Origin of the sequence: Hymenobacter translucens (assembly GCF_020685205.1) — a bacterium.
GTDB classification, from domain to species: domain Bacteria; phylum Bacteroidota; class Bacteroidia; order Cytophagales; family Hymenobacteraceae; genus Hymenobacter; species Hymenobacter translucens.
Genome location: NZ_JAJERB010000006.1, coordinates 1 through 57,671, shown reverse-complemented (window position 1 = coordinate 57,671; position 57,671 = coordinate 1). Strand labels below are relative to the sequence as shown.

Annotated in this window: 46 protein-coding genes (1 of these 46 running past the window's edge); 17 read left to right on the top strand and 29 right to left on the bottom strand. The window is 62.0% G+C overall.

Annotated features, from left to right (window positions below):
* Positions 1-707 carry the 3' portion of a nucleoside permease gene (locus tag LJY25_RS13850; protein ID WP_227608951.1) on the top strand. The gene continues 574 nt to the left of window position 1, outside the view, so only the last 707 of its 1,281 coding nucleotides appear in the window; its start codon lies off the left edge, out of view; the stop codon is at positions 705-707.
* Between the two features lie 265 nt (positions 708-972).
* Here the strand turns inward: LJY25_RS13850 and LJY25_RS13845 are convergent, their stop codons facing one another.
* Positions 973-1,392 carry a nucleoside-diphosphate kinase gene (locus LJY25_RS13845; RefSeq protein WP_227608950.1) on the bottom strand — a complete coding sequence of 140 codons (420 nt, stop codon included), beginning with the start codon at positions 1,390-1,392 and terminating at the stop codon, positions 973-975.
* 210 nt (positions 1,393-1,602) lie between these two features.
* On the opposite strand from LJY25_RS13845, the gene LJY25_RS13840 reads away from it, so the two are divergent.
* The 5 genes from LJY25_RS13840 to LJY25_RS13820 are packed head-to-tail and all read left to right on the top strand — an operon-like array spanning position 1,603 to position 5,272.
* Positions 1,603-2,646: a DHH family phosphoesterase gene (locus tag LJY25_RS13840; RefSeq protein WP_227608949.1), complete on the top strand. Its 1,044-nt coding sequence runs from the start codon at positions 1,603-1,605 to the stop codon at positions 2,644-2,646.
* Between the two features lie 37 nt (positions 2,647-2,683).
* On the top strand, positions 2,684-3,643 hold the full coding sequence (locus LJY25_RS13835; protein ID WP_227608948.1) for an FKBP-type peptidyl-prolyl cis-trans isomerase: 960 nt from the start codon (positions 2,684-2,686) through the stop codon (positions 3,641-3,643).
* A 49-nt stretch (positions 3,644-3,692) separates the two neighbouring features.
* A complete protein-coding gene (locus LJY25_RS13830; RefSeq protein WP_227608947.1) occupies positions 3,693-4,193 on the top strand; it encodes an FKBP-type peptidyl-prolyl cis-trans isomerase in 501 nt (166 codons plus the stop codon).
* A 55-nt stretch (positions 4,194-4,248) separates the two neighbouring features.
* Positions 4,249-4,824, top strand: coding sequence for an FKBP-type peptidyl-prolyl cis-trans isomerase (locus tag LJY25_RS13825; RefSeq protein ID WP_227608946.1), 576 nt, complete (start codon positions 4,249-4,251; stop codon positions 4,822-4,824).
* Positions 4,825-4,831: 7 nt separating this feature from the next.
* Positions 4,832-5,272, top strand: coding sequence for an FKBP-type peptidyl-prolyl cis-trans isomerase (locus LJY25_RS13820; RefSeq protein ID WP_227608945.1), 441 nt, complete (start codon positions 4,832-4,834; stop codon positions 5,270-5,272).
* A 64-nt stretch (positions 5,273-5,336) separates the two neighbouring features.
* Here LJY25_RS13820 and recO read toward each other — a convergent pair whose 3' ends face one another.
* The 4 genes from recO to LJY25_RS13800 all read right to left on the bottom strand — a co-directional run bounded on the left by recO (position 5,337) and on the right by LJY25_RS13800 (position 9,797).
* Positions 5,337-6,062 (bottom strand): DNA repair protein RecO, encoded by a 726-nt coding sequence (gene recO, locus LJY25_RS13815; protein WP_227608944.1) that lies wholly within the window; start codon positions 6,060-6,062, stop codon positions 5,337-5,339.
* A gap of 175 nt (positions 6,063-6,237) precedes the next feature.
* Positions 6,238-8,631 (bottom strand): type IX secretion system anionic LPS delivery protein PorZ, encoded by a 2,394-nt coding sequence (gene porZ / locus LJY25_RS13810; RefSeq protein WP_227608943.1) that lies wholly within the window; start codon positions 8,629-8,631, stop codon positions 6,238-6,240.
* 53 nt (positions 8,632-8,684) lie between these two features.
* The gene (locus tag LJY25_RS13805; RefSeq protein ID WP_227608942.1) at positions 8,685-9,308 is read right to left on the bottom strand and encodes a thymidine kinase; all 624 of its coding nucleotides are present in this window, start codon (positions 9,306-9,308) and stop codon (positions 8,685-8,687) included.
* 165 nt (positions 9,309-9,473) lie between these two features.
* Positions 9,474-9,797 (bottom strand): 2Fe-2S iron-sulfur cluster-binding protein, encoded by a 324-nt coding sequence (locus tag LJY25_RS13800; protein WP_227608941.1) that lies wholly within the window; start codon positions 9,795-9,797, stop codon positions 9,474-9,476.
* A gap of 36 nt (positions 9,798-9,833) precedes the next feature.
* Here LJY25_RS13800 and LJY25_RS13795 point away from each other — a divergent pair, with 36 nt between their 5' ends.
* Together LJY25_RS13795 and LJY25_RS13790 are read left to right on the top strand one after the other, a co-directional pair.
* The gene (locus tag LJY25_RS13795) at positions 9,834-11,111 is read left to right on the top strand and encodes a hypothetical protein (protein WP_227608940.1); all 1,278 of its coding nucleotides are present in this window, start codon (positions 9,834-9,836) and stop codon (positions 11,109-11,111) included.
* A 185-nt stretch (positions 11,112-11,296) separates the two neighbouring features.
* Positions 11,297-13,027 carry a lysophospholipid acyltransferase family protein gene (locus LJY25_RS13790; RefSeq protein WP_227608939.1) on the top strand — a complete coding sequence of 577 codons (1,731 nt, stop codon included), beginning with the start codon at positions 11,297-11,299 and terminating at the stop codon, positions 13,025-13,027.
* 222 nt (positions 13,028-13,249) lie between these two features.
* Here LJY25_RS13790 and LJY25_RS13785 read toward each other — a convergent pair whose 3' ends face one another.
* The 8 genes from LJY25_RS13785 to purH form a co-directional block, all read right to left on the bottom strand.
* On the bottom strand, positions 13,250-14,671 hold the full coding sequence (locus LJY25_RS13785; RefSeq protein WP_227608938.1) for a hypothetical protein: 1,422 nt from the start codon (positions 14,669-14,671) through the stop codon (positions 13,250-13,252).
* Positions 14,668-16,167, bottom strand: a complete 1,500-nt coding sequence (locus LJY25_RS13780; protein ID WP_227608937.1) for a hypothetical protein — start codon at positions 16,165-16,167, stop codon at positions 14,668-14,670. The genes LJY25_RS13785 and LJY25_RS13780 overlap by 4 nt, the downstream gene beginning before the upstream one ends.
* Before the next feature lie 261 nt (positions 16,168-16,428).
* Positions 16,429-17,718, bottom strand: a complete 1,290-nt coding sequence (rodA, locus tag LJY25_RS13775) for a rod shape-determining protein RodA (RefSeq protein ID WP_227608936.1) — start codon at positions 17,716-17,718, stop codon at positions 16,429-16,431.
* An 85-nt stretch (positions 17,719-17,803) separates the two neighbouring features.
* Positions 17,804-19,636, bottom strand: a complete 1,833-nt coding sequence (gene mrdA, locus LJY25_RS13770; protein WP_227608935.1) for a penicillin-binding protein 2 — start codon at positions 19,634-19,636, stop codon at positions 17,804-17,806.
* 156 nt (positions 19,637-19,792) lie between these two features.
* Positions 19,793-20,320, bottom strand: coding sequence for a hypothetical protein (locus LJY25_RS13765; protein WP_227608934.1), 528 nt, complete (start codon positions 20,318-20,320; stop codon positions 19,793-19,795).
* A complete protein-coding gene (gene mreC, locus LJY25_RS13760) occupies positions 20,317-21,246 on the bottom strand; it encodes a rod shape-determining protein MreC (RefSeq protein WP_227608933.1) in 930 nt (309 codons plus the stop codon). Before mreC ends, LJY25_RS13765 begins: the two co-directional genes overlap by 4 nt.
* Positions 21,247-21,373: 127 nt before the next feature.
* Positions 21,374-22,399 carry a rod shape-determining protein gene (locus tag LJY25_RS13755; RefSeq protein ID WP_227608932.1) on the bottom strand — a complete coding sequence of 342 codons (1,026 nt, stop codon included), beginning with the start codon at positions 22,397-22,399 and terminating at the stop codon, positions 21,374-21,376.
* Positions 22,400-22,685: 286 nt separating this feature from the next.
* A complete protein-coding gene (gene purH / locus LJY25_RS13750) occupies positions 22,686-24,224 on the bottom strand; it encodes a bifunctional phosphoribosylaminoimidazolecarboxamide formyltransferase/IMP cyclohydrolase (RefSeq protein ID WP_227608931.1) in 1,539 nt (512 codons plus the stop codon).
* 175 nt (positions 24,225-24,399) lie between these two features.
* Between purH and LJY25_RS13745 the strand changes: the two genes are divergently transcribed.
* From LJY25_RS13745 to LJY25_RS13735, 3 genes are all read left to right on the top strand, one after another.
* Complete coding sequence (locus LJY25_RS13745; RefSeq protein ID WP_227608930.1) at positions 24,400-25,644, top strand: outer membrane beta-barrel protein; 1,245 nt, start codon at positions 24,400-24,402, stop codon at positions 25,642-25,644.
* A gap of 123 nt (positions 25,645-25,767) precedes the next feature.
* The gene (locus LJY25_RS13740; protein WP_227608929.1) at positions 25,768-27,093 is read left to right on the top strand and encodes a hypothetical protein; all 1,326 of its coding nucleotides are present in this window, start codon (positions 25,768-25,770) and stop codon (positions 27,091-27,093) included.
* Between the two features lie 127 nt (positions 27,094-27,220).
* A complete protein-coding gene (locus tag LJY25_RS13735) occupies positions 27,221-28,552 on the top strand; it encodes an outer membrane beta-barrel protein (RefSeq protein ID WP_227608928.1) in 1,332 nt (443 codons plus the stop codon).
* Positions 28,553-28,628: 76 nt separating this feature from the next.
* Here LJY25_RS13735 and LJY25_RS13730 read toward each other — a convergent pair whose 3' ends face one another.
* The 8 genes from LJY25_RS13730 to LJY25_RS13695 form a co-directional block, all read right to left on the bottom strand.
* Entirely contained in the window at positions 28,629-29,759 is a 1,131-nt protein-coding gene (locus LJY25_RS13730) for a BamA/TamA family outer membrane protein (RefSeq protein WP_227608927.1), read from the bottom strand.
* A 129-nt stretch (positions 29,760-29,888) separates the two neighbouring features.
* Positions 29,889-31,058 carry a BamA/TamA family outer membrane protein gene (locus LJY25_RS13725; RefSeq protein ID WP_227608926.1) on the bottom strand — a complete coding sequence of 390 codons (1,170 nt, stop codon included), beginning with the start codon at positions 31,056-31,058 and terminating at the stop codon, positions 29,889-29,891.
* Between the two features lie 81 nt (positions 31,059-31,139).
* Positions 31,140-32,057, bottom strand: a complete 918-nt coding sequence (locus LJY25_RS13720; RefSeq protein WP_227608925.1) for a geranylgeranylglycerol-phosphate geranylgeranyltransferase — start codon at positions 32,055-32,057, stop codon at positions 31,140-31,142.
* A 174-nt stretch (positions 32,058-32,231) separates the two neighbouring features.
* Complete coding sequence (locus LJY25_RS13715) at positions 32,232-32,426, bottom strand: cold-shock protein (protein WP_227608924.1); 195 nt, start codon at positions 32,424-32,426, stop codon at positions 32,232-32,234.
* A 136-nt stretch (positions 32,427-32,562) separates the two neighbouring features.
* On the bottom strand, positions 32,563-33,066 hold the full coding sequence (locus LJY25_RS13710; RefSeq protein WP_227608923.1) for a KdsC family phosphatase: 504 nt from the start codon (positions 33,064-33,066) through the stop codon (positions 32,563-32,565).
* A gap of 61 nt (positions 33,067-33,127) precedes the next feature.
* Positions 33,128-33,367 carry a Fe-S cluster assembly protein IscX gene (gene iscX / locus LJY25_RS13705; RefSeq protein ID WP_227608922.1) on the bottom strand — a complete coding sequence of 80 codons (240 nt, stop codon included), beginning with the start codon at positions 33,365-33,367 and terminating at the stop codon, positions 33,128-33,130.
* A gap of 152 nt (positions 33,368-33,519) precedes the next feature.
* Positions 33,520-33,852, bottom strand: coding sequence for a 2Fe-2S iron-sulfur cluster-binding protein (locus LJY25_RS13700; RefSeq protein ID WP_227608921.1), 333 nt, complete (start codon positions 33,850-33,852; stop codon positions 33,520-33,522).
* Between the two features lie 60 nt (positions 33,853-33,912).
* On the bottom strand, positions 33,913-34,743 hold the full coding sequence (locus LJY25_RS13695; RefSeq protein WP_227608920.1) for a Rossmann-like and DUF2520 domain-containing protein: 831 nt from the start codon (positions 34,741-34,743) through the stop codon (positions 33,913-33,915).
* A gap of 179 nt (positions 34,744-34,922) precedes the next feature.
* On the opposite strand from LJY25_RS13695, the gene LJY25_RS13690 reads away from it, so the two are divergent.
* Positions 34,923-37,655 (top strand): T9SS-dependent choice-of-anchor J family protein, encoded by a 2,733-nt coding sequence (locus LJY25_RS13690; RefSeq protein ID WP_227608919.1) that lies wholly within the window; start codon positions 34,923-34,925, stop codon positions 37,653-37,655.
* Positions 37,656-38,070: 415 nt separating this feature from the next.
* Here the strand turns inward: LJY25_RS13690 and ccsA (LJY25_RS13685) are convergent, their stop codons facing one another.
* The 8 genes from ccsA (LJY25_RS13685) to LJY25_RS13650 form a co-directional block, all read right to left on the bottom strand.
* Entirely contained in the window at positions 38,071-40,662 is a 2,592-nt protein-coding gene (gene ccsA / locus LJY25_RS13685; protein WP_227608918.1) for a cytochrome c biogenesis protein CcsA, read from the bottom strand.
* 109 nt (positions 40,663-40,771) lie between these two features.
* Positions 40,772-41,200 carry a cytochrome c maturation protein CcmE domain-containing protein gene (locus LJY25_RS13680; protein WP_227608917.1) on the bottom strand — a complete coding sequence of 143 codons (429 nt, stop codon included), beginning with the start codon at positions 41,198-41,200 and terminating at the stop codon, positions 40,772-40,774.
* A 125-nt stretch (positions 41,201-41,325) separates the two neighbouring features.
* Positions 41,326-41,562, bottom strand: a complete 237-nt coding sequence (locus LJY25_RS13675) for a CcmD family protein (RefSeq protein ID WP_227608916.1) — start codon at positions 41,560-41,562, stop codon at positions 41,326-41,328.
* A 1-nt stretch (position 41,563) separates the two neighbouring features.
* Complete coding sequence (gene ccsA, locus LJY25_RS13670; RefSeq protein ID WP_227608915.1) at positions 41,564-42,235, bottom strand: cytochrome c biogenesis protein CcsA; 672 nt, start codon at positions 42,233-42,235, stop codon at positions 41,564-41,566.
* Between the two features lie 148 nt (positions 42,236-42,383).
* Positions 42,384-43,025, bottom strand: a complete 642-nt coding sequence (locus LJY25_RS13665; RefSeq protein ID WP_227609214.1) for a heme exporter protein CcmB — start codon at positions 43,023-43,025, stop codon at positions 42,384-42,386.
* Between the two features lie 207 nt (positions 43,026-43,232).
* Positions 43,233-44,777: a T9SS type A sorting domain-containing protein gene (locus tag LJY25_RS13660; protein ID WP_227608914.1), complete on the bottom strand. Its 1,545-nt coding sequence runs from the start codon at positions 44,775-44,777 to the stop codon at positions 43,233-43,235.
* Positions 44,778-44,882: 105 nt separating this feature from the next.
* The gene (locus LJY25_RS13655; RefSeq protein ID WP_227608913.1) at positions 44,883-48,095 is read right to left on the bottom strand and encodes a hypothetical protein; all 3,213 of its coding nucleotides are present in this window, start codon (positions 48,093-48,095) and stop codon (positions 44,883-44,885) included.
* Positions 48,096-48,119: 24 nt separating this feature from the next.
* Positions 48,120-49,214: an NAD(P)/FAD-dependent oxidoreductase gene (locus tag LJY25_RS13650; protein WP_227608912.1), complete on the bottom strand. Its 1,095-nt coding sequence runs from the start codon at positions 49,212-49,214 to the stop codon at positions 48,120-48,122.
* A 185-nt stretch (positions 49,215-49,399) separates the two neighbouring features.
* On the opposite strand from LJY25_RS13650, the gene LJY25_RS13645 reads away from it, so the two are divergent.
* From LJY25_RS13645 to LJY25_RS13625, 5 genes are all read left to right on the top strand, one after another.
* Positions 49,400-50,035 (top strand): MBL fold metallo-hydrolase, encoded by a 636-nt coding sequence (locus tag LJY25_RS13645; protein WP_227608911.1) that lies wholly within the window; start codon positions 49,400-49,402, stop codon positions 50,033-50,035.
* 3 nt (positions 50,036-50,038) lie between these two features.
* Positions 50,039-50,782 (top strand): CDP-alcohol phosphatidyltransferase family protein, encoded by a 744-nt coding sequence (locus LJY25_RS13640; protein WP_227608910.1) that lies wholly within the window; start codon positions 50,039-50,041, stop codon positions 50,780-50,782.
* A 137-nt stretch (positions 50,783-50,919) separates the two neighbouring features.
* Positions 50,920-54,933 carry a type IX secretion system sortase PorU gene (gene porU, locus LJY25_RS13635; RefSeq protein ID WP_227608909.1) on the top strand — a complete coding sequence of 1,338 codons (4,014 nt, stop codon included), beginning with the start codon at positions 50,920-50,922 and terminating at the stop codon, positions 54,931-54,933.
* A gap of 64 nt (positions 54,934-54,997) precedes the next feature.
* Positions 54,998-56,173: a type IX secretion system outer membrane channel protein PorV gene (gene porV, locus LJY25_RS13630; RefSeq protein WP_227608908.1), complete on the top strand. Its 1,176-nt coding sequence runs from the start codon at positions 54,998-55,000 to the stop codon at positions 56,171-56,173.
* Between the two features lie 9 nt (positions 56,174-56,182).
* Positions 56,183-57,463 (top strand): M16 family metallopeptidase, encoded by a 1,281-nt coding sequence (locus LJY25_RS13625; RefSeq protein ID WP_227608907.1) that lies wholly within the window; start codon positions 56,183-56,185, stop codon positions 57,461-57,463.
* The last annotated feature ends 208 nt before the right edge of the window (positions 57,464-57,671 follow it).

Below are 57,671 nucleotides of genomic sequence, written 5' to 3'. Positions count from 1 at the left end.
GCTCCCTGGTAGATGCCCTGGGCCTGAAGTCGTTTGCTTTGCTGCGCGACCGGAAGATGGCCGTCTTCTTTTTGTTTGCCCTGCTGCTGGGTGCCGCGCTGCAGCTCACCAACGCTTACGGCGACACCTTCCTGCACGATTTCGACCAGAACCCGGCTTACAAGGACACGCTGGCGGTGAAGTACCCGGCCATCATCATGTCTATCTCGCAGATTTCCGAAACGCTGTTCATTCTGGCCATTCCCTTCTTTCTGCGCCGCTTCGGCATCAAGCAGGTAATGTTCTTCAGCATGATTGCCTGGGTGCTGCGCTTCGGCCTGTTTGCCTACGGCGACCCGGGCAGCGGCCTGTGGATGATTATCCTCTCGTGCATCGTGTACGGCATGGCCTTCGACTTCTTCAACATCTCCGGCTCGCTGTTCGTCGAAACCCAGACCGCATCCTCTATCCGGGCCAGCGCCCAGGGGCTGTTCATGATGATGACCAACGGCTTCGGCGCCGTGCTGGGCAGCTCCATCAGTGGCATCGTGATTCAGAAGTACTTTACCAACCCCGTCGACCAGACCAAGGACTGGCACAGCATCTGGCTCACCTTTGCGCTCTACGCCCTGGTGATTGCCGTGCTGTTCATCATCGTGTTCAAGCACAAGCACGACCCGCAGGCAGCGGAGAGCACACAGGCCGAGCCCCTGCTGGCCGCCGAGTAAGCGGCCGGCTGCATCAGTTCGAGCTTGTCTGGCTGGGAGCCCGCCGGTGATTAGAGCAGCCCTCCCGGCATTTGGTATACGAAGAGTATAAAAACAGTCTAAAAACAGCATAACAAAAAACCCGCCTGGCAGGCTGCCAGGCGGGTTTTTTGTTATGCTGTTTTCAAAACAAGGCCGCGAGAATCCGACGACGCGGTTGCTTACGCGCTCCGGCCCTGCCGGAAAAGCTAAGTGCTATGAGCTATTCGCCAACAGCCAAGTGAGCTTAGAACTGCTCGTCGGCGCCGAAAAAGAAGCTGCCTTCGATCTGGGCGTTTTCGTCGGAGTCGGAGCCGTGCACGGCGTTGGCCTCAATGCTCTTGGCGTACTTTTTCCGGATGGTGCCTTCGGCGGCCTGGGCCGGGTTGGTAGCTCCGATCAGGGTGCGGAAGTCGGCCACGGCGTTGTCCTTTTCCAGAATAGCGGCTACGATCGGGCCCGACGACATATAGCCAACCAGGTCTTTGTAGAAGGGACGCTCAGCGTGAACTTCGTAGAATTTGCCGGCGCGCTCGGCCGTCAGCAGTACTTTTTTGAGCGCCACGATGCGGAAGCCGCCTTGCTCGATCATGCTCAGGATACCACCGATGTGGTTTTCCTGAACGGCATCGGGCTTAATCATCGTGAAGGTGCGGTTAGTAGCCATTCGTAAAAAAGAGGGTTGAAACAGAAAGAAGGGAAGTCCGGCTCCGGACATTCGCCGCCGCAAAAGTAGCCGAAAGCCGGCAAAGCACCCGCAGCGAACTGAAAGCAGGAACAAGTTTGTTACAGTGGCTGATTATTCCGGAATATTTCCGATTTTTGCCGCCTTGTTTTCGGCGCAAATAACCGAATTTCAGCCACCTATCAGTAGGCAATGTCCACAATCACCGCCCTGAAGGAGTTGCTCGCGCAGCCCCGGCAGATTTTCATCACTACCCACCACAAGCCTGACGCCGACGCGCTGGGCTCCTCGCTGGGGCTGGCGGGCTACCTTCGCAAGAAGGGCCACCACGTCACGGTTGTGACGCCCTCCGACTACCCCGATTTCCTGGCCTGGATGCCCGGCAATGAGGACGTGGTCGTGTACGATGCCCGGAAAAACGACGCTCAGGTGCGCGACATCATCGGCACGGCCGAGGTGCTCTTTTGCCTGGACTTCAGCTGCCTGGGCCGTATCAGCGAGATGGGCGAGTACATCCGTACGGCGCCTGGCACCAAGGTGCTCATCGACCACCACCTGGAGCCCGAGCAGTTTGCCGACCTCGACTTTTCCAACCCCAAGGCGGCGGCCACGGCCGAGCTGGTGTTTGAAGTTATCCGCGACCTGGGCGACCAGGCCCTGATCGACCGGGGCATCGGGGAAAGCCTGTACGCCGGCATCATGACCGACACCGGCTCGTTCCGCCACCCCAGCACCTCGCGCAACGTGCACCTGATCATTGCCGAGCTGCTCGACGCCGGCATCGACCTTTCCGCTGTGCACCGCCGCATCTACGACTCCCACTCCGAGATGCGCCTGCGCTTTCTGGGCTTCGTGCTCAAAGACAAGCTGGTAGTGCTGCGCGAATACAACACGGCCTACATTGCCATCACCCAGGACGAGCTGCGTGAGTACCAGTCGAAAACCGGGGACACCGAGGGGCTGGTCAACTTCGCGCTCAGCATCGAGGGCGTCGTGTTTGCCGCCGTGCTTATCGACCGGGGCCCGGCCGTCAAGATTTCCTTCCGCTCGGTGGGCGACTTCTCGGTCAATGAGTTTGCCCGCAAGCATTTTCAGGGCGGCGGCCACCACAACGCCTCCGGCGGCATCAGCCACGACCCGCTCCCGGCTACGGTGCAGCGCTTCCTCGACTTGCTGCCTGAGTACCAGACCAAACTTGTGACCGCGCCGCTGGCTGTTGCGCCGCCTTCAGTGTAACTTGCCCAAAATTTTCCTTCATCCTCTTTTCTTTTTCATGCTCCTCCAACGCAATTTTCTGTACCTGGCCCTGGCAGGTGGTGTTCTGGGTTTCTCCTCGTGTAATAAAGGTGGTGGCGACTTTGCCAAAACCAAGTCGGGTATCGAGTACAAAGTCTTCAAAAGCGAGGGTGGCAAGTACAGCTCCCGCGAAGTAACCCCCGAGGGCGACGCTACCTACAAGGACCGCACGGGTAAGATCATGGCGCTGAACGTGGAGTACCGCACAGCCAAGGACTCGGTGCTGTTCAACTCGCGCAAGCAGCAGATGGGCATTCCGATGCGCATTGAGTTGCAGGAAGTGAAAACCAAGGGCGGCATCGAAGAAGCCATTGCCCTGCTGCAGCCCGGCGACAGCGGCGTGTTCCGTTTTAACGTGGACACCATCTTCGCCAAGTCGTTCAAGCAGCCCGTGCCCCCCTTCATGAAGAAGGCCGGCAACACGATGACGATGTACGTGAAGGCCGAGAAGATTCAGAGCCGCGAAGAAGCTACCGCCGACCAGCAGAAGATGATGGAGGAGCAGCAGCGCAAGATGATGGCCTACGCCGAGCAGCAGCTCAAGAAGGACGACGTGATCCTGCAGGACTACATCAAGAAAAACAACCTGACCGCGCAGAAAGACCCCTCCGGCATCTACTACGTGGTAACCCAGACCGGCACCGGCGCCAAGCCCAAGCAGGGCCAGACGGTGAGCGTAAACTACAAGGGCACCCTGCTCGACGGCAAGGAGTTCGACTCCTCGGTGAAAAGCAACGCCGGCAAGCCCATCGAATTCCCCCTGGGCGTAGGCCAGGTGATTCCGGGCTGGGACAAGGGCATTGCCCTGCTCAACAAAGGCTCGAAAGCCACCCTGCTGATTCCTTCGTCGCTGGCGTACGGTCAGCGCGGAGCCGGAGCCGACATTCCGGCTGATGCCGTGCTCCGCTTCGACGTGGAACTGGTTGACGTTAAGTAATTCTTTCGTTGCCGCCCCTGCCCGGGGCGGCAACTTCTTTTCTGCACCTATGCTTTCCTTCCCCGCTGCCTGGTCGCGCCTGCGCGTTGCTCCCCTCCTGCTGTTGCTGCTGAGCCTGGTTTCGGCCTGCACCAAGGAAAAGGACTACGGCCCCATCGACGAGGAGCTTATCAAGCAGTACATCAGCGACCAGAAGCTGACCGGGGCCGTGCGCCTCGAGTCGGGCCTGTACGTGGTGCCGGTTACGACGGCCACCGGCGTGCAACCCCGGACCGGTCAAACGGTATCCGTACTGTACACGGGCATGCTGCTCGACGGCACGGTGTTCGATGCCACTTCCCGCCGGGGCAACACGCCCTTCGACTTCACCCTGGGCGTCGGCCAGGTGATTCAGGGCTGGGATCTGGGCATCGCGCAACTGAACAAGGGCAGCAAGGCCATCCTGCTGATTCCTTCCCGGCTGGGCTACGGCCCGAAGGGAGCCGGCGGGGGCTCGATTCCGCCTAACGCCGTGCTTCGCTTCGACGTGGAGCTGGTGAACGTTCGCTAACTAATGATTCGGCGGCCGACTGGTTTTGCGACCACAGCCGCCATTTAAGGAGAAAATGATGACGATGAAGCTACTGGGCCGCCCCCTCCTGATCCGCCTGCTGTCCCTGTTGCTGGCCGCCGCCCCCGTGGCCCTGCTCGGAAGCTGCAACACTGAAAATGTCCTGGCCAAAGCAGCCCGGGAGCACGAGGAAGAGTTTAAGAAAATTGATGACGGCCTCATCATGGCCTACCTCACCCGCCACAACATCACCAACTACCAGCGCCTGAACTCCGGCATGTACCTGGTACCCATTACCGAGGGCACCGGCACCGCCGTAACCAGCGGCAAGACGGTAGAAGTGAAATACATCGGCAAGTTTCTGACCGCCAACCGCGACGGGGAGATTTTCGACAACTCCACCGACAACCGCACTCCCTGCGGCTGCATCAGCTTTGTGGTGGGCGCCGGCCGCGTGATTAAGGGCTGGGACCAGGGCCTGCTCTCGTTCAAGAAAGGAGACCGGAAACTGTTGCTGATTCCCTCCTACCTCGCCTACGGCCCCACCGGCTCCCGGCGTCCCGATGGGTCGTACGGCATCCTGCCGGATACGCCGCTGCTGTTCGATATGGAAATTCTGAACGTTCAGTAAGCTACCGATGAAGCGCAGGCTGTTTTTCCTGGTGCTGGGACTGGTTCTGCTGCTTTCGGCCGGAGCCCGGGCCCAGCAAGCCCGGCCCGATACGGTCCGGACGGACAGCGGCCTGCGCTACGTGGTTCATCAGCGCGGCCCGGGCAGCCTGCCCAAGCCGGGCTCCCGCATCGTGGCCCACTACACGGGGTTTCTGCCCAACGGCCGCATGTTCGAAAGCTCCGCCACCACGGGTCCGCTGCGCTTTCGGCTGGGCCGGGGCGAAGTTATCCGGGGCTGGGACGAGGTGTTTGCCCTGCTGCCGGCCGGCAGCCGGGTCCGGGTCTGGATTCCGGCCGCGTTGGCCTACGGAGCCAAGGGTGTCCGCAACCCCGACGATGAAAGCCAGTACCAGATTCCGCCCGACACCGACCTGATCTTCGAGCTGGAGGTCGTCAAGATTAAGTAGCGGCGCTATGCCCTTGCACAAAAAAGCCCCCGTCGGAACCGACGGGGGCTTTTTCTTTCAGGCTTTATTCGGACTCGGCCAGCACTTCCGACAGCACGTCGAGGGAGCGGATGTCGCCGAGCTTCTCGATGTGCAGCTGGTAGTAGCGAATCAGCACGTTAATCAGCTCCCGGCGCACCCGGCCGTTGGGAATGGTAGCCGAAGCCGGGTCGCGGAGCAGTTCGTCGAAGTGCTTGTCAAACTCCCGGAAGCGCAGGGCCGCCGGCCCGGTGGGGCCGGCCCCACCGGGCACTGACGAGGAAAACGCCACCTGGGACGTTATTTCCTCTCCGGTCTCGGCCCCGAAGCCCAGGTACATAGCCAGCTGCAGCAGAAACACCAGCGCGAAGTTCTCGAAGCCTTCCTGCTGCTGGTCGAAAGCCAGAATGGAGTCGTGCAGGAAGTTGAACAGAGGCTCGTTTTCTTCCTCCTCCAGCACCGTGCGCCCCACTACCTCCGAGAGGAACAGCACCACGCTGCTTTTGCGCATATCAAACGGAATCGAGCTGAACGACTCCGAGCAGCGGAACTCCGACAGGCGGGTGATGCCGCCCTGCCGGGCCGTGTAAGCGACCAGGTCGAGCATGGTGAAGGGCTGAAACAGCGCAATCCGGCCCGGGGGCTTGGCCTTGCGCACCCCGTTCACGATGTAGGTCTGCAGGCCCAGCCGCTCGGTGTACACCCGGGCAATAATTGAGGTTTCGCGATACTTGATGTAGTTCAGAACGATACCCCGGGTTTTAATCAGCATGGCTGTTTTTAATTAGTAATTACGAATCAGTAATGAGGAATTGATTCAGCCCGTGGCTGGTGACCCGCTGAAAAAAGCCTATCGGGGCTCTTCACTCAGGACGTACCTTCTTCACGAAGAAGCCGTGCGAACTACAACACCAATTCTTAATTACTAATTCTTAATTATTAATTCATCATTCAGCCACTACCGCTATTTTGCTGATGCAGCCGTTTTTGCCATCGGCATCGGAAGAAAGCACCAGGTACACGCCCGACTGCACCTTGCGGCCGTTGTAGTCGGCCAGGTTCCAGGTGACCCCGCCCCCACTGGCCCGGGTCTGGTAGACGAGCTTGCCGGTGATATCAGTGATTTTGACGAAGCCGTTGTTGGCCAGCCCGGTGATGCCCACGACCCCGGCAAAGTTGGTCCGGACCGGGTTGGGTGACACCCGGGCGCAGTCGGGCTTGCCTTCGGTTACGGTGGCAGTGCCCCGGTAGGCTACTACGCCGGCGTCCGTGACCACGAATACTTCTCCGGTTTTGTCGTTTACCGCCACGTCCACAATGCGGTTCGACGGCAGGGGGCTGTTTTCGGTGGTAAAGTGCAGCAGCCCTTCGTCGGCATCTTCGGAGAAATACCACAGGCCCCGATCGGTGCCAAACCACTTCCGGTTGCTGCCATCCACGGCTACGGCCCGCACCACCTCGTCGCGCAAGGCCGGAAAGCCTTTGCTCAGGCCATACATAACGGTGGGCGTACTGAACGTGCTGGGTGGGCCGCCCTGGGGTAATGCCAGGCTGGGGTCGGCAAAGTAGGCTACCCCTTTGGACGTGCCCACCCAGATTTCCCCTTTCCGGTCGCGCACGATGTCGTACACGTCGCCGGCGGGCAGGCCGTCCGCTTCCGTGAACTTCCGGACTCCCAGGCTTTCCTTGTCGTAAAACGTCAGGCCGTTGCCCAGCCGGCGGGCTTCCGTCACCCAGGGGTTGCCAAAGTCGTCGAGGGCAATGCGGTCCAGGTTTTCCGAGCCGGGGAAGTGGCGGATGGCTGCCCAGTTACCGCTTACCGGGTCGTAGACGTGCAGGCCGGATGTCTGCGGCAGCTGGTGGCGGTTTACCACCCAGAGCTTACCGTCGGCATCCACGGCCAGGTCCGTCACCCGCACAAACTTCTGGTAGTTGGGGTCGGTAACCGGCAGGGCGCTTCGCAGGGTGCTGTTCGTGACTCCGAACGCCTGAAACTTACCGGGGCCCTCCCACTTCAGAACCCCGTTGCCGTAGCTGCCGATGTAAAGCGTGCCGTCGGCCGTGCGGGCGCCCCGGGTCAGGTCCTTGGTGTTGGGAAACTGGGTGAGGTCCGGAATCGTCTTGTTGGTGATGTTGGTCCAGCGCCCTTCCTTGTACTCGTAGAAGCCGCCGAAATAGTCGTTCTGCACGTAGTTGTCCTGGTGGCCGCCCGTGAAGACGGTAACGGTGTTGGTGGCCGCGTCAGCCAGCACGCTGAACGCCCGCGCCTCGGCCGGACCATTGGTGAGAAAGTTCTCGAACTGCATGCGGTCCGTGGTGCGAACCAGGCCGTTTTCGAAGTCGCCGATGTAAATGTCGCCGTTGCGGCTGCGCAGCACCGCCTGGGGCTGCACAAGCAGCGGGCTGCGCAACGGCGTAACGGCCCCGGTGCGGGGATTGTAAATCAGCACCTTGGCATTGGCCGGGGCCGACTGCCGGGTAGCCAGCAGCAGCCCGGCCCGGGAGGGCGTCAGCTGCTGATATAAGTCGGCGTAGATGCTGAAGATAGGCTGCCAGCCCCGGCCCGTACCGCCAAAGCGCAGCAGGTTCCCGAAGGTTTTGCCCGCGTACACCTTGCCATCCTGGGTGGCCAGGGTCTGGTAGGGGTTGCCGGGCGCCCCGGGCTGGTCGATGGTCCATTTGCGGTAGTCCACCAGGTTGTCGCCGCCCGTGCCGATCCGCCCGCGCATCAGGCCGGCCGACGTAGCCGCGTACAGGGAGTCGCGCAGCACGGTGGTCGAGAATACCTGGACGGCCGTGCCGCCGGGGCCGATGTTGGAATACGTGTCCCGGATTTCCAGCTTGACCAGATCGAACACGACCAGGCCAAAGCTGCACGACAGGTAGGCCAGCTTGCCGCTGACGTAAATCGTGTTGATAATTTTGTCGCCGCTGATCTGCTTGCGGGCAATGTCGCTCACGTTCTGAATCGTGCCGTCGGGCCGCAGCACGTCGATGTTGGCGCTGCGGTAGGCGACCAGCACCTGCCGGCTCACCGAGTCGTACGCCACCGTATTCACCCGCACGTCGCTCAGTCCGTCGCGGCGCGAAAGCAGGCGGGTCGTGTTCAGCTCTTTGTCGAAGTAAAAGAAGGCATCCTCGGCCGCTACGTATACCCGGTCGCCGGCATCGGCCAGGGCCCGGACCCGGTTGGCCGGCAGGTGCAGCTGCCAGTCGCCGAAGCCCGCCGTGCTTTGTGCCCGGGCCGACGTGCCGGGTGCGGCCACGGCTCCGAGCAGCAAGCAGCACCAGAGCAGGGCGGAAGCAAAGCGAAAACGGGCAGGGCGTAGCGAAGATATCATCGGCGGGAAATAGCAGTAGTCAGCAATGGAAAAGTAACGCCGGCCAGGGGGCTTTAGTGCTTCGCGGCCGAGCTTATCGGCTCCACCGCCTTTTCCTTCATGCCTTCCAGAAAACAGGGCCGGCACCGGGCCTCGTAGGAGTCGGTTTCGCCGAGCAGAATTTTATCTTCTGAAGCCGCAATGCGGTAGGAGTACGACGCAATTTCACCGCAGCACACGCACACGGCATGCACCTTGGTCACGAACTCGGCCACCGCCATCAGGGCCGGCATGGGGCCGAAGGGCTTGCCCATGTAGTCCATGTCGAGGCCGGCTACAATAACGCGCTTGCCACGGTTGGCCAGCTGGGTGCACACTTCCACCAGCGACTCATCAAAGAACTGGGCCTCATCGACGCCCACCACGTCGCAGCCCCCGGCAAGCAGCAGCATTTCCTGGGGCACGGCCACGGGCGTAGACCGGATGCTGTTGGCGTTGTGCGACACCACGTCTTCGGCGTGGTAGCGGGTATCGAGGGCGGGCTTGAAGATTTCGACCTGCTGGCGGGCAATCTTGGCGCGGTTGAGCCGGCGGATCAGCTCTTCCGTCTTGCCCGAAAACATGGAGCCGCACACCACCTCGATCCAGCCCCGGCGGGAGGCTGCGAGGCTGGTGCCGACGCGGGGTTCAATAAACACAGGAGTGGGGAATGAGTGAATAAGCGAATGAGCGGCCTCATTCGGAACCTCTAAAGTACGGCTTTCGACGGGGCGGGCAAAGAATATAGCCGGGCCGTACTGGGTCGGTTCGCGATTCGAAACTCTACTCCCACCGCCCCGCGCCGACGTCAGAGCCGCGTCGGGCTATTGATACCTGACATGCGGGAGCCGGGTGGCCCGGGGCACGAGGCCGGTCACCTCGCCGGCGGGCAGGCGAGCCTGGCAGGTAAGCCGCTCGTGGGGCTGGAGCCGGCCGGCCAGGTGGTAGCGCAACTCCGCGTCGGTGGGCGGCGTTAGGTGTTCCTGCCCGCTTACGACTTCAATCCGACAGGTGGTGCAGCGCCCTTTCGCCCCGCAGGCATGCATCCAGTCGTGGCCGCAGGCCTGCAGCGTAGCCAGCAGCGTAGCACCCGGTGATACCTCCAAAGAAGTCGCGCCAGGCAGGTTTTGCACGTTTAGAGTGGGCATCTTTCCCTAACTTGCCCGTTGAATCCAGGCTTTTCGATGAACGACAAATATAGTCAGACCAAACGCGAACAGTACGGCCTCCGGCTGGCCGCGCAGCTCTGCAACCAGCATTTCGACGCCCAGCCCGACGCGACCCTCGACGGGCCCGCCGTCCTGCGCTTCACCCCGGTCCGGCAGGTAAATCTGTTTGTGGTGCAGCAGTTGCTGCAGCAGTGGACCGCCGAGATGGGCAAGCTCCGCAGCCCCTACTTCAACTTCGAAGCCCCCGACGTGCGCCAGGCCCTGACGCAGTTTATGAACATCCTGTCGCGCCGCATCAAGCTGGCCCGCCCCGCCTACGAGCCCCTGCTGGCCCGCGCCATCACCGACACCCTGACAATGGCCATCGATCCGGTGGCCACGTTCGAGCACAAGCTGCTGGGCAGCCAGCCCACGGCCACGGCCGAGCAGCTGCGCGAAGGGCTGCGCTACCTCGACCTCGACAAAGACCTCTATAAGGGCTTTGTCGATACGCTCACGCCCGGCTCCGCCCTGGAGCGCGACTTCCTGCTGAACCGGTTCCGCCTGCACCAGGAAGCCAACTACAAAAGCCACCAGCCCCTGGAAAAGCTGGTGGCGGAGCTCAGCGCCCTGCTGCCCCTCACCGAAGCCGACCTGCGCGAGGATGGTCCGGTTTCGGCCGCCAAGGCTCCGGAAGCGCCGAAAACTGCAGAAGTACCCCGGTTCGTTTCCCCGGCTCCGGCTCCTGAGCCCGCACCGGCTCCCCCGAAAGCCGAACCGGCCCCGGCTGCTTTGTCTGAGTCCACTGCCCCGGCGCCGGTAGCCGCCTCTTCCGCCCCGGCTGCCCCGGCGACGGTTGTGCCCGCTCCTGCCGCTCCCGCCGCCATTCCGGCCGCTGCGGCCCCTGTCGAAGCCCCGAAGCCAGCGGCCGAACCTTCCCGGCCGCTTACGGAAGCTGCGCCGGCGGGCGTACCGCTTTACGAAAAGCTCAAGGCGGAGAATCCCGGGTCCGTACCGCTGGGAGCCACACTGCGCACCGAGCGCCCGGCGGCTACGCTGGCCGACAAAGCCGCGCCCAGGGTGGAAAGCCTGCGGGAAGCCATTTCCATCAACCAGCGCTTCAGCTTTATCAACGAGCTGTTCAATGGCGAGAACATGGAGTACCACACCGCCATCCAGCACCTCGACTCCCTGCCCACGGCCACCGCGGCCAAGCGCTACGTCAGCGAGGATTTGACCACCAAGTATGGCTGGGTGCGCAAGGAAGAGCACGTCAACAAGCTGCTCAAGCTTATCGACCGGAAGTTTGCTTAGCGCCAACGGAGCAGCGCCTGGCCTTCAGACAGCCCCGGCTATATCCACTGCTGGATAAAGCCGGGGCTGTCTGGTGCTTGGCGGGCCACCTTGCCGCCTTGCCGCAATAACAATTAGATAAAGCCGTGTTCATCACCAGCTAACGTGCCGGTCCGAAGTTTCGGAGAGTTCTTTCCCGACACGTTATGGATCTGATCACGAGCTTTCCCCTGCCCGTACCCGCTGCCTGGCAGACGGGCACCCGCCGGCTGCTGTTTCCCCTGCTCCGGCAGCTAACCCATCTTCGGCAGCTGCAGCAGCTGTACGCGCAGACCCAGCACCTCACCGGCCTCGACTTTGTGGCCGCCCTGCTGCGCAGCCTCGGCGTACGGGTGCAGTTCGACCCTGCCGAGCTGCGCCAGGTGCCGGCTACCGGGGCTTTTATCGTGGTTGCCAATCATCCCAGCGGCCTGCTCGACGGGCTGGTTTTGCTGCACGTACTGGGGCAGGTACGACCAGAGGTGCGGGCCGTGGCCAACGACCTGCTGGCCCCCCTGCTAGCCCAGCTGGGTGAGCAGTTCGTGCTGGTGCAGCCCGATGCCGGCGGAGGGCCACGCAACACCCGTGGGATGCGGCACCTGCTGCGCTTTCTGCAGAACGACGTGCCCCTACTCCTGTTTCCCGCCGGCGCCGTAGCGCACCGGCCGGGTTTGTTTAGCCCCATCGAGGAACCGGCGTGGCATCCCACGGCTGGCCGGCTGCTGGCCGCGGCGCGGGTCCCGATTCTGCCGGTCTGGGTGAGCGGACAGAACAGCGTTTCTTTTAGCTGGCTGGGGCTGCTGCACCCGCTGCTGCGCACCCTGCGGTTGCCGGCGGAACTGCTCAACAAGCAGGGCCTCACCATCCGGCTGCGGCTCGGCGTTCCGGTGCTCCCGACCGAGGTGCAGCGCCTGCCGGCCCCGGCCCTGCTGCCGCTGCTGCGCACGCGGGTTTTCGCCCTGGCAGGCCAGAACAAGCTGGTGGCGGTGCCCGAACCGCCGGCCGTAATTGCCGAAACCCCGGGCGGGCTGCTGGCCGCCGAAATTGACGCGCTGCGCCCGAAACGCCGGCTGGTCGTTTCCGGCATGTGGGAGGTGTACGTGGCCAAATCCCGGGAAATTCCGCAGGTGCTGCGCGAGATTAGCCGTCTGCGCGAGCTTACTTTCCGGGAGGAAGGAGAAGGCACCCAGCAGGACCGCGACCTGGATCAGTACGATACCTACTACCGTCATCTGTTTCTGTATGACCGGCAAGCGGGCCGGCTGGTGGGGGCTTACCGCCTGGGGCAGGGGCCGGAAATTCTGCGCCGGTTTGGCCGCCGGGGGTTTTACCTGCACTCCTTGTTTCACCTGAAAAAAGAACTGAAGCCACTTTTGCGCCAGTCCCTGGAGCTGGGCCGCTCGTTTATCCGGCCCGAATACCAACGCCAGCCCCTGCCGCTGCTGCTGCTCTGGCAGGGAATTGCCACCTACCTGAGCACCCACCCCGAGTACCGCTACCTGATCGGGCCGGTCAGCATCAGCAACCGGTTTTCGCTCCTGTCCAAAGCCGTAATGGTGGAATTTATCCGGCGCCACTGCTTCGACCGGGAACTGGCCGCGCACGTGCGGCCCCGCAAGCAGTTCCGCTACCAGCCCCTGCCCGGTCAGGTACCCGTCGCCGACCTGCTTCAGGAGCTGAACACTGTGGAGACGCTAAACCGGTTGATCGGCAGCCTGGAGTGCGGCGGACTGGGCGTACCCGTCCTGCTGCGGCACTACATGCGGCAGAATGCCCGCTTTATCGGCTTTAACCTGGACCCGGGCTTCAGCAATGCGCTGGATGGCTTTATCGTCCTGGACGCCGGCACCCTGCCCGCCCGCACGCACCGTTTGCTGGCACGGCAGGCAGTGAAATAAGCGGTTCTGACAAGCCGTCAGCAGACTTTTACCCTCTTCCAAGCTGATAGCCCTACTCCTGGCTACTTCCCTGCTGTAGATGGCCCCCGGCGGGGAGTCTGAAGGATCGGGGTTGCCCGTCACCACCGCTCGTCAGTGAACTTCTCGCCCGTAGGGCCTGGTGCAGGACCGACCAGCAGGTACAGGTCGCGCCCGCTAAAAAAGCAGCAAAGGCCGGCACTACTACTCCGGCCGGCGGTAGAGGCGGAAATACATCTGCCCTGCCCGAACCTCCTGCACCATCACCCAGCGGGTGCGCAGCGTTTCCAGTTCCTGGTCGGAAAAGCCGTTCATCACGTTCGACTGCAGCAGGTAAGGGTTCCGGCTTAGATCTTTGGGGGCAAAGCGGCGGCAGTCAGCTGCGAGGTCGGCCTGGCAGAGCGGGTAGGCGTTGGGAAACTCCGACCCGACCTGGCCTAGCGGAATCCGGTGCGCGTTGAGGTAAGTGAGCATCTGCCGGCGCAAGCCGAAGTACGGCAGGTGGGCCAGCGTGCCATCCCAGCCTTTCGCTATGGTCTCGGGATACACCCAGAAGTGCCCGCTCAGCAAGCTTAGCAGCAGGGCGGCGTACACCCAGCGACCCGCCCGCAGCCGGGGCAGGTAGTACAGCACATTTAACGCCAGCAGCAGGTAGGCAGGCAGAAAGTAGCGGTGACCGATGGGGTTGGCATACGGCACGAATGATGAGCTTACGACCAGCACCGGGGCCAGCAGCGCCGCCAGCAGCACGGCCGCGTCGCGGCTGAACACCAGCTTCCGTCGCAACACCTGCACCCCGATGACCAAAGCGGCCAAGCCCAGGGCTACCCGGCCGAAGTCGAGCAGGCGCCAGCCGATGATGCCTATGTTGCGCAGGCGCACGGACCAGCCTACCACCTGCGTATTCCCGGCCCAGGCCGAGCCGGCGTGGTAAATCACCCAGCCATAGGCCTGGTAGTGAAAGGCCAGCCAGGCGCACACCAGCAACGTGGCCGGCACGTAGGGCAGCCCCCAGCGCAGCCAGCTGCTTAGCCGCCGGCCTTCCCGCCAGGGCTGCAGCACCACAGCGTCGGTCAGAAAGAGGGCCACGATCAGCAGGGTGCCCCTGGTGCTGAGCAGCCCCAGCGGCAGCAAGCTTAGCGCCAACCACCCGCGCCGTCCGCTCAGCTGGCTGTTAAACGCCAGCAGGTAGCAGAATACCATCAGCACGTCGGCCGACACCAGGGCGCTTTGCCCCAGCAACGTGGGCTCGGCCACCAGCAGCACGGTGCCCGGCAGCACCCAGGCTGGGGGCAGGAAGCGCCGGGCCAAGCGGTACAGCTGCCAGATAATGCCCAGCAGGGCAGGCAGCATCAGCCAGTGCCCCACGGGCAGGGAGCGGCCGAAGAGCTTCCACGCGCCGGCCAGCAGCAGGCCGAGCAGGGGCGGGTGGCCCGAGTCATAGCTTTCGGGCACGAGCAGGTGGCGGAAGCCAGTGTCGTAGTACCACTGCGCGTAGCGCGACGCCTGCAGCACCCCGTCCCAGAAAAAGCCATTGTCGGCCACCACGGCCGTCAGCGCCACGGCGCCCAGGGCCAGCAGCAGCAGCAGGTAGCGGTGGGAAGCAGGAAGGAAAGCCGGGTTCACTGGATAACGGTGAGGTAGTACGGCCCAAAGAAAGTCGGAAATGAGTCGACGCGCGCGGTGCGGAAGCCGGCCAGCAAAGCCGCGTTCTGGTTGCCGTACACCAGTTGGGCCCGGTCGAGCAGGCGCGGGGCGCCGAGGGTGTTGGTATACACTACGCGCTCCGCCTGGCGCTGGGCACGCAGCCACTGCCGGAACCCCTCCGCCGTACTGTCGGGGCGCTGCACCAGCAGCGTGGGCGCGGGCAGCACGTTGGCCGGACCGGCGGGGTTGCCGGTGAGGTAGTGCAGTTGGTTGAGCACGAGGTTGTGGTTGTCGAGCAGAAACCAGGCCCGGGGCTCCTGCTGAATCCGGCTCAGCAGTCGGGTATGGTTGGTGAATTGCAGCAGGCGGGCCGGCACCAGCCCGAAGGCCAGGTTCCAGAGCAGCAGCGCCCCGCCCGCCACGGCCACGCTGCGCGCCGGCAGGTTCAGCTGACTAGCGGCCACCGCCAGCAAAGCCGGCAGCATCACCATAAACTCGGCGTTGCCGTCGGAATACGCGGCGAAAAGCAGGTGCAGCACCAGAATCAGGGCGTGCACTAAGCATATCTGACCCCACAGCGGACTTGCTGGTCGCTTTTCCGCTTGCCTGCCCCGGCTTTGCCGGCGGACCTGCCAGGCGGCATACATCAGCAGCCCCACCACTATAAGGGGTACAGCGAGCAGGCCCGGCAGACGCTGCACCAGGGCCAGGGTGGAGCCGTGTACCTGCCCGAACGTGCGCACCACATTAGCCCCCGTCAGCAGCAGACCCCGGCCCGACACGCCCCCGCCGGCCCCGGCGTAGTAGTCGTGAAATACGAAATGCCACAGCGCATCCACGGTCAGCGGCAGGTTCCAGGAGGGCAAAGCCAGGGCGTAGGCCAGGGGCACCAGCAAAGCCGGCAAGGCATAGGTCAATAGGGCTTTTGCCTTCGCAGTTGCCAGCCAGACCGTGCCCAGCAGGAGGCCCAGCCACCAGAATACGTGAACCTGATGCAGCAGGCAGGCCAGCGAAGCCAGCAGGCCCGCGCTGAAAAGCAGCCCGGCCGGCCGGCCAGGGAGGAGCAGGTACTGCACCCAGCACCGGCTGGCCGCCAGGGAGAGCAGCAAAGGCAGAATGTAGGTTTCGGCCTCGGTGGCAAAGCGCATCACCCCAAAGCTGCTGCCTACAACCAGCACCCAGGCCATCGCCAGCGGCCGGCCCCGCCCCAGGCGGCGCAGCAGGCAGTACAGCAGCGCCAGGGTTGCCCCCGCCGCCAGGGCGTTCAGGGCCTGCACTGCTGCCAGGGCATCGGGCCGCAAACCGGTGAGCTGCAGCAGTTGCAGCCAGAGCCGGCCCGCCACGTTGAACAGCAGGTGGTGGGGCAAAAGGAGCTCGTGCCCGTAGCGCACGCAGGCGGCATAGTACCACGCGTCGAGGCTGGAGTTCCGGGTAGGCAGCAGCAGGTAGAGCCCGGTGAGGGCGGCTATCAGCACAAGGGGCTGACGGTTGCTGGCGGTTGGCTGTTGGTTGATGGTGCTGGGGTAGTTAGGTGTTCCGGTGTTGGGTTGTCTGTTATCCTTGATCTGTCGTCCGCCTACGGAGGACCTAATCAGCTTTGAATAACTGATCTGACAATGGCTCGTTCCCCGGTGCTAAGGTTCTTCGTTGCTGCTTGATGCGCGGAATGCTCAGGATGACAGCCACGAAAAACACAAAACTGAGCAGCTACCAGCCCATAGCTATCAGCTTAAAAACTACCGCACCAGATCCTGCTTGCGGTAGGCGTCGATGGCGAGCAGGATGAAGAGCAGCACCGTGAACGACCAGAGCGAAGAGCCCCCGTAGCTGAAGAACGGCAGCGGAATGCCCACCACCGGCGCCAGGCCGATGGTCATGCCGATGTTGATGCAGAAGTGAAAGAAGATGATGCTGGCCACGCAGTAGCCGTAGGTGCGCCCAAACACCGACTTCTGCCGCTCGGCCACGAACACGATGCGCGCCAGCAGGGTCATGAAAAGGATGATGACGGTGGCCGTGCCCAGCCAGCCCCACTCCTCGCCTACCGTGCAGAAGATGAAGTCGGTGCTTTGCTCGGGCACGAAGTCGAACTTGGTCTGGGTGCCTTCCAGGAAGCCCTTGCCCACCAGGCCGCCCGAGCCGATGGCAATCTTCGACTGCGTCACGTTCCAGCCTACGCCCAGCGGGTCGGCGGAGGGGTTGATGAGCACCTCGATCCGCTTGCGCTGGTGGGGCTGCAGCACGTTGTTGAAAAAGAAGTCGACGCCGAACACCATCCCGATGACCACTGCCCACACGCTCAGCGACAAGGGCAGGTGGTGGCGGAATACCTTGGGGTTGAATACGAAAACCAGCGCCAGCACCACGGTAAAAGCCCCGAACAGCCAGATCTTGGGCACCAGCAAGGCCAGAATCAGAATGACGGCGGCCGCGGCCAGGATGATGAGGATCAGCGGGGACATCCCCTCCCGGAAGTACGCCAGCAGGAAGGCGGCAAACACCAGGGCCTGCCCGGTTTCGTTGGCGGCAATAATCAGCGCCGGGGGCAGCAGCGTGAGGCCGGCCAGCACCAGCTGGTCGCGCCAGTTCTGCTGACGCAGGTTGATGCCGGCCATGTAGCGCGACACGGCCAGGGCCGTAATGAACTTGGCAAACTCAGCCGGCTGCAGGCGCACCGGCCCCAGCTCCAGCCACGACCGGGAGCCGGCAATGGGACGGGCAATGAAGGGCGTGATGATGAGCAGGGCAATCATGATTCCGTAGAGCACGAAGGCAAACGTGTCGTAGGCCTTGTAGTCGACCACCACCAGCACCACGATGAGCACCACGGCCGTGCCGATCCAGAGCACCTGCTTAAACCAGTTGAAGGCCATCAGCTCCGAGAAGCTCAGCCCGGCGCCCAGCGGGGGCGCGTCAGGCGAGTAGGAGGCCGCGTACACGCTCACCCAGCCCAGCAGCACCATCAGCGCATACAGGCCCACGGTGACCCAGTCGAGGCTTCGGTTATAGCGAACTTGGGAAGGCATTCCTTATTGGTTGGTTGTTAGTTGTTAGTTGTCCGTTGTTAGAAAAAAACGTCCTGACAACGGACAACTAACAACGAACAACTACTTACCGGTGTCGGATAAACTTATCGGCGGAGCCCTGGAGCCAGAACTCCCAGCGCTTGCGGATGACTTTCCCGCGCAGGTACTTCTCAATCATCAGCGACGCCAGCGGGGCGGCGGAGTTGCCCCCGAAGCCGGCGTTTTCGATGAACACGGCAATGGCAATCTGCGGGTCGTTGGCCGGGGCAAAGGCGGCGAAGGTGGCATGGTCGGGACCGTGGGCGTTCTGCACCGTGCCGGTCTTGCCCGCCACCGAGATGCCGAACATGGCCAGGCTGGCAAACTCCCCGGTTCCGCCCCGCCCGTCGACCACGGCCTGCATGCCGGGAATGATGGCCCGGAAGTGGCTGGAGTCGACGGCGGTGTAGTGCCGCTCCCGGAACTGGGGCAGAGGTCCGCCGTTGCCGATGCGGCGCACGAAGTGCGGGGTGTAGTAGAAGCCGCGGTTGGCAATGGTAGCCATGATGTTGGCCATCTGCAAACCGGTAATACCGATTTCGCCCTGCCCGATGCTGAGCGAGTACACCGTCTTGAAGCCCCAGCGGTGGAAGCCGTAGCGCTTGTCGTAGAACTCCGGGGACGGAATCAGGCCCTTGCGCTCCTGGGGCAGGTCCACGCCGAGCTTGTTGCCCACCCCGAACGACATCACCTGCTCCCGCCACACGCCCAGCCCCAGACGGGCATCCTCGGCCCGCTTCGGGGAGCGGCCCCGCAGCACCATGGCCCGCATTACCTGGTAGAAGTAGGGGTTGCAGCTGTTTTTGATGGCAATGCTGACGTTGCGCGGGGCTTCGTGCCGGTGGGTGCAGCGCACCAGCCGCCAGTTGCAGTCGAAGGGCGTTTCGGGTTTCACCACGCCTGCCTGCAAAGCCACCAAGGCGTTTACCAGCTTGAACACCGAGCCCGGCGGGTAGGTCGCCATCAGGGGCCGGTCAAACAGCGGCAGCTCGGGGTTGCGCAGCAGCTCCATGTAGCGGTTGCCCATGCCCTTGCCGGTCAGCACCGAGGGGTCGTAGAACGGGGCCGACACGAAGGCCAAGATTTCGCCGGTTTTGGGGTCGAGGGCCACCACCGTGCCCCGCTTGCCCAGCATCAGCTGCTCGCCGTACTTCTGCAGCTCGATGTCGATGCTGGTGTGCAGGTCCTGCCCGGCTACCGAGAGCGTGTCGAACTCCCCGCCCCGGAACGCGCCCTTCTCGATGCCGCGCACATTCACCATCCGGTACTGCACGCCCCGCCGTCCCATCAGCGTCGACTCGTAGAACGCTTCCAGGCCGGTGATGCCGATGTTGTCGCCGGGCAGGTACTTGGCGTACTTGGGCTTTTCGAGGAATGCCGGCGTGATGGCGCCCACGTAGCCCAGGGCGTGGGCCAGGCTCTGGGTGCGGTAGGAGCGTGCCATCCGGGCCTTGATGCTGAAGCCGGGAAAGTCGATCAGGTTGTCCTGCACCGCGGCCAGCTCGGGCGTACTCAGGTTCTGCACCAGGGGCGAGGCCTTGACGCGGGAGTAGGCCCGGGCGGCCTTCAGGGAAGCGCGCAGCTCCTCTATCGGCAGCTGCAAAAGCTGGCAGAAGCGCAGGGTGTCGAGCTGCTTTACTTCCCGGGGCACCACCATCAGGTCGTACACGGGCGTGTTCTGCACGAGCAGCTGCCCGTTGCGGTCATAGATCAGGCCACGGTAGGGTACCTGCACGATGCGCTGCAGGGTATTGCGGTCGGCCGCCAGCTTGTAGCTTTTGTCGAGAACCTGAATGTAAAAGAGGCGCGTCCCGAACACCAGTGCCACCGCCAGGAAAATGGCCAGCACGACGAACTTGCGGCCTTCGAGGTATTGCAAAGCGAAAGAAACTGAGGATGAACGGGCTCCCGGCCGGCAACCCGTTCACAAAGATACGCCAGCCGGCGGGCTAAGCGAATGCGTGAAGAGGTGATTTAGCCAGCGGCGTCCATCCACGCAATCAGAGTTACTTCACGTATCTGCCCACGGCACTCATTACCTGCCCCGGCGGCGGGCCGGGAAAAACAGGAGCTGGATGATGAGCAGGGTCAGGCCGGTGAACAGCGTGCTGATCAGGATCTTGAGCAGCGTAAGGCCAATGGCGCGCAGGCTGCCCAGCTCGAGCAGGAAAAACGCGGCGTGGTGCATGGCCACGAGCAACACCAGGTACACCCCGAACCACTGAAAGCCCATCTGGTGCACGTTTACCGCGTCGGCCGCATCGTAGCCGTCGCGCGGGGTGAGCAGGCGCAGCACCCAGGGCCGCAGGTACATCAGCAGCACCGCCGTGGCCGCGTGCAGGCCGCCGGTGTCGTAGAACAGGTCCATCGTAAAGCCCATGGCGAAGCCCAGCACGAGCTGCACCACGATGGGCGTGGCAATGGGCAGAAACAGCAGAAAGCCCAGGTACAGAAAGCACCAGCCCAGCCCGAACAGCTCCAGTTTGCTGATCAGCAGCACGTGGAGGCCGGCGTAGAGGCCGAACCGCAATACCTGCATCAGCAGCGACCAGGCTCCCCTCATGGCTGCTCCTCCCCTTCCGGCTTGATGCCTGCCTTTACTTCCAGCGTGTCGCGCTCCATCTTGGGCCGGCTCTTCACCACGTACACGTAAGTCAGGTTCGAAAAATCCACCGCCAGCCGCACCCGCACGGTCCAGAAGTTTTTGTCCGGCTCTTTCACAAACGAGTCCACCGTTCCGATCAGGATGCCTTCGGGAAAGATGGCGTTGTAGCCCGAGGTCACGATGGTGTCGCCACGCACGACCTTGTTCTGACGCGGAATATAGTCGAGCAGGGCGTGGGTGGGGTCGTCGCCCAGCCACTTGATCGAGCCGAACGTGCCGTCGCGCTGAATCTTGGCCGAAATCGAGGTCTTGGAGTGCAGCAGGGACGTGACGGTGGCGTAATGCTCGCTCACCACCTTTACCCGGCCCACCACGCCGTTCACCGACAGCACGCCCATGCCGGTCTGCACGCCTTCGCGCTGTCCGATGTTCAAAGTAAGGTAGTTGTCCACCCGGCGCAGGGTCTGGTTGATAACCCGGGCCGGCAGCAGCGGATAGTCCACGTCGCGGGCGGGCAGCGTACGCAGCCCCAGCAGCAGGGAATCGGGCTTGGCAGCGGCGGCCACGAGCCGGGGGCGGCCCAGCGTGTCGAGGGCCACGGGCACCGAATCGGTTTCGCGGCGGCTGAGCACCGGCGGGTACAGCTGCTGGCGCAAAGCCGCGTTTTCAGCCACCAGCGTGCGGTTTACTTCCACGAGGCGGAAGTAGTCATAAATCTGGGTGCGCACATCGAGTACCTGCCCGGCGTAGGCGTTGGCCGAGTTGAAAAAGGCCGCCCGCTGGTAGGAGCTGTTGCGAATCAGAAAATAGAGGCTCAGCACTTCGAGCAACCCAAACACCAGTATTCCCCGGTAGCGGAAAAGAAAGGCGAAAAGGTTTCTCATGAGTCAATTAAGAATTAAGAATTAGTAATTAAGAATTGCATCCGCTGATTCTCCAGACTTAGCATTTGCGCCCGTCCGGTAAGCCATTGCCAATTCTTAATTTTTAATTCTTAATTACTAATTACCACTAGGTGAGCAGTACGCTGCGGAAGGCCTGCAGATTCTTGATGGCGGCGCCGGTGCCGCGGACCACGGCGCGCAGCGGGTCATCGGCAATGTGGATGGCCAGCTTGGTCTTGGCGGCCAGGCGCTTGTCGAGGCCACGCAGCAGGGCCCCGCCCCCGGTCAAATGAATGCCGTTGTCGTAGATGTCGGCCGACAGCTCGGGCGGGGAGATTTCCAGGGCCTTGAGCACGGCCTCCTCGATCTTGGCCACCGACTTGTCGAGGGCAATGGCAATTTCCGATGAAGTCACCTTAATCACCTTCGGAATGCCGGTCATCAGGTCGCGGCCGCGGATTTCGTAGTCGGCGGGCGGGTTGTCGAGCTCGGTCAGGGCCGCGCCTACCTCAATCTTGATTTTCTCGGCCGAACGCTCCCCAATCAGCAGGTTGTGCTGCCGGCGCATGTAGTCGAGGATGTCCTGGTTGAATACGTCCCCGGCGGTCTTGATCGACTGGTCGCAGACGATACCCGAGAGGGCAATTACCGCAATTTCGGTGGTACCGCCCCCAATGTCGATAATCATCGAGCCCACAGGCTGCTCCACATCGATGCCGATGCCGATGGCGGCGGCCATGGGCTCCTGAATCATCCACACTTCCTTGGCCCCGGCGTGCTCGGCGGAGTCCCGGACGGCACGCTTTTCCACTTCCGTGATGCCCGACGGAATGCAGATCACCATGCGGTGGGACGGCTGGAACAGGCGGGTCCGGGTGTCAATCATCCGGATCATGCCCTTGATCATTTCCTCGGCGGCGTGGAAGTCGGCAATGACGCCGTCTTTCAGGGGCCGGATGGTTTTGATGTTGTCGTGGGTCTTTTCGTGCATCTGCTGCGCCTGGCGGCCCACGGCAATAACCTTATTGGTCGTGCGGTCCTTGGCAATGATGCTCGGCTCGTCCACCACGATCTTGTCGTTGTGAATGATGAGCGTATTGGCCGTGCCCAGGTCAATGGCGATGTCGCTGGTCAGGAAGTTGAAGAAACCCATTGCGTAACGGCGAAAAGGAGAAGGCGCCAGCAGCGGCGCCAGGAAAAAAGTGGTGCAAAAGTACGTAAGTTTCCCTGAAGCGCCACCTACCCGATAGCCCGGCTTTCCAGCTCCACTCACCCCGGCCGCCAGCCGGATTTTACCCTTCCGGGCACGAAAAAGCCGGCTGCCCGCTCCGAAGAAGCAGACTGCCGGCCTGGTCGATACGTCGGGCTGCCGGGTCTTTATATAGATACGCTCGGTGCCGCCCCGCCTGGCTTGTCAGCCGGATAGGGATGGTTTGGGTTTAGTGCTTGAAGTGGCGTACGCCGGTCATGACCATCGCCATACCGCGTCCGTCGCAGGCGGCAATGCTGTCCTGGTCCTTGATGGAGCCACCGGGCTGAACCACGGCCCGGATGCCGGCTTCCCCGGCTATTTCCACGCAGTCGGGGAAGGGAAAGAAGGCATCGGAAGCCATGACTGAGCCCTGCAGGTCGAAGCCGAACGCCCGGGCCTTCTCGATAGCCTGGCGCAGGGCATCCACCCGGGACGTCTGCCCTACTCCCGAGGCCAGCAGCTGCCCGGGACGGGCCAGCACGATGGTGTTGCTCTTGGTGTGCTTGCAGACCTTGGCGGCAAACACCAGCGCCTCCGTTTCCCCTGCCGTGGGCGCCGACTGCGTCACGACCTTGAAGTCGGCTGCGGTTTCGGTGTGGCGGTCGAAGTCCTGGGCGATAACGCCGTTGAGCAGGGTTTTAACCTGCCGGGCGGGCAGGGCCACGGGCTTCTGGCGGAGCAGGATGCGGTTTTTCTTGCTTTGCAGCACCGGCAACGCTTCGGGCGCGAAGTCGGGCGCAATCAAAACCTCGAAGAACAGCTGGTTGAGCTCGGCGGCGGTAGCCTCATCCACCGGCTTGTTCACGATGATAACCCCGCCAAAGGCCGAAACCGGGTCGCAGGCCAGGGCCCGGCGGTAAGCTTCAGCCAGCGTATCGGCCTGGGCCACGCCGCAGGCATTGGTATGCTTGAGAATGGCGCAGGCGGGCTGTCCGTCGGCAAACTCGGCCATCAGCGCCACGGCCGCGTCCACATCCACGAGGTTGTTGTAGCTGAGCTGCTTGCCGTGGAGCTGGTCGAAGAGGGCGTTCAGGTCGCCGTAAAACGTACCGGCCTGGTGGGGGTTTTCGCCGTAGCGCAGCGGGGTCGCCGGTTTCTGGCTGAGCTTGAGCGTGGAGTCGGCCAGCGTGGTGCCCCGGCTCAGGTAGCCGAAGATCTGGGTGTCGTAGTGCGACGTGGCCTCGAAGGCGGCGGCGGCGTAGTGGCGGCGGTCCTCCAGGTCGGTGGACCCGTTTTTCTCCCGCAGCAGCTCCGTTACGGCCTCGTACTGGTCGCGGGAGCTCACGACGAGCACGTCGCGGTAGTTTTTGGCGGCGGCCCGGAGCAGGGAGATGCCGCCGATGTCGATTTTCTCGATGACGTCTTCCTCCCCGGCACCCGAGGCCACGGTTTCCTCGAACGGGTACAGGTCGACAATGACCAGGTCGATGGGCGGAATCTCGTGCTGCTCGGCTTCGAGCAAATCCCCGGCCTCGTGGCGGCGGTGCAGGATTCCGCCAAATACCTTCGGGTGCAGGGTCTTGACCCGTCCGCCGAACACCGCCGGGAAGCCGGTCAAGCTTTCCACGGCCGTTACCTCGGCGCCCTGCTCTTCCAGAAATTTCTGGGTGCCGCCCGTGGAATACAGCTGCACGCCGTGCTCCTTGAGCAAAGCCACCAGCGGCTCGAGCCGGTCTTTGTAATACACGGAGAGCAATGCGGAGCGAACGGGCTGCGGGGAGGCCATAGCGAAAAGAGAGAAGTGAGGAACGAATGCGGCACGAAGGTAGCCCTCCCGGCGCCGCGGTGCCACCCGACCGTGTTACCGAATTGTTACCAGCCGGTTTGTACCCGGACCCAGCGCCCAACCCTTATCTTTGGCAGTCCTGAACCGATATACGACAGTCGTTACCTTCATTCTTATGCGCTTATCCTTTCTATGGTGCCTGAGCGGCCTGCTGCTGCTGGCCGGCTCCGCTACTGCCCAGCGTCCCAAGTTCGAGCCCGGCTACCTGCTCACGCCGGCCGGCGACACGCTGAAGGGCTTCCTGCGCCGGGATACCCGCAACGCCATGGCCCTGGAAATGGCCTTCCGCACCTCGGCCGACGATGCCGGCACCCAGCGCCAGGTGTTTCCGCGCCGCTTCCGTGGGGCCGGCTTCCGGCCGGGGGCTACCTACGTGGCCCGGGCCCTGCCGCTCAACAACCAGGATACGCTTTGGGTATTTGTGCGTCAGCTCGTAAGCGGGCACGCCAGCCTCTACCAGCTCGACTACTCTTCGGCACTGGCCGAAAAAGGCCTGTACGCAGCTGACGGTCCTTTCCTGCTCCTGCAGAAGGGACCAAAGGAACCCATGATAACGCTGCCCGTGCAGGGCTCCGCCGCCCTGCTCAAAACCTACCTGGCCGACTGCCCGTCCCTGGGCACCATCGGGGGGAACGTGCGGACGGCCGACCGGCTGACCAGCCTGCTGGCGCGCTACAATGCCTGCTGGCCCCAGGAGCCGACCCGCGACCTGCGGGCCCTGCCGACCCAGTCGGCTACCCGTACCGGCTGGCGCCCCGGTGTGATTCTGGGCGGGCAGCTAACCCAGATCGGCTACCAGGCTTCCGGGGAGCTGCCCAGCGGCGAAACCGAGCGGGGCTTTGGCTTTCTGATCGGGGTGCAGGCGTTTCACGTGGGCCCGAGCCAGTTTTCGTACGGGGCCGGGCTGCAGGTAGCTTCCCGGGCCAGCAGCTACTCCACCACCTTCAATGACGGCGGTGAATTTCTATCCCTGCGGCACCACCTCACCATCACTACGGTACAGGTGCCCCTGCTGGCCCGGCTGTTTTTGCGGCCCGGCGGGCAGGGCGTGTACGTGACGGCCGGGCCCGTAGCCGGCCTCAACTTCCGCAATAAGACGGTGATTTCAACGCCGATGCGGGTGGTACAGGGAGGCGGGTCAGGCTACGTGGAAAAGCAAACCAACGTGGAGTGGACGCCGGGCTACCGCGAGTTTACGGTGGGTGGCATGCTAGGCGCAGGGCTGCGCCAGCCCGTGAGCAGCCGGCTGGCCTTCGTGATGGAGCTGCACGGTGGGCTGGGCAGTGAGCTGAAAGGCCGCGCCCTCTACGGCGCTGCCGCCTACAGCACGATGGGCGTAACCACCGGCCTGGAATTCTAGCCGCACCCCCGGTTCCTGCTTTTTCGGGCTGCATATCATGCCGCCTCTGACAGTGGCTGCCTTTAGCCGGCCGTTCGGCGGCACTTGCTTATTATTTTTTCCTGTTCTCCTTTTACCTATTGCATGAAACACCTCTTCTCCCTGCTTCTCACAGGCAGTATCAGCCTTATGCTCGCGTTTTCCGCCCGGGCCCAGGCCAACTCTGGCGCCCGGCCCGGCTATATTATCACCCTGCGGGGCGACACGGTCCGCGGACTGGTGCAGGCCGCCGCCAAGCCCACTGAAAACGGCGTTTCGTTTCAGGCTACGGAGGCTGCTGCAAGCAAGCTTTACTTTCCTTCCACCATCCGCGGGTTCGGGGAAACGGCGGGCCGGCAGTACGTTTCGCGCAGCCTGGGCATTACCCGCAAGGAGACCATCAACACGACCATCGTTAAGGATGAGAAAGACTCCGTTACCGTTTTCCTGCAGCCCCTGGTGCGGGGCTACGCCACGCTTTACCGCCTCGACTACGAAGGCAACTTTGTGGAGCGTACGGCCCTCGACGCCTTCGAGCGGCAAAGCACCTACTTCTTTCTGCAGCAGAATGGCACCCGTCTGGTAGCCTTACAGCAGGAAACCTACAAGGCCATTCTGAAGTCCGTTTTCTCGGACTGCGCGGCGGCAGCTGCGGCGGCTTCGTCCACGAAATTCATGGAAAGCAAGCTGGCTGAGCTGGTCCTGCGCTACAACACCTGTCATCCCCAGGTCCAGAGCCGGGACCTTCGCGTGCAGTACCGCGCCTCGGAGCCGATGCAGCTGGCCTTTAGCATCCAGGCCGGGGTAAGCCACAGCACGGTCTTCTTTACCAGCTTCGAAGGACTTGGCAGCACCCGGCTGAACGGAACGACCAGCCCGATACTGGATATGCGCCTGCGCTTCAACGCCAACAAGCCACTGGGTGCCGTAATCGGACTGCAGTACACCACCCGGGAAAGCTCCGGCTCCCTGCTTCACACCGTTCCCTCGGGCTACCGGAACACCGGACAGCAAATCGACCTGGTTTCCTCCATTAAGCTGAAATCAATCCAGGTGCCCCTGCTGGTGCACTATGCGGTTGGCCAATCTTCGCTGAAGCCTTATCTGACGGGCGGTTTGCTTGCCGGCGGCCATTTCGCGCAGACCATTTTAGCAGCGGTTCCTGTGTTTACGGTTATAACCCAGCCCGGGCCCACCAGCCCCGGCGTTTACGAGCAGCAGCCCGGCGGCACGGTTCCGGCCGGCTACAAGGCCGAAGGCTTTCATCCTACGCTGGGCTTGTGCGGGGGAGTTGGCTTCAGCGCCAAGCTTGGTAAGCTGAGCCCCCTGGTTGAGGTTCGGTATGAGTCGGGTATGGAGCCGTCGGATGGCGATTCGGTTGGCCGGATGCGCTACAACGCCCTGGTAGGCTCGGTTGGGGTAGCGTTTTAACCGGGCAAGGTTTCCGAGCTCGCAGGGGCATTGCGCTTGGCAGGCAACGTTTGGCTGAAATTGACAGTCACAGTAGGAGTGCTTTTCTTGCTTAACCTTGGCCCGCATCTCGCTGCCCGTTTCGCCTATGAACCTCGCTTACGCGTTAGCCTTCACCTTCTGTCTTTTTTCCACGCTCGGTGTCCGCGCGCAGTCGGACGCTAAAATGCAGCCCGGCTACATCGTTACCCTGCGGGGCGACACGGTTCGGGGCCTGCTCAGCGCTTCCCGGTTTGTTTCCGAAAACGGCCTGCAGTTCAAACCCAGCAATGCGGACCCGGTGAAAGTATATTTCCCCGCCGAGCTGCGCGGGTTCGGGGAGCAGGGTACCGGCCGGTACTACGTGAGCCGCCGGATGGGCCTGTACCGGACCGAAACGACCATTACCACCCGCTCGGACCTGCAATACCGCCGGCAGCGCGAAGACTCGACCACGGTTTTTCTGCAGCCCATTGTTACGGGGCACAGCATCCTCTACGGACTTGATTTTCATCTGACTCCCCAGGTAGAGCGCACGGCCATGGAAGCCTCGCGCCCGCAGGAAACCAGGTTCTACTTTCTGCAGCTGCCTAAAACTCCGCTGGTCGCCCTGCCGCGGGCCCAGTACAAGGCACTGCTGCAGGCTGCTTTCTCCGACTGTCCGGCGGCCGTAGCGCGGGCGGCCAAAAGTCACTTCTCGGCTGACCACCTGGCCGAGGTGGTACTCACGTACAATGCCTGCCATACCGGGGTGCCGGCCCGCGACCTGCGCCTTCATCCCGAAGCCACCAACCCCACCACGCTTACCTGGTCTGCCCGGGCCGGGATAAGCCGGTCGGGCGCGTACTACGATAACTCAGCGGAGCTGGGCAGCAAACAAACTCAGGCCAGCTATGCCCCCCTGCTGGAACTGCGGCTGCGGCTGGGCAACAAAAATCCGTACTCCCTGGAAACGGGCTTGCGCTTCACCACCCGTAAAAGCACGGCTGCCAACCCGCACACGGTACCGGCCGGCTTTACCAACTCCGGGCAGCAGCTTACCGTGAAGTCCTCCACGCAGTTTTCTTCGCTGCAAATCCCGGTACAGGCCCACTACCGCTTCGGCCAGGGCAACCTTCAGCCTTACGTAACCGGGGGGCTGCTTGCCGGCCTCAACTTCGGCCATAAAAACGCGCTGGGCATCTTGGTCACCCGGTTCAACACGCCCCCCGGCAGCCCCGGCTCCACCCAGGAAGTCGGAACCGAGGCGGCCACTTACCGGGAAGGCTCTTCCCAGCTTACCTACGGCGGCATAGCGGGCGCGGGCATCACCGGCAGGCTTGGCAGGCTCACGCCCATGCTCGAAGTCAGCTATGAGCTAAACCGGGAAGCCCGGGCTACCGCGTTCCACGGAGTGCTCTTCTACCGGGCCTTCAATGCCACAGTAGGCCTGGAGTTCTAGCCTGACAGCTGATTATCTTTTTAACTGAAAGAGCCTGGGCCTCGCGGCTCAGGCTCTTTTTCTTGGGCAGCAAGAATTAAAAGGCTTCGCCGAAGCTGAAGTAGAAGCCCTTGGAGCCGTCCCGACCCACGCCGTAGTCAAAGCGGATGTTGAGCCGGTCGCGGCGGTTGAACTTAAGGCGGATGCCGGCTCCGCCGATGGCCTTGACGCCGCCCTGGTCAAAGTCCGCGAAGGTGTCGCCGATCTGGCCTACACTGCCGAACAGCACGCCGTTTATGCGCCAGAACAGGTAGCGCCGTACCTCAGCCTGCAGGGCCAGCAGCTGCCGGTCGCGGTACCGGCCCTCGTAGTAGCCGCGCATGATCTTATCGCCTCCGAGATTGGCCAGCTCCCGAAACGGCACGTCGCCGGTGTGAAACTGTCCGATGAGCTGGGAAGCAAAAATCGTTTTCTCACTGCCCAGGGGCTGGTAGTGGCGAGCATCGACGAGGTAGCGGCTAAAGCGGTAGTCGCTGCCCAGGGCGCCGCCGTTGAACAGGGCCGACAGCTCCAGGTAATTGCCGTGGTAGGCGCTGAGCACGTTGTCGCGGCCATCGTACAGCAGGGCGGGCCCGATGCCCGATACGAGGGTGTTCTGCCGCTCCCGGGCATCGCGCTGCAGCAGCAGGCTGGGCCGGGTGTCATCAATATTGCGGGTGACCTCGATGTCGCGGATGTTGGTGAGGCGGTACTGCCCACCCACAAACAGGTTGGGTACCACCTTCTTAAGCACCCGCTCATTCAGAATCAGCAGCTTGTACTTAATACCCGACTCGTCTTCCCGCCGGGTCCGGGGGCCAAACCCGTAGTAGTTGATGGGAAAGTCGTAATAATAGCTGGCCTCGCCGGTTAGCAGGTACTTCTCCCCCGGGGTAAACACGCTGTGGGTGTGCTGAAAGAGAATCTGCTTTTTCTGGGTATACCAGTTGATAAAGCGGGCGTTCGACTTACGCGTGAGCGTATCGGTCCCAAAGCGCCAGACCGGCAGCAGGGCGATGCCGAACCCAAGGCCGGTTTCGGGCTGGGAAAAGAGGACCGGGATGGGAATAAAGCTGGGCTTGTCGCGCTTGGACGTGACAGTTGTCGTAACGGAATCGGCAGGAGCCGTCTGGCCCCGGGCGGTGCCGGCCAGCAGGCTAAGCCCGAGCAACAGAGAAGAATAGCGCATACGGCACGGAAGAGAGCTGGAGTGGGAACTGGCAGAGAGGTAAATCTACACATTTACTGCCCAGGTGTGTACGCAGCCTCCTATTCTGTCCTGAAATAAACCAATAGACGCGGCACGTGGAGCGTATGGCTAGAAGGCCTCGTTCACGCCGAAATATAGTCCTTTCGAGCCCCCGCTGCCCACGCCGTAGTCGAAGCGGATGTTAAGCCGGTCGCGGCGGTTGAAGCGGAATCGGATACCTGCTCCACCAGCCAGTTTGAAATCTGACAGGCCGAAGTCCCCGAGCTGGTCAGCAACTTGTCCGGCTCCGGCAAAGACGGCCCCGTTAAGCCGCCAGAACAGCTTCTGCCGCAGCTCCACCTGCCCGACCACCAGCTGCCGGTCCCGGAACCGCCCTTCGTAGATGCCCCGCAGCACGCTGATGCCACCCAGGTTAGCCAGCTCCCGGAAGGGTACGTTACCGGAATGAAACTGTCCGAGAAGCTGCCCGCCAATAATCGTATTCGTGGAAGAGGGCAGTAAGGGCCGGAACAGACGCGCGTCCAGCTGGTAGCGGGTAAACGTAAAGTCGCTGCCCAGCCCCTTCCCGTTGAACAGGGTTTGAAACTCGAGGTAGCTACCCCGGAAGGTACTCAGGATATTGTCGCGTCCATCGTAGAGAAACGAGGGCCCAAAGCCGGACACGAAGGTGTTTTCCCGCTCCCGGGCCGGGCGCTCCAGCAGCAGGTTGGGCCGGTTGCTTTCCCGGGTCAGGGGCTCTTCGATGGTGATGTTGCGCAGGGCAGTAAGCCGGTAGGTAAGTCCGGCAAACATTTGCCGGCCAAACCCTCGCATCACCCGCTGGTTGACGATAAACAGCTGGTAGGAGATTTCGGACTCATCGGCCAGCCGGGTATTATTACCGGTGCCGTAGTAGAAGATCGGAAAGTCGTAGGCGCTCAGCTCCCCGGTGAAGAGATACCGCTCACCCGGCGTAAAAATCGTGTGAGTAAGCTGCAGGCTGGTTTGCTTGCGCTGGGAATACCAGCCTACCAGGCGGGCGTTCGACTTGCGGGTAGTAGCGCTGTCGCGCCCCAGGCGCCACACGGGCAGGATGGCTGCTCCGCCGGCCAAACCGGTTTCAGGCTCGTAAAACACCACCGGAGCGGGTATAAAGCTGGGCTTGTCGTGGGGGTCCTTGGCGGCCGGCACCGGATTTTGGGCGGGGCGGGCCGAGTCCGGAACGGGGGTCGCCGGAGTCTGGGCCTGGGCCCGGAAAGCCAGCAGGCTCAACCCGAACAGCAGGTAAGCAAAGCGCATAAGGAAGAATCAAAGGGTGGAAGCGGCGCGGCGGACTAACTGCGGCGTAAAGGTATTGTTTAGCGTAACGCAGGCTTTCCCCTACGGTTTTACCACGAATAGAATCATTGACAGTACGCCGGCCAGCATAATCCACTTGCACCAGGTGCTTAAGTGGGAAAAATGGCGCTTTCGGTCAGCCCGGATAAGGCGGCGGCCCAGCACGGCCAGGGGCAGCAGTACGGCGAGCAGCAGCCAGCCTCCCAGCAGCAAGCGGCCGGCATACCAGGCCTGACCGGCAGCCGCAGCCACGAGGACCGCCAGGCAGACCAGAAAAAAACCCGTCACCCACTTGGTGCGGGCCACGCCCCAGGCAATGGGCAGGGTGCGGCAGTCGTGCTGGGCGTCGCCGCGCATGTCTTCCACATCCTTGATAATCTCCCGCACCACCGTCAGCAGGAAGGCAGCCAGGGCATATACCCACACCGCCGTGTGCCCGGTGCGCACCCATAGCTCGGGCAGCAGCACCAGGGCCGCTGTCAGGGTGGCAATACTCAGGTTGCCGACCAGGGGCAGGCGCTTGAACCGGGCCGAATAGCCCCAGAGCAGCAAAGCCGAACCCAGGTTGACAAGGCCAATAAGGGGCGAAAGCACCAGCCCGGCCACCACGCCCATTCCCGACAGCACGAGGTGAGCCAGGATGGCGTGGCGCCGGTTGATGGCCCGGCCCACTACCAGCCGCTCGGGCCGGTTGATGGCGTCAATCTTGACGTCGTAGTAGTCGTTGATGATATAGCCGGCGGCGGCAACCAGCAGGGCCCCAAGGGCCAGCAGGCCAAAGTGCCAGTGCAGCAGCGAGGCCCCGTCAAAGCCCGGGGTCAGCAGGCAGGCCTGTACCAGCATCAGCGCCAGCGCCATGAGCAGCAGATTGGGCAGCCGGATCAGACGCGCCAGCTGCCGGCCGCTACCAGGAGGCCCGGCCACCGGGGGCGGTACTGCTGAAGAAGCGGGTGAAGTCATACTCAGGGAAATAGGCCGGGGCCGCCGGGCAGGCTGCCGCCTGCTTTAAAGCAGCGGAACCCTAAGGTAAACGGCCGGCCGGCGAAAACAGTGCGGCCGCTGAAGCCAAAAAGAAAGCCTCCCCGAGCACGGAGAGGCTTTCCGAAAAAGAAAAACTTACCAGGCCGCAGCCTACTACAGCTTCTTTACATTCACCGCATTGACGCCTTTGCGGCCTTCCTGGGTGTCGAAGGACACCCGGTCGTTTTGTTGGATTTGGTCCCCGTTAAGACCAGTCACGTGGACGAAGAAATCTTCCTTCGTGCCGTCTTCCGTAATGAAGCCGTAGCCCTTCGACTCATTATAGAATTTTACGGTTCCTGTTTTCATGAAAATAAAATGATGAAAGTGATGGTTGATTCGGTAAAGATAGAGGGATTTCAGAAAACCGCAACTCTGCCAAAACTCAGAACCGGGCCCGGAATACGACTCTCGAACTTTCGCTAAAAGCCTTGCGCAGGGCGTGTTACCACGTTTTCTGGGCTTTCATTACGGCCTCAATCAACTCGCGCACGGCCCCGTGTCCGCCGGGCAGCTTGGCCACGTAGCGGCTGATGGCACGGGCGTCTTCGGCGGCATCGGCCGGGCAGGCGGGCAGGCCCACGCGGCGCATCACTTCCAGATCGGGCACGTCGTCGCCCATGTAGGCAATGTGGGCCGGGTCGAGCCGGTGGTGGTTGATGTAGTTGTTGAAGATCTTCATCTTGTCATCCACCCCGAGGTAGATGTCGTGCACGTCGAGCGACTCCAGACGCTTGCGGACACCTTCTTCCTGCCGACCCGAGATGATGACGATGCGGTAGCCTTTGGTCAGCGCGTGCCGGATGGCAAACCCGTCGCGGATGTGAAACGCGCGGGCCTGTTCCCCGGAGTTGAGCGCCAGCAGCGTCCCGTCGGTCAGCACGCCGTCAACGTCGAGCACAAAGGCTTTGATGGCCTGCAGGTCGGGCAGGGTAGAGCTTGGGGTCATAGCAGAGAGAAGGAGGAAAATCCGGGCTGCGGGGCAAAAACCGGGTTTCCCGGCCAGGCGCTTATTTCTGGTTGTCGCGCCACTCGTACACCCATTTGGCCTGAATCTGCTCCAGGTGGCCTTCGGTGGCCTGTTCGCGGGTGCCGGCAAAATTGGGAAGGCTCAGCACCCAGTCCAGCAGGTCGGTGAAGCGGATCCGGTAGATCTTGGCCTCGTTGAAGTCGTCCCCAAACTTTTCGTACAGGGCCATAGCCACGTCTTCGTGGTCGGCCCAGTTAATTGGGGGTTCAAAGTGGTTCATCCTTTTAAAGCTGATGTGGGAAATGGGCTGATGTGCTGATCTGTAAAATAGGCTGAAGGCAACGCAGTAACCAAAACAAAGAAAGCCCATGAGGCCTGTTCCATCCGGTTTACGTTTGCCTGTTCACCACAGTAGCACATTTACAAAAAAGGCTAGTGGCCCAGAAAGTCCTGGGGGGGAATCAGGATAACCAGGTTGCTGGTTGCCCGCTGCACCACGCACTGGCAGGCCAGGCGGGAGTTGATACGGGGGTTTACGGCCCGGTCGATGAAGTCTTCTTCCTTGTCGCTGATTTCCGGCAGGTCCTGCTCGCCCTGCTGCACGTACACGTGGCAGGTGCTGCAGCCGCACACGCCGCCGCAGTTATGCTGTAGCTGAATGCCATTGTTGAGGGCCACGTCCAGTACCGACTCACCCTGCGTACCCACATGGGTCTGCTCGGGCTGGCCATCCTGAAACTGAAAGGTGATATTAACGACGTTCACGAAAAGGCAGCTAATGCGGGGCAAAATGCGGCCACGAAGGTACGCACCCCGCCCCCGGAATCAAAGCATCCGGCTGGCATCAGGCGGACCCGGGGCGGCAGGCAGCTGCTGCTGAATGCTGGCCGTAAGGGCACTATACAGTTCCTGCCACTGCGGGTAAGCCGCCAAAGCCGCCCGGTGGCGCACCAGCGTGGGCTCGTCGCGGCGGGCCGCCGGGCCGGTTTGCACCTCAAACGGCGGATTCGTCAGGGCCTTGGCAACGGTTTCCTCGACCAGCGGACCCAGCAGCCCGAATGGCAGTTGCGCTTCTTTGAGCAGAGCGCGGCTGATACCGAGCAGGTGATTCGTGAAGTTGGACGCAAACACCGCCGCCACGTGCAGCACCTGGCGCTGGGGCGTGGCGACCAGCTCGGCCTGGTCGCTCAGGGTGCGGGCCACGGCCAGCAGCGTGGCTTCCCCGGATTCATCGGTGGCCTCAATGCAGAGCGGAACCCGGGCCCAGTCAAGGTCCCGACCGGGACTGAAGGTTTGCAGGGGATAAAAGATGCCGCCCCGCAGGCCCGGGAAGGCATGAAATACCGCCAGCGGAACCGACCCAGAGGTATGGGCAACGAGCGAGCCGGCCGGCAGGTGCAACGCTTGCAGCACGTCGCCGATGGCCGCGTCGGGCACGGCCAGCAGATACAGGTCGGCCGGGGGCAGCTCGGCCAGGACAGTGGTGGATCGGGCGCCCGGCAGCCGGGCCGCCAGGGCGGCGGCCGGTCCGGGGGTCCGGCTCCAGACGGCCACCACCCGGTGCCCCGCCGCCACCAGGGCCGGGCCCAACTGGGCCCCTACCCGACCGGCGCCCAGCAGCCCGATTTGCATTGAAGCACCTTTTGCCTTCGGCATCACAGAGTCAGAAAAAATGAGCCGGAAGATAGTCTTTCGGGCAGCGGGTAACCGGTTACCCGTTTTTTTGCCGGAAATTTAGCAACTTGTACTTTCAAAGGCTGGCGGCCGCGGCCCACCCCGGCGGCCCTTCTTTTTTTAAGTCACATTCCACTTTCTTACCTCCTTACTTTTCCCTTATGACAAACAAGTACAATCTGGTGAAGCGCAGTGCTTCCACCTGGCGTAAACTGGCGCTGGCAGCGGCTATGGCGCTGGGCGGGGCCACCGCAGCGCAGGCGCAGGCGCTGAACTACACTCCCTCCGGTTTCGTGAACACGACCAGTACCTACGCCGACCTCGGCACGACGGGTACCGTTATCACCACGGCCAACACCGACGATGCCAACTCGGCCGCTACGCCGATCGGCTTCACGTTCAACTTCAACGGAACGGCCTTTACCGACTTCGTACTGAATACCAACGGCTACGTAAAGCTCGGCACTACTCCTCCGACGGCTCCCTTCTTTATGGCCGGCGCTCAGGACTTCACCGGCAGCCCGGTGCAGGCAGCCAACCAGCCGAACCTGCTGATGCCGTTCAACGTCGACCTGATGGCGGCTACGACCGGAACGGCGGAATACCGCGTTGCAACGACCGGGGCCACCGGCTCCCGGATCTGCACGATTCAGTGGAAAAACGTAAAGGATAAGCCCCAGTCCAGCATTGGCACGCAGTACGACAACTTCTCCTTCCAGGTGAAGCTGTACGAAGGCACCGACCGGGTAGAATTCGTTTACGGCGCGGCTACGGCCGGTACCGGCCCCGACGCTTTCCGCTACATCAACATCGGTGTGAAAGGCTCGGGCGGCGGTCCTGGCCAGCTGGTGATGATTACCAAAGGCTCTACCGGCGCCTGGTCGACGGCCACGGCCCTTGGCGGCGACTACACTACCGGCATCGGTAACGCGCACAACGTCCGCAGCACAGTTCGTCCTGATGCTGGTCGTACGTACCGCTTCAACCCCGGCCCCCCCACCCCGGCAATTGATGCCGCCGCAGTGGCCGTTTACACCCTGGGCAAGCTGGCCGTGCCGGCTTCCCTGCCGCACACGGTGCAGGCTGCCGTTCGCAACAACGGTACCCAGGCCCTCACCAACGTACCGGTTACGCTGACGGTCAGCGGTGCCAACACGTTCACCGACACCAAGACCATTCCCTCCCTGGCTACCGGCGCTACGGTGCTTGTAACGTTTGCTCCTTATCCTGCCACGATGGCCCTGGGCACCAATGCCGTACGGGTATCCACCACGATAGCCGGAGACGGCAACACGGCCAACGACGCCAGCACCTACTCGCAGCTCGTAACCTCTAACCAGCTGGCCATTGCTGACCAGACCGTGGCGTACAATGCTACCGGCATTGGCGTAGGTGTGCTGGATGGCATCATGGCTACCAAATACACCGTTACCCAGCCTACGACGGTCAACGAAGTTCGCTTCACCTTCGCCGCTTCGGCCAACAACGTACAGACCTACCAGGTCGTGCTTCTCGATGCTACCGGCCCCGGTGGAACCCCCGGTTCCGTTTTCTACACCTCGGCTAACCAGACCCGCACGCCGGCTGCCGGCACGGCTACCATCCTGCTGCCCGCCGTTCCCGTTTCGGGCACGTTCTTCCTGGGCATGAAGGAAACCGCCAGCAGCGCAACCAACAACCCGCAGATTGCCTACCAGATTGAGGATCCCCTGCGTCCCGCCACGTTCTACTTCCGTGGTGCCGCCGGTACTGCCTGGACCGACCTGGCTGCTACCACCTTCAAGATCCGTCTGGGCATGGAGCTGAGCTTTGGTGCTGCCGTTACCTGCGTTCCTCCTTCCGGCGTTACGGCAGTTGCCACCTCGCCGACCACGGCCAGCGTTAACTTCACGCCCTCGGCTGGCGGCACGACCTATACCATCATCTACGGCGCTCCGGGCTTTAACCCGGCTACCCCCGGTGCCGGCACCACGGTAACGGCTGGCACATCGCCCGGCCTGCTGACCGGCCTTGCCGCTTCGACCAGCTACGACGTGTACATCCGCGCTAACTGCGGTGCCACCGACCAGAGCTCCCTCGTTGGTCCGGTTCGCCTGACCACGCCCTGCACTCCGCCCATCATCACGACCTTCCCCTACACGGAGAACTTCGATGGTGTGGCTGCCGGCTCGCTGCCCTGCGGTATTTCCGTGCTGAACGCCAACAACGATGTTGAAACCTGGAACAACCGCAATTTCACCGGCTTCTCTGCTTCGGCTCCGAATGCCATGGTGTACCAGTATGACGAAGTGAGCGTTGCCAACGACTGGTTCTTCACGCCCGCCCTGTTCATGCAGGCCGGCCGCCGCTACCAGCTGCAGTTCAAATACCGCTCGAACCCAGCCTTCCCCGAGCGTCTGGAAGTGAAATATGGCACGGCTGCTACCGTAGCTGCCATGACGACCACGATCTGGCAGAACGCTAACATCACCAATGGCACGTTTGCAACTACGGGCGTTGGCGCGGCTCCGGCCGTAACGCCTATCCAGCCTACCACTTCGGGCAACTACTACATCGGCTTCCACGTGTACAGCCTGCCAGACCAGGACATCCTGGCTGTTGACGACCTGAGCGTGTCGATCATCACGGGCACTTCCGATGCCCTGGGTCAGGCTATCAGCGTGTACCCGAACCCCTCGAACGGCCAGGTATGGCTGGACATCAAGGGCGCCGGCGCCAAAGGCGACATGCAGGTAGAAATTACCAACGCCCTGGGTCAGGTGGTATTCACCGGCTCGGCCCGCGACAACTTCAACAACAAGCTGGACCTGTCGAAAGTAGCCGCTGGTCTGTACACGCTGAAAGTGAAGTCGGGCAACGACTACACGATCCGCAACCTGATGATTCAGAAGTAATCTGAACCCGTCTTGTTTCATGAAAAGGGCAGCCGCTTGGCTGCCCTTTTTTTGTGGCCGGATGGCAACGGACAACCTATTCCGCTCGCCTCTGCCGGTCGTAGTGTTCTGTTTCGGTGGCCGTGTGCCAAGTGCTTAAACAGGCCTGACCCCGGATGGCTATAGTATTGGTTTCGAAACAGGCGGTGTAAAGCTCCTGTTAGACCCTTCGGAGCCCATGGCGGCCGGGTAAAAGGCCAGACCAGGCACGCGGGGGTTGGTGCAGCAGTGCGAGAGCCAAGACCTTTTTGGCAGCCGGTGGAGCAGCCCGGCTCCTGGTAATGACGGCCCCTGTACCCGGTGCATACTGGCTTACAAACAAAACGGCGTGACCCGGGCTAGGAGTCACGCCGTTTTTTTGTTGAGTAAAAGCGTGTTACGCTACCGGCTGGGGCCGGCGCTTTCCGCGTGCAGCAGCGGGCTTCGCGGGAGCCGCAGCAGGCTGCACTTCGCGGCGGCGCTTCACCAAGGCCATGCCGAAGCCCAGGGCCATGAGCAGGGTGCCGCTCCAGAGCAGGTTGATAAAGGGCTTTTCCACCGCCTTCAGGATGATGTAGTCCTTTTGGGTGGTGCTCACGCCGAAGGTGAACTTCTTGTTAGTCGGGTCGACGTTGATGAAGGTAAGGCGCAGGCCCAGGTCTTCCACTTCATCGGACACCCGGCCGATAAGGCGGTTGCGCACCACGAAGATGGGATGCACGTGGTACTCCTTCTTCTCACCCGACACTACGAAGTCGCCCTGGATGGCCAGGTCGCCTTTGGCCAGGCCCAGACCCGTTACATCCTGGGCCGGCTCCACGCCGCGGAATACGGCAAAGTAGTCGTTCAGGAAGATCGTGTCGCCGAGCGCCAGCACGTGCTCCTTGACCTCGCTCCAGTCCTTTTCCTTGGACGGGTCGGGCACCGAGCTGATGTGGGAGTAGATGTCGTGGCTGGCGAACCGCTTGATGTCAGGCGAAGCCAGCAGGCCGCCCATTTCCTCGTTTACCTGCGCCCGGGGATAAAGGGTGAAGGCCTTGCCGGTTTTCTTGTTCTTGTACTCGACGCGGTAGTAGGTGTTTTCGGGCCGTACTTCTACGGTGTCGCCGGCTTTGAAGTACACCTTGCCGTCCTGCTTGATTTCAGAGCGGGCCAGGGTCTTGAACTCGTCGTCGGTGCGGAAGAGCAGATCCTTGTTCACGTAGTTGGGTACGCCGGGCACGTCCAGGTACTGACCGGTGTAGCTCACGTCGTAGCCCTGCATGGGCGCCGACTCGTTGCGCCACAGCAGCACGTTGTCGCGGTTCAGGTCCTCGGGGAACTCCCGGGAGTACACCATACCGGAAAAGTTCTTGGAGATGATGTTGGAATAGCCGGCCGAGGCCAGAACGCCCAGCAGCATCAGGGCAATGCCGATATGGGCAATGCCTCCGCCCGAGAGGCTCACGCCCCGCTTGAGCAAGGTAAATACCATGCCCAGGTTGGCCAGCACCCCGAACAGCGCCGCCGTGAGCAGCACGATGTACACCGGGCTGATGTCGAGCTTATAGTAGCGGATCAGCAGTATCACCAGGGCCGAGCTGAGCAGGGTGATGATGCCCGGTACGGTCAGGGAGTTGGTGAGGCTTTCCTTGTTGTTTTTCTGCCACCACATGATCTGGGCCAGGCCTGAGAGGAAGGCCACCAGCACGCCCATCCAGAGCTGAAACTTGGTGTAGTGGCTGATCTGGTCGGCTGGTAGTGCCAGGTTCGACTTCACGCCCATAAAGCCCAGGAAGGCGTTGTAGACCGGAATCGACGTCGTGACCAGCACCTGGAAAGCGCCGAGGCACAGCACCGTAGCACCCACGAACACCCACAGCTCGGGGTTGTAGGTGGTCAGCTCCCGGTCCGACTTCGGAATCTGCTTCCAGCGCCACACCAGCAGGCCGATAGACATCACCACAAAGGCCATCAGGTAGATCAGCAGCTGCCCGGACAGGCCCAGGTCGGTAAAGGAGTGCACCGAGGCATTGCCCAGCACGCCGCTGCGGGTCAGGAACGTGGCGTAGAGAATCAGCAGGAAGGTGGCAATGACCAGCACGAAGGAGGTCGTGAGGCCGGTGCGGCTGCGCTGCCACAGAATCATGCCGTGCAACGAAGCCACCAGCACAAGCCAGGGAATGTACACCGCGTTTTCAACCGGGTCCCAGTTCCAGTAGCCGCCGAAGTTGAGGGTTTCGTAGGCCCAGTAGGCGCCCATCATCACGCCTACGCCGAGCACGAGGCCGCCGAGCAGGGTCCAGGGCAAAGCCGGCTTCACCCACTTGGTCAGCTCGCCTTTCCAGAGGCCGGCAATGGCAAAGGCAAACGGCACCAGCGTAAGCGCGAAGCCCAGGAACAGCGTGGGCGGGTGAATCACCATCCAGTAGTTCTGGAGCAGGGGGTTCAGGCCGGTGCCATCTTTGGGCACGAAGTCGGGGTTGGTCTTGAACACCGGCAGGTCGGTGAGGAAGTCGCGAAGCAGGATGAACGGCGAGGAGCCGATCTTCACGTTCAGCACGACAACTCCCAGGATCATCGAGGTCAGGAACAGCTGCACGAAGGCAAACACGGTCATCACCGGCGCTTCCCACTGCCGGCTGTAGCGCATCAGAATCAAACCCAGCACTACGTGCCAGAATATCCAGAGCAGGAACGAGCCCTCCTGCCCTTCCCAGAAGCAGGAAATCATGTAGTACACCGGCAAATGGTTGCTCGAGTGGCTCCAGGCGTAGTAGTACTCGTAGCGGTGCCCGTGGATGATGGAGAACAGCGCGGCTATAATGCCGACCACCGCAATGCTATGCACCAGAAACGAGCCCCGGGCCAGCTTCAGCCAGGCCGAGTCGGTGTCGCCCAGGGTGCGGCCCTTACTGGCCATGAAGTAGGAGTACGCCGCCACCACGGCCGCCACAAACGCGACGACGACACTGGTGTGACCGATGTTTCCAACAAGAGTATTCAGCATTCTATTTTCAACTAAGAACTAAGAATCAGTAATTAAGAATTGTCGCTCCGGAGTCTGAAACCGGGTCTTGATTCCGAATGCTTAATTCTTAATTGCTAATTCTCAATTACTAATTAACCGACGCGGTAGCGCCTTTGATATCCTTTTCCACGTACTTCGAAGGGCACTTGAGCAGGATCTTGTCGGCCACGAACACGTCGTTGCGCATGGCCCCGGTAATGACCACCTGCTCCGACTTGTCGAAGTCCTGGGGCTTGGGGTTGAAGTAAATCACGCGCTGGGCAATGCGGTTGGTATCCACCAGGGTGAAGGCAAAGTAGTTGGGGTCGAGCGTGGGGTTGTACTCCAGGCCCATGATGTTCTTGGCACCGTCGCGGGGCAAACGGCCCACTACGTGCACCTTGGTCAGGTTGCCGTCGGCGGCCCGCTCCCGGGCTTCCTTGAACGACACGTACACGCTGGCGTCGCCGGCAGTGCTCATGATGATGCCAATGGCGACGGCAATGACGGCAATGGCGAGAATGTGGGCTTTTTTCATGATGCGGGAAGTCTGAAAAGCGGTGCGGGCATCCGAAGCACCGAACTAGTTACTACAACCAAAACGGCCCGAAAAATCCGTCGGGCCCCGGAATTATTGTAATCCGGTCAGGCCGGCAGCGGCGCCTAGCTGTCCCGGGTTTCCTGCTCCAGGCGGGTGAGCTTGCGGTCCAGGGAAATCAGGTAGAACAGCAGGCCGGCCAGCACCACGGCAATGACGGCCACGACCACGTAGATCTTGCCGTTCTGCCGCAGGGCATCAGCCATTTCGGGGGAGTCCGCCGTCTGGGCAGCGGCATGCAGCACCGGCAGCAGCAGGGCCGCCAGCACCAGCAGAATCCGGCTCTGAAAGCGTGACAACATCTTAAGCAAGCTGTTTTTCATACATTTTTTGTTTGAGAAGGCTCGTCCGGACGGACAGCTGGCTTAGCCAGAGGCCCAGCAGCGTCCAGCCGATGACGGCCGGGTAAAACACCATCCGCATGTCGCTGTCGAGGTCGTAGCGGGCGAAAGCGGGGTTGCCGCCCGCGCCGGGGTGCAGGGAGTCGGTAAGGCGGGGCAGGATGTAGAACAGCGGCATGGCCGCGGCAAAGGCGAAGATGTTGTAGATGGCGCTGATGCGGGCCCGCTGCTGCTCGTCGTTGAACGAGGAGCGCAAAACGAGATAGGCCCCGTAAATCAGCATGGCAATGGCCGCGCCGTTCAGCTTGGGGTCCGACGTCCACCACGTGCCCCAGGTAAAGCGGGCCCAGAGCGAGCCGGTGGCCAAGCCCACCAGGCCCATCAGGATGCCGGTTTTGGCAAACTCGTGCGACTTCGTGTCGAGCCGGGCGCTGGGGTTGCGCAGGTACAGCGCCGAGTACACCACCGACGTCGTCAGGATGATGGTCATTCCGAACCACATCGGCACGTGGAAGTACAGGTTGCGGATGGTTTCGTTGAGAATGGCCAGGCGCGGCACGGGCATCAGCAGCCCCGCCACCGCCGTGTACAGCAGCAGCAGCACCGCCAAGGCTTTCCACCAGTTCTTTTTCATAAGGAGCTAGGAGTTAGGAGCCAGGTGTTAGAATCACCCGGTTCAATCCTTTGGATAGAATTCTGAAATGCATTGCCCATCCAACGCGTGGGCAAGCAACGCGCGGATGCCCTCCTAGCTCCCAACTCCCAGTTCCTGACTCCTCCCATTAGCTTCTCCATAAGAACGGGAACAGCAGGTAGGACACGGCCCCGACAATCAGGTTCAGGGCTACCAGGGTAAGCAGGGCGTTGCGGCTGGCTTCGAACTCCAGGCCGTCGAGGGCGTTTTTGGAGACTTTGATCAGCAGCAGCAGCATCGGAATCATGAGCGGAAAGCCGAGCACCGCCATCAGCGTGCTGCTGTTGGTAGCCTTGGCGGCAATGCCCGACACCAGCGTAAGCGTAGTGGCAAAGCCCAAAGCGCCCAGCAGCACGTTGCCCACGAACAGGGGCATCTGCTGCACCGGGTTGCCGAGCACCATGGCGTACACGCCCAGCCCGACCAGGGCCAGGCCCAGCAGCAAAAGCGCGTTGTAGGCTATTTTGGCCAGAATCACGGCCTGGGGCCGCACCAGGGTGTAGTAGTAGAGCAGCCGCCCCCGGCTTTCCTGCAGAAAGCCCTTCGCTACCGCATTCACGGCCGTAAACAGCAGGATAATCCAGAACAGGGCATTCCACGCCGGGGCCGGCAGTTCTCCCCCCCGCAGCGAAAAGCTGAGGTAGCATACGAACACCGTGCTGCCCACGTACAGGAGCATACCGTTCAGCGCCGCCCGCTGCCGCCATTCCAGCCGGAAGTCCTTCTGTATCAAATACCAAATCTCGCGGAGGAGCAACACGGCAGCCTGACTGGTGAACGGGACCGCAAAGATACAACCCAAGCGCCGGATGGCCCGCACCCCCACCGTTTATTACGCCGGAAAGCCCCACCACTCCGCGGCAGAGGCCATTAGCAGGCGGCACCAACAAAACGAAAGTACACCGTTCAGGAGCTTCTGAAGCCGGCTGCCAGCTGGCTATTCCACGACAAGCCGTCCGGTCGCGCGGCGTCCGGCCTGCTCAGCCTGGTAGAGGTACAGGCCCGGAGCCAGGCCGGTCAGCGGCACGGAAACCGTCTGGTCGGCGGCGGGCCGGAGCTGGGCGCGGTATACTTCCCGGCCCGTGGCATCCCGCAGGGTCAGTGTTGCCGTTCCAGCTTCGGGCAGTGCCAGCGTGGCGGTGATATGGGCCGGGTTGGGATACAGCGCGACGCCGGGCAGCACGCCGGGCCGGGCAGCCAGGGGTCCCTGGGTACGCAGGGGCAGGTAGTCCACGAAGCCCAGGGTAGCCTCGTCGGCCTTGTGGTAAATGTGCGTTTCCACGACGGCGGCCACCGCGGTGCCCCACCAGTTGTTGCGGGCCATGACCGAGTCGGGCGTGTTGTTGTACAGGTCGTACACCTGCCCGCCGTTGCCATTATTGAACAGCTGATTCAACCCTACGTCGGCGGTATCGGTACTCAGGTTAGCCGGGTTGCCGAAGCTGATGCGGGGACCGCGCAGGGCCGTGGGGCTGGGCTTCTGCAGCGTTACGCCCCAGAGGTTGCCGCGGATGATGTTGCGGGCCACCGTGCCGCGCTGGGTCCGGTCGCCCTGGAAGTTGAGGCCACTGCCCCCGGTAAGAGCCGACGGGTTGGTGTTGTTGTTCTCAACGAGGTTCTGAATAATCTGAGTCTGGATGTTGTTGCCGACGATGGCAATGCCGTAGCGGTTGCGGCGCACCGTGTTGTAGATAATGGTAGCCCGGGTAACCGCGCCCCCGCCGAGCAGGTTGGAAATGGCAATGCCGCCGCCCATGTTCGTAGCCACGCTGCCAACCACCGTGCAGTTCCGCACCACAATGCGCGGCGCATCCGACGGCCCCAGGTTGATCTGGGGGTAGTTGCCGTTGTCGGTGTTGTTTTCGATAAAGGTGCAGTTGTCGATGAAGGGCCGGGTCAGGACGTTGGCCGGGCTGATGATGGCCGAGCGGGCATTGCGCACAAAGCGGCAGTTTTCCACCACGTTGTAGGCATTGCCACTGCTGCCCGAAAGCGTCAGCGCGCCGTTGCTGATCTGCCGGGTGCCCAGGCGGGCCACGTTCTGCCGGAAGATGCAGCGGTTGATAACCACGGTCGAGCTGACTACCCGTACCCCGCAGCCCTGCTCGATGATGGTGCGGCGCAGGGCCGAGCCGGTGCTGGTGCCCGTAAACCACAGGCTGTGCCAGGGTGCGGCGCCATTCTGGGCGGTGAACTTCACGGAGTCAGGTGGGTTCACCAGCAGCTTGCCGTCGATGGTTATCAGGGCCCCGGCGGCTACGCGGATAGTTTCGTTGGTGGTTATGAGCAGCGAATCGGTGGCGGCCAGCCGGATGGTGTCGTTGATCAGCCAGCTGCCACCCGCTTGGGTTACGTACCCGCCCGACAGAGCCGCGAGCTGGGCCAGGGAATACCGCCGGCCGGTGCCGGGCGTCTGGTACTGGGCATAGCTCTGCGTAAGGCCCAGGGCCAGCAAAAGCAGCAGGAGTAGTATTCGTTTCATAGACAGCAGATAAGGCCTTGACAGGCAGGCCCGGCAAAAGTAGCCAAAACGCAAAAAAGCCGCCCGGACAACTCCGAACGGCTTTCCTGTTTGATCAGACGACGCTTAGAAGTCGTAGCCTAGGGTTACGTAGAACTTCGGGCCCTTCTGGACATAGTCTTCCTGGCTCCAGGCCACGTCAAGCTTGGTGTAGAAGCCCAGCATGGTGGTACGCATGCCGAAGCCGTAGCCGAACAGCATGGGGTTGCGGAAGTTTACCACCGTGGCGCTGAAGGCGTTGTTCTGTCCGCCCACCACCTGGGTGTTAAAGGAGTTGTTCTCGTTGAAGGGGTTTGCGCCGGAGTACGTCGAGCCGGCATCGCCGAAGGCCGTAAGCTGCAGGTTCCGGAAGAAGCCCGAGTAGATCGGCTTCCGCGAGAGGTACTGCACGATGGGCACCCGCAGCTCGGAGTTGAACAGCACGTATTTCGGGCCCGTCCGCTTGCTGTAGTTAAAGCCCCGCAGGTTGGTTACGAACTGCTGGTAGAACAGCTGGGTGGGGTCAAACGGAATGGTGCGCTGGTCGTCCTCGTAGCGGGAGTTCACCCAGTTGTCCATCCCGCCGAGGCGGAAGCTCTGGTCGGCACTGCCGAAGAACTGCCCGTAGCTGGCACGGTTAGCCCAGATAATCTGACGGTGAACCTTCTGGTAGTGACGCAGGTCCACGTACACCTTGCCGAAGTCCTGCTCGTTGCCGTTCAGGCTTTTCAGCTGCAGGTAGCCGACCTTCATCCGGGTGCCCTCCAGCATATTCACGCCGGTGGAAATAGCGTTGTCGAACACCAGTTCCCCGTTGCCACCGATATAGTTGCGGTTCACATCCTGGGCATTGCTGAAGTCGTTGAGCACAGTGCGGTTCACGTTCACGTAGCGCGGGCCCATCCGCACGCTCAGGTTGTGCGAGAGCGGGTACGCAATGGTGGGCGACACCTCGTGCCGGCCGTACCGAATCCGACCGAAGCCGTCCAGGTCGAAGAAATACGCCTGCTTCTGGTAGGCAACGCTCCAGTCGTAGCGGTGCTTCAGGTTGGTGTACTCGGCGAAGATATTGCTGGTCCGCAGGTCGGTCAGAGCGAAGATGCCCGCCTTGATGCGGTGGTTCTCGAACAGGTCCGACATGTTCACCTGTCCCACGATGCCGAAGCCCAGCACCGGGTCCACGTTCACCGACGATACCACGTTGTCGATGCTGAACCGGTTGTCATAGGGGTACGGGCCGTTTACGCTGTAGGCGTCGGCCGGCGGGGCCGTGGGCAGCGCCACCACCGAGGCGGAGCGTTTGCGGCGCGTGGTGGGAGCCGGTACGTCTTCCTCGAACTGATAGTCGCTGGTGTTGATTTTTCCGTCGGATTTGGGAGCCGCCGGGGTCTTGCCCGCGTCAGGAACAGCCTGCGCACCGGCAACGGATTTGGCCGGCTGGACAGTGGCGCTGCGCTTAGGAGCCGCTGAGCGGTCCTCCAGGGTTTCCTGCCGGGCCGTCTTGTGCAGGGTCAGGTTCTCGGGCAGCGCATACGACGGGTACAGGTACACGAAGTCCCGGGCCCGGTCGGCCGCCACGAAGCCCAGGGCGCCGGTGGTGGCGTTGTAGTCGTAGTCCTTGATGTTCTGCAGGAAGCTGCTGACGGGCTTGCGCTGCCTGGTGCTGATGGTAAGGCGGTAGATGCTACGCACCCCGCTTTCCTCGCTCAGGTACAAGACTTCGTCGTCCGACAAAGCCCGGGGGCGGCTTTCGTTTGAGATGGTCCCCGCCAGAGATACCACCGGCTGGGTGCGGCCGTCGAGGTGATAGAGGAACAGGTCATAGTTGTTCACCACGCCGGCAAAGCTGCCTTTCGCGGTTCCGGCCGAGTCGAGCCAGCGGTTGGAGCTGAACACGATGCCCTGCCCGCCAGGCAGAAACACCGGCTGCACGTCGTCAAACACGTCATTGGTCAGCTTCTCGGGCGTGCGGCTGCCGGCCCGGAGCAGGTAGAGGTCATTCTGGCCGTTGCGCACCCCACTAAACACCAGCGACTTGCCGTCGGGCGAGTAGCTCAGGTCGAGCACCTGGGAAAAAGGCTGGAAAACCGAGGTCGACTTTTTGAAGTCGGGCACCAGGTCCTTGATCCGGTCAACCAGCCCGGCCTCGGCTGAGTGCAGGCGCAGGGTCATGTCGCCTTTTTCCATCTCAGCCACGGCCACCTGCCCGTTGCCGCGCCACGCCAGGGTAGGCAGGCGGTTTTCCACCTGCTGGTCGGGCGTTTTATAGCCCCCGCGGTGAATGACGTGCTTGCCGGACCCGTCGCGGTTGGCGACGATAACCCGGTAGCGGCCCCGCTCATTGCTCACGTAGGCCAGGCGCTGCCCGTTCGGGCTGATGACCGGCTGCAGGTACACTACGCTGCGCCGGTTGTTGCTGTTGAGCTGCCGGTTTTCCTCGGGCAGCACGAAGGCCGTCTGGGGCTGGGCGTTGATCTGGCGGTAGTACGCCAGCCAGTCCTTCAAAAACACCTTATAGGGCACGTTCAGCGAGCTGCTGATGCCTACTTCCACGTCGCGGGTGATGCGCGTCAGGTTCAGGATGTTCTGAATGGTGGTGTAGCCGTAGCGTTCGGCAATGTAGTTCCAGATGCTTTGCCCGGCCAGCTGGGGATTGCGCAGAAAGAACGGCGCCGTGCGGCTGCCCTCGTGCTTCTGGGTCATGTCGCGCATGTAGTCGTCGACTTCGACGCTCCAGCCTTCGGCCGCGTAGGCCGAAGCCCCGCTTACAAACCAGTCGGGCAGCTGCAGCAGGTAGCTGCTCTGGATAACTTCCTTGAGCGAGCCGCCATACATCATGTCGTTGAGCAGGACCCGGGTGATCTGGTAGCTCAGGTCGCGCTTGAACAGGGTTTGCTGGCCCTGGAAGGCAATCTGGACCTTGCTCATGCGGGTCAGGGCCGTCTCGCCCCCGGTCTGGTACTTATCCGCATCAAGGCCGATGTTGCTCTGCCGCAGGTCGCCCACGGAGTTGTAGAGCATCAGGGTGGTTTTCGAGTAAGGATAGTAGCCGATCAGCGAGGTCACGCGCTGCAGCTCCTTTTCCGCGTACTCGGCGGCCCGGCGGGCGGTGGTTTCGCCCCCGTCGTAGTAGTACACCGTAAAGTTCTGGGTGCTGAGCTGCTGCCACTTGAAGTCCTTATACTGGATACGGACGCGCCCGAACGACTCCTGCGCCGTCTGGGCCCGGGCGGGCACCGCCGAAAAGATAGCGCCCAGCAGCGCCAGACTGCCCCAGGCAAACAAGGATAAGTGCTTCATAGCAAAAGCGGAAAACCGGGAAACTCAAAGAGAAGGACCGCCCGCGGAACGAGCAGCTTGATACAACGGATAGTAACGCAAAATATTGACCTCCGGCCATAGCTCGCCGCGGCCTTCCAGCGCGTCGGCAAAAAGCACGGCCAGCCGGGGGGCCAGCATCACGCCTTTGGAGCCAAAGCCATTGAATATACTTACCTCCGGCGTCTCCGGATGCCACCCGATCAGGGGCTTCCGGTCGCGCACCGCCGGCCGCACGCCCGCCCGCTGCCCGGTCACCCGGAACGGCAGGCTGGTCATGGCAGCCAGGCGCTGGCTTAGCTCCGTGCGGGCCTCTTCGGTGAGACCCGCCGCGAACGGCGGCCACCGGTAGGTGGCGCCCACCCGAAAGCAACCTTCGCCGAGCGGTACCACGTAGGCGCCCTTGTTCAGCACCTGCGCCTCCGAAAGGCCGTCGCACTGCACATCCAGCACCTCGCCCTGGTTGGGCGTGAGCGGCAACCAGCTGAAGTAAGCATTCTGCGTGGCAGCAGCCCCTTCGCAGAAGACGACGTGACGCGCACGCACCGCTTCTCCGTACCGGACCTCTGCCGCGTGGACAACAAGCTGCTGCGGGTCAAAAGTTTCGCTGCGCAGCCATCCCTCCGCCAGGCCTTCGCGGGTGAGGGCAGCCAGCAGCTCCCGGACCGCCACATATCCCCCGCCGCGGATGCGGGCGCCGCCAAGTCCTGTGTTTACGCCCGGCTTCTCCGGCAGCGTCCCGCTGATTTCCTCCACGAAGTTTTGCCAGGGGTGGTCGGCACTGCGGGCCAGTAGGGTGTTCTGCTCCTCAACGCTCGAAAACAGCTTCAGAATCGGCAGCTCCCAGAGGAAAGTGGCGCCGAAGTGCTGCTCCAGTTCCCGGTAATACGCCAGGGCGGCAGGCAGCAGGTCGGCGGCCCGCCAGGCCAGGGCAAAGCGTTTGCCGGCTACCGGGTTCATCAGCCCGGCGGCTACGTTGGAAGCCGAATCCGGCTGCGGCCGGTCGAGCACCAGCACCCGGTAACCCCGGCGGCGCAGCTCCACGGACAAGGTGGCCCCGGCCAGCCCATGCCCTACAATCAGGTAATCCCAGGTTGTCATGGCGGGCAAGGTAAGCAGGAAAGGAGCCGACGCGCTAAGCCAGGTGGCCGGGAAGCGTAGCGGCCCGGGCTGAAAGCTACCTTTGCCGGTGTCCGTGGTTGGCTCAGGCAGCCATTCGCGGCAAGTCTCGTACCTTACGCATTCAATCGTGCCCGGTCCGGGCCGGTTTCATTTTACCCCACCGCATGACCGTTTCAGGCTTTACGTTCAACGCCTTTTCCGAAAACACCTACCTGCTGCACGACACCACCGGCGAGTGCGCCATCATCGACCCTGGCTGCTACGACAAAGCGGAGCAGCAGGCCCTGCAGGCATTTATTGCCGATCAGAACCTGCGGGTTGTGCTGCTGCTGAACACGCACTGTCATATCGACCACGTGTTCGGCAACCAGTTCGTGCTCGACACCTACCAGGTACCCTTTCTTATCCACGAGGCCGACCTGGGTACGCTGCGGGCGGTACCGGCCTACGCACCCAGCTACGGGTTTCCGCACTACCAGCCGGCCGAGCCTACGGGCTTCCTTACGCCCGGGGAGCCGGTCCGCTTCGGCAACACCGAGCTGGAAGTACGGTTTACGCCGGGGCATGCGCCGGGGCACGTGGTGTTCTACCACGAGCCGACCCAGACGGTAATCGGGGGCGACGTGCTGTTTCAGAACAGCATTGGCCGCACCGACCTGCCCGGCGGAGACCACGCGACTCTGCTGACCAGCATCCGCGACCAACTCTTTACCCTGCCCGATGCCGTGACCGTGTATCCCGGCCACGGACCAGCCACGACCATCGGTGCTGAGCGCCGCACCAATCCTTTTCTCCGCTAGGCCATGGCTATCCGAAAGCACCTTCCCAACAGCCTGACCTGCCTGAACCTGCTTTGCGGCTGCGTGGCCCTCACCCTGATTCTGGGCTATAACACCCGTCCCGATTACCTGCCTTCGTCGGATAGCTGGATGCCGCTGGTGCAGGCCGCCTGGCTGATTGGCCTGGCCGCCATTGCCGACTTCTTTGACGGACTAGTTGCCCGGGCCCTGCGCGTGTCCTCTCCCATCGGCAAAGACCTCGACTCCCTGGCCGACATGGTTTCGTTCGGGGTCGTACCCGGGGCCATTCTGTTTAAGCTCCTGCAGCTTTCCCTGCCAACGGCCGGTCTGCCCGATAGTCTGGCGTACCTGGGCTTCATCGTCTCGATCTTTTCAGCCCTGCGCCTGGCCAAGTTCAACAACGACACCCGACAGACTGACTCCTTTATCGGCCTGCCGACCCCGGCCTGCACGCTGGTGGTTGGCTCTCTGCCGCTTATCCTGGCGTACGACTCCTTTAATCTGCATAACCTGGTGCTGAACCCCTGGGTGCTGCTGGCGCTGACCTTCGTACTTTCCGGTCTGCTCGTGGCGGAGCTGCCGCTGTTTGCCCTGAAGTTTAAAAACCTGCGCTGGCAGGACAATTCGCTTCGCTTTGTGTTTCTCCTGCTGGCGGTAGCCTTATTAATCGGCTTGCAGGCAGCCGCAGTTCCCCTGATTATCCTGCTGTACGTGGTGCTGTCGGTGGTTCGCCCCGCGGCCGGCTGATTTTCAGATGATGAAACCACAATATATTAGCCGTGCCCTGAGTTTAAGTACCTCCCCCGGATGAACCTCGACTTGAGGAGTCGTGTTGAGAGGCCACCTGCTGCTACCGGTCTATAAAGCCTTTGAGAAACAAGCCTATGCGTCACTTTACCTTCTTTCTTCTGACGTTTCTGGTGGGAGCCGCCTCCGTGCTACCGGCCCGGGCACAATCAGCTGGCGCGGGTTCTAAAGTTCAGGTGAGCTGGCAAGGCACCACGCAGGTAGCAACCCGCACCGGGCAGCTGCGCGTCGTACCAACTTTCGCGGGCGCGTTTCATCGTCCGGGCGAGCTGGTGGGCACGCTCACCATCCGCCTTGAGGCAGTGGCCGGCAGTGTGCAGCTGCGCAATGCGGTGTATGCGCCTTTTTCCCCGGCCGAAGCCCGGCTGCTCGAGGCCAGTACTCTCCCGCAGGAGCCAACGTACCGGTTGGTAAATGGCACAGAGATGCGGCGCCCGGTAAGCCAGCTTATCATTCAGCCCGTCCGGCGCAATTCCCGCTCGGGTCAGGCAGAAAAGCTGGTTTCGTTTGAGTACACGTACTCGGCCCCGGCTACCGCGGCCCGCGGAACCCAGGCCCGCACGTACGCCTCGTCTTCGGTACTCAGTTCCGGGCAGTGGTTTAAAATCGGGGTGCCAACCAGTGGTGTTTACAAGCTCACCAAGCCCGCGCTGGCGGCTCTGGGCCTCGACCTGAACACCCTGGACCCGCGCCGCCTGCAGATCTACGGCAATGCTACCGGCATGCTGCCCCAGGCCAACGCGGTAGCCCGCCCCGATGACCTTGTGGAAAACGCCATCTACGTTTCCGGTAACAACGACGGGGTATTCGACGACACGGAGTTTGTGCTCTTCTATTCGCCCGGCCCCCACCGCTGGGAAAAGGACCCCGATCAGACGGCGGCCCAGCCCCGTTTCCGCCACCAGCTTAACCTCTATTCCGATACCGCCTACTACTTTATCCGGGCCAGCAACGGCAATAGCCAGCTCGGACGCCGGGTAAGCCCGGCTCCCGCTGCAACCGGCACCCCATCTGCCACGCCCATCACCCGCTTTACCTACCGCGACTACCATGAGGTAGAGCTGGTAAACCTGCTGAAGTCAGGCCGGGAGTGGCTGGGCGAAGGGTTTAGCACGGGCACCCGCAAGGAGTTCACGTTTACCGTACCGGACCTGGCGCCTAATTCCACGGTTCAGATTACTTCGGCCGTTGCCGCTACGTCGCTGCAGAACTCGCCTACCACGTTCCAGGCTTCGCTTAACGGAACCAGCCTGGGCAGTTCCCAGGTGGTGCCCGGACTCTCAGGCCCCAGCAGTTCTTATCCGGAAGCCGCTAATACCCGCGTCAACACGTTTTACTCGCAGCTCGGCAGCAGCGTACCCTCGGAGCTGCGCGTCGCCCTGGCTTATAGTGGAGGCGCCGACCCCTCTGCCAGCGGCTACCTCGACTATCTGGAAGTGAATGCACTGCGCCAGCTGCGGCTTACTGGCAGCTCCCCCCTGGAGTTTCGCTCGTTTGAGAACGTGCGGGCCGGGGCGGTCAGTGAGTTTCGCCTGGGCAATGCGGCCGGGGCAATGGTCTGGGACGTAACCAACCCACGCCGCCCGGTTTCCCGCCCGCTGGACGCCAACGGTGCTTTCCTGGCTCCCACCGACTCCATTCGGGAGTACGTAGCCTTCACGCTCGGCAGCAGCTTTCCCACGCCCCGCAACTTTGGCAAAGTGGCCAATCAAAACCTGCACAGCCGGCTTAACCTGAACGGGCAGCTGGACCTGGTCGTCGTGACTTACCCGGCCTTCCTGCCGGAAGCTCAGCGCCTAGCGCGTCACCGGGCCCGTCACGACGGTCTCAGGGTGGAAGTGGTGACCACGAAAGAGGTCTACAACGAGTTCAGCTCGGGCAGCCAGGACGTAACGGCCATCCGCGACATGATGAAGATGGTCTACGACCGCGCCGCGCCCGGCAAGCGCAACTACCTGCTGCTGTTTGGCGACGCCTCCTACGACTATAAGTCCTCGCCCTGGAATGATGTGCGGGAGCAGCCGACGTGGTGGACCAGCCGCCTGCCACTGAACAACAACGAAATCAACCAGAACTACGTCCCGGTCTACGAATCGCGGGAGTCATTCTCCCAGATTTTCCCGCGTGTAAATGGTTTGGAAACCGCCAGCTATTCGTCTGACGACTACTTCGGCATCCTTGACGACAACGAGGGCGAATGGTCGGAAACCAGCAACGACTTCATGGATGTGGCCGTTGGCCGCTTGCCTATCCGTACGCCCCGCAATCAGCCCCGTTCCACCCTCCAGGCCAGCGCCGTAGTCGACAAGCTGATTGCTTATGACAGTATCAGCTCCTTTGGAAAGTGGCGCAACCGGATGACCTACGTTGCCGACGATGGTGACGGCGCCTCCCACGTAATAAGCTCCGCCGAGCCCCGGGCGGATTCTTTGGTTCGATTCCATCAGGATTATAACGCCCACAAGCTCTACCTCGACATGTTCCCGCAAATCACCGCGGCGGCAGGTCAACGCTCACCCGAGATGAACCGGGCCGTTGAAGATGCATTCGAGCAAGGGTCGCTCGTGATTGACTATAGCGGGCACGGTGGCCCCCGGGGCTGGGCCGACGAGCAGATTCTCACCAGTGCCTCCATCCTGCGCCTGCAGAACCGCAACCGGCTTACGTTCATCTTCGCCGCTACCTGCGACTTTAGCACCTACGATAACCCGGAGTTTACCTCCGCCGGTGAACAGTCGTTGACCGACACCAACGGAGGGGCTATTGGCCTGTTTACCTCCACCCGCCTTGTGTACCAGTCGAACAACGACGCTCTGGGCGCTCAGTTCAACCGGCATGTTTTCCGGCCCATCAATGGCCGGATGCCTCGCATCGGCGACGTGCTGCTTCCCACCAAAAACCTCGGCTCAGGCGGTGCCGGCGTGCTGAACCGGAACTATGCCCTGCTGGGCGACCCTTCGATGCGGCTGGCGTATCCCGAGCAGGACGTGGCTATCCGGACCGTGAACAGCATCCCCGTTACCGGCACGGCCCGCGACTCGGTCATTATGTTGCGTGCCCTGTCCCGGGTGACCATGACCGGCGACGTCAGCAACCGGGGTGCTGTGAACACCACCTTTAATGGCATTGCTCAGGTAACCATTTTCGAAAAGCCTACCCTTGTCCGGACCCTCGGCAACGAGCCCGGTGACGGTCAACGCTCAATCAAGGTGCAGGAAAACGTTATCTACGACGGCCAGGCTACCGTGCGCAACGGTCAGTTCACGCTGACCTTCGTGGTGCCCAAAGACATCAACTACAGCGTGGGCATCGGGAAGATCAGCCTGTACGCCTACGACCGCACTAACCGGGTAGATGCCAACGGCAACACGCCCATTCCCATTGGCGGGGCCTCTACCATCGCGCAGGTCGACACGATCCCGCCGGTTATCAAGCTGTTCATGGACAACCGCTCCTTTGTGTTCGGCGGGCTCACCGGGCTCAGCCCTACCCTGATTGCCGACCTCAGCGACGACAATGGTATTAACACGGCCGGCTCCGGCATTGGCCACGACATCACGGCAACGCTCGATAACGACCCTGCCAAGCTTACCATTCTGAATGACTTCTACACCGCGGAAACCGATAACTTCCGCGCCGGCACGGTCACGTACGCATTCAAGGATTTAAGCCAGGGCCCCCACGTGCTGCGTCTGAAGTGCTGGGACACGTTCAACAACTCCGCGCAAAAGGACATCGAGTTCATTGCCGCGTCTTCCGAAAGCCTGGCTCTGAAGCACGTCCTGAACTACCCGAACCCGTTCTCTACTTCAACGACCTTTCACTTCGACCACAACCAAAGCGGGCAGGAGCTGGAAGTCCAGGTTCAGATTTTCACCGTATCTGGTAAGCTGGTACGCACCCTCGAAGCAAATTTCCCGGGGAGTGGCTCCCACGTGCCCGCTTCCGTACACGATGACAAGCTGACCTGGAACGGGCGCGATGAGTACGACGGTCAGCTGGCCCGGGGCGTATACGTATACCGCGTGAACGTCCGCACCCCGGACGGCTCCACGGCCTCGAAGTTTGAAAAATTGGTAATCCTGAATTAAGTGTCTCTCCCTCCCTCTCTTCTCTGCTCCTTTTTTTGACCCTATGTCTTTTTCGAAGCTGACCTTGCGTTCTGCGCTTCTTACCAGCCTGTCGAGCCTGCCGCTCCTGGCGGTGGCTCAGAGTAGCCCCAATACCATTACCACGGCCGTTCCCATCCTCACGCTCAGCCCCGACGCCCGCTCATCGGCGCTTGGCGAAGCCGGCGTCGCTATTTCACCCGACGCCAATTCCTCGTATTACAACGCCGGCAAGCTGGGCTTTGTACCCAACAAGTACAGCGTTTCTCCCTCGTATTCGCCCTGGCTGCGCAACGTTACCGACGACATGGGCCTGGCCTATCTGTCGGGCTACGCCAAGATCGGGCAGCGGTCCGCCGTTTCTGCCTCGCTGATGTACTTCGACCTGGGTCAGATTTCGTTCCGGGGAGCCCAGAACCAGTTACTGGGCGACTTCAACCCGAAAGAATATGCCGTGGCACTTTCCTACGGCCAGAAGCTGAGCGACAACCTGGGTGTCGGGGTTACTGCCCGCTACATTCGCTCTAACCTCACCGGCAACACCATTTCCGATAGCAAGCCCGGCAACGCCGCCGCCGTCGACCTGGGCGTATACTACAACCGGGACCTGAGCATCGGCGTCAGCGACTATAACCTGGCGCTCGGGGCCTCTATTTCCAACATTGGCAATAAAATCACCTACACCAACCCCCAGCAGGCCGATTTCCTGCCCACGAACCTGAAATTCGGGACTGCCATCACCCGGGAGCTGGACGCCTATAACAAGATTACCCTGGCTATCGACGGCAACAAGCTGCTCGTGCCTACGCCGTACTATGAGGAAGGGAAGGCACCCAACGACCCCAACGTCCTGGCCCGTAACGAGGAAATTGCCAATAAGGGCGTGGTGAGTGGAATGCTGGGCTCGTTTAGCGATGCTCCCGGTGGTTTCAAGGAAGAGCTTAAGGAAATCAACCTTTCCGTAGGGGCCGAGTACTGGTACAATGACCTGCTGGCGGCCCGCGCCGGCTACTTCTACGAGAACCCGCTGAAGGGTGACCGGCAGTACCTGAGCTTCGGCATCGGGGTGCGCTACCAGGTGTTCGGGGTCGACGGCACTTACCTGGTACCCAATTCCCGCGCAAATCCCCTGGCCCAAACCATTCGCGTGTCGCTGCACTTTAACTTCAGCAAGCTCGAAGAAGCCTTCAATACCGGCTCGGAATCCGCCCCTGCCAACTAACCCGCACCTATGCTCGACCGACAAGTCGCTCCTCCCGTTCAGCCGCTGGCCAGTGTAACGCTGCCCGCGGCTGACGTGCTTTCACTGCCTAACGGTGCCCGCCTGCATGTGCTGCGCAACGATGCCCAGCCCGTGGTCCGCCTGCAGATTGTCTTTAAAGCCGGCCGCTGGTACGAGCCGGCGCCCAGCGTTGCGCTGCTGACCGCCCGGATGCTGCTGGAGGGAACCCGAACCCGGACCGCGCGGCAGATTGCCGATGAAGTGGCATTCTACGGTGCTTCACTCGACTGCGAGCATGGCTTCGACCGGGCTACCGTAACCCTGTACTGCCTTACCCGTCATCTCGATGCTCTGCTGCCGCTGGTGCTGGACGTGGTTACGGAGCCTATATTCCCTGATGCCGAGCTGCAGCTGCTCAAGACCCGCACCCTGCAGAACGTCCGGATCGAGCGGCAGAAAACCAGTTACCTGGCTTCCGAGCAGTTTGGGCAGAGTGTGTACGGCCCTGACTTCCCCTACGGGGTCATTTTTGACGAGCAACGGTTTCAGGCGGTAACTGCCGAGGCGGTGCGCAGCTTCCACGGCCAGGCCTTCGCCCTGGGCTCCGCCGAGATTTTTCTGTGTGGCGACATTTCCAGCCAGCACGAGCAAAGCATCGTGGCGATGCTGGGCACCGGTGCAGCAACTGATTCTGCCCATGCTTTACCCCACAACGGTCAGCCGGTCAGTGGCACCAGTCACGCGTTCGTGCTTCAGCCGGAAAGCTTGCAGTCCTCTATCCGAATTGGCCGACTCTGGCCTCAGCCCGGTACGGTGGAAGGGCATTCCCTACAAGTGCTGGTTAAGGTGCTCGGTGGCTACTTCGGCTCCCGCCTTATGAAGAACATCCGTGAGGACAAAGGCTTCACCTATGGCATCTACGCGAGTATTTCCCCGCGGGAGCACGCAACGAATCTGGTCATTGGTACGGATGTTAACGCGGCCAGCACCCAGGCCGCTATCCGGGAGATTCACTATGAACTGCGCCGACTCCAGGAAGAGCGTATTCCCGCTGACGAGTTGCAGACGGTAAAGAACTATATGACCGGCAAATTCGCCAATGAGCTGAGCACTGTCTTTGAGCAGTGCGACAAATACAAAAGCCTGGTTTTTCTCAATCTGCCGCTCACGTACTATACCGACTTCCTTCAGCAGGTCCGTGACACGGATGCGGCCTACCTTCAGAGCCTAGCCCAGCAATACCTATCGCCTGACAGTATGCTAGAAGTGGTGGCTGGGCCCCGGGTATAACCTGACAACGGAGCATAAGAAAGCCCCGACTAGCTTTTAGTCGGGGCTTTCTTATGCTCCGTTGATCTGAACAACGCAATAGCGACAGCCATACACAACCGGCTGTTGGCTTCCCGCACAGCCGCACAGCCGGGGCGGGGCCAGCGGGGGGCTGTAAACGCAGACGAGCCGGCTGCCGCATCTCACCCGAAGGGAAACGCTGGCAGCC

Bases quoted from the DNA above. Each gene is read 5' to 3' on its own strand.
- ccsA (WP_227608915.1), bottom strand. From the start codon at position 42,235: ATGAAAAAGAACTGGTGGAAAGCCTTGGCGGTGCTGCTGCTGCTGTAC.
- LJY25_RS13645 (WP_227608911.1), top strand. From the start codon at position 49,400: ATGACCGTTTCAGGCTTTACGTTCAACGCCTTTTCCGAAAACACCTAC.
- LJY25_RS13680 (WP_227608917.1), bottom strand. From the start codon at position 41,200: ATGAAAAAAGCCCACATTCTCGCCATTGCCGTCATTGCCGTCGCCATT.
- porZ (WP_227608943.1), bottom strand. From the start codon at position 8,631: ATGATATCTTCGCTACGCCCTGCCCGTTTTCGCTTTGCTTCCGCCCTG.
- LJY25_RS13765 (WP_227608934.1), bottom strand. From the start codon at position 20,320: ATGAGGGGAGCCTGGTCGCTGCTGATGCAGGTATTGCGGTTCGGCCTC.
- purH (WP_227608931.1), bottom strand. From the start codon at position 24,224: ATGGCCTCCCCGCAGCCCGTTCGCTCCGCATTGCTCTCCGTGTATTAC.
- LJY25_RS13650 (WP_227608912.1), bottom strand. From the start codon at position 49,214: ATGACAACCTGGGATTACCTGATTGTAGGGCATGGGCTGGCCGGGGCC.
- LJY25_RS13800 (WP_227608941.1), bottom strand. From the start codon at position 9,797: ATGCCCACTCTAAACGTGCAAAACCTGCCTGGCGCGACTTCTTTGGAG.
- LJY25_RS13745 (WP_227608930.1), top strand. From the start codon at position 24,400: ATGCGCTTATCCTTTCTATGGTGCCTGAGCGGCCTGCTGCTGCTGGCC.
- LJY25_RS13820 (WP_227608945.1), top strand. From the start codon at position 4,832: ATGAAGCGCAGGCTGTTTTTCCTGGTGCTGGGACTGGTTCTGCTGCTT.
- LJY25_RS13830 (WP_227608947.1), top strand. From the start codon at position 3,693: ATGCTTTCCTTCCCCGCTGCCTGGTCGCGCCTGCGCGTTGCTCCCCTC.
- LJY25_RS13825 (WP_227608946.1), top strand. From the start codon at position 4,249: ATGATGACGATGAAGCTACTGGGCCGCCCCCTCCTGATCCGCCTGCTG.
- LJY25_RS13735 (WP_227608928.1), top strand. From the start codon at position 27,221: ATGAACCTCGCTTACGCGTTAGCCTTCACCTTCTGTCTTTTTTCCACG.
- LJY25_RS13725 (WP_227608926.1), bottom strand. From the start codon at position 31,058: ATGCGCTTTGCTTACCTGCTGTTCGGGTTGAGCCTGCTGGCTTTCCGG.
- LJY25_RS13660 (WP_227608914.1), bottom strand. From the start codon at position 44,777: ATGAAACGAATACTACTCCTGCTGCTTTTGCTGGCCCTGGGCCTTACG.
- LJY25_RS13835 (WP_227608948.1), top strand. From the start codon at position 2,684: ATGCTCCTCCAACGCAATTTTCTGTACCTGGCCCTGGCAGGTGGTGTT.
- LJY25_RS13715 (WP_227608924.1), bottom strand. From the start codon at position 32,426: ATGAAAACAGGAACCGTAAAATTCTATAATGAGTCGAAGGGCTACGGC.
- LJY25_RS13640 (WP_227608910.1), top strand. From the start codon at position 50,039: ATGGCTATCCGAAAGCACCTTCCCAACAGCCTGACCTGCCTGAACCTG.
- LJY25_RS13695 (WP_227608920.1), bottom strand. From the start codon at position 34,743: ATGCCGAAGGCAAAAGGTGCTTCAATGCAAATCGGGCTGCTGGGCGCC.
- LJY25_RS13795 (WP_227608940.1), top strand. From the start codon at position 9,834: ATGAACGACAAATATAGTCAGACCAAACGCGAACAGTACGGCCTCCGG.
- iscX (WP_227608922.1), bottom strand. From the start codon at position 33,367: ATGAACCACTTTGAACCCCCAATTAACTGGGCCGACCACGAAGACGTG.
- recO (WP_227608944.1), bottom strand. From the start codon at position 6,062: ATGCTGATTAAAACCCGGGGTATCGTTCTGAACTACATCAAGTATCGC.
- LJY25_RS13730 (WP_227608927.1), bottom strand. From the start codon at position 29,759: ATGCGCTATTCTTCTCTGTTGCTCGGGCTTAGCCTGCTGGCCGGCACC.
- LJY25_RS13755 (WP_227608932.1), bottom strand. From the start codon at position 22,399: ATGGGTTTCTTCAACTTCCTGACCAGCGACATCGCCATTGACCTGGGC.
- LJY25_RS13790 (WP_227608939.1), top strand. From the start codon at position 11,297: ATGGATCTGATCACGAGCTTTCCCCTGCCCGTACCCGCTGCCTGGCAG.
- LJY25_RS13720 (WP_227608925.1), bottom strand. From the start codon at position 32,057: ATGACTTCACCCGCTTCTTCAGCAGTACCGCCCCCGGTGGCCGGGCCT.
- LJY25_RS13740 (WP_227608929.1), top strand. From the start codon at position 25,768: ATGAAACACCTCTTCTCCCTGCTTCTCACAGGCAGTATCAGCCTTATG.
- ccsA (WP_227608918.1), bottom strand. From the start codon at position 40,662: ATGCTGAATACTCTTGTTGGAAACATCGGTCACACCAGTGTCGTCGTC.
- LJY25_RS13840 (WP_227608949.1), top strand. From the start codon at position 1,603: ATGTCCACAATCACCGCCCTGAAGGAGTTGCTCGCGCAGCCCCGGCAG.
- LJY25_RS13625 (WP_227608907.1), top strand. From the start codon at position 56,183: ATGCTCGACCGACAAGTCGCTCCTCCCGTTCAGCCGCTGGCCAGTGTA.
- LJY25_RS13710 (WP_227608923.1), bottom strand. From the start codon at position 33,066: ATGACCCCAAGCTCTACCCTGCCCGACCTGCAGGCCATCAAAGCCTTT.
- LJY25_RS13845 (WP_227608950.1), bottom strand. From the start codon at position 1,392: ATGGCTACTAACCGCACCTTCACGATGATTAAGCCCGATGCCGTTCAG.
- mreC (WP_227608933.1), bottom strand. From the start codon at position 21,246: ATGAGAAACCTTTTCGCCTTTCTTTTCCGCTACCGGGGAATACTGGTG.
- LJY25_RS13690 (WP_227608919.1), top strand. From the start codon at position 34,923: ATGACAAACAAGTACAATCTGGTGAAGCGCAGTGCTTCCACCTGGCGT.
- LJY25_RS13655 (WP_227608913.1), bottom strand. From the start codon at position 48,095: ATGAAGCACTTATCCTTGTTTGCCTGGGGCAGTCTGGCGCTGCTGGGC.
- porU (WP_227608909.1), top strand. From the start codon at position 50,920: ATGCGTCACTTTACCTTCTTTCTTCTGACGTTTCTGGTGGGAGCCGCC.
- rodA (WP_227608936.1), bottom strand. From the start codon at position 17,718: ATGCCTTCCCAAGTTCGCTATAACCGAAGCCTCGACTGGGTCACCGTG.
- LJY25_RS13675 (WP_227608916.1), bottom strand. From the start codon at position 41,562: ATGTTGTCACGCTTTCAGAGCCGGATTCTGCTGGTGCTGGCGGCCCTG.